The organism is Streptomyces hilarionis, assembly GCF_024539675.1.
In the GTDB taxonomy this organism is placed as follows: Bacteria; Actinomycetota; Actinomycetes; order Streptomycetales; family Streptomycetaceae; genus Streptomyces; species Streptomyces hilarionis.
The window spans coordinates 1-57,671 of the sequence record NZ_JAHHIT010000050.1; the positions used below are offsets into that span (position 1 = coordinate 1).

Sequence of the window (57,671 nt, forward strand, 5' to 3'; positions counted from 1 at the left end):
GCGGAGGCGGGAGCGGCGGTGAGTGCGGCGAGGGCGGGCGCGGCGGCGGCCGTGGCGGCGGCGAGGACCGATCGGCGGCGCACGGCGGGCGTGTCCGACGGCGGGGTGTGGGGCATGGGCGGCTCTCCTCGGTCAGGCCGTTCGACGGAACGGCTGCATTCGGGAAGTGAAGGAGGACGTGCCTGAGAGCGCTCTCTCAACGCTGCATGCTTCAACTGCCCGAACGTGTGCGTCAAGGGGTGGGGCCGGAGTTCCGCGGAGTGTGCCGGGACTCTTGACGCGCACGGCTCACACGGTTTAACTCACGTCCTAAATTAAGTCCTGATGACACCGGGAGCCCACCCATGCGCACCATCCGAGCCGCGGCCACAGGAGCCGTCGTCATGTCCCTCGCCCTCGCGGCCACGGCCTGCGGCGGAGGGAGCTCGACCGACGGCGAGGGCTCCAACGACTCGCCCAGAACCCTGACCTACTGGGCCTCCAACCAGGGCGCGAGCATCGAGGTGGACAAGAAGGTCCTCCGGCCCGAGCTCGACAAGTTCGAGAAGAAGACCGGGATCAAGGTCGAACTGGAGGTCGTCCCCTGGTCGGACCTCCTCAACCGGATCCTCACCGCGACCACCTCCGGCCAGGGCCCCGACGTCCTCAACATCGGCAACACCTGGTCCGCCTCGCTGCAGGCCACCGGCGCGCTGCTGCCCTGGAACGACGCGAACCTCGCGAAGATCGGCGGCAAGGACCGCTTCGTCCCGTCCGCGCTCGGCTCGACGGGCGCCCAGGGCAAGGACCCGGCCGCGGTGCCCCTGTACTCCATGGCGTACGCCCTCTACTACAACAAGCAGATCTTCGCCGACGCCGGAATCGCCCAACCTCCCGCCACATGGGCCGAGTTGACCGCCGACGGCAAGAAGATCCAGGCAACGGGCAAGCAGGTGCTCGGCGCCGAGGGCGCCAACGTCTCGGAGAACATCCACCACGTGTTCGTCTTCGCCAAGCAGCACGGCGCCGACTTCTTCACCGCCGACGGCAAACCCGACTTCACCTCCGACGGCGTGGTCGCCGCCGTCAAGCAGTACGTCGACCTGATGGCGAAGGACAAGGTCATCCCGCAGGGCAACGCCGAGTACGCCCAGAACCAGTCCGTCAGCGACTTCGCCAAGGGCAGGACGGCCATGCTCCTGTGGCAGTCGGCCTCCGCCAACCTCGCCTCCCAGGGCATGAGCGCGGACCGCTTCGGCATCGCCCCCGTGCCCGTGCAGTCCGGCGCTCCGGGCGCCGGCGCCCAGGTCAACTCGATGGTCGCGGGCATCAACCTGGCCGTCTTCAAGAACACCGACAACCTCGACGGCGCCACCGAGTTCGTGAAGTTCATGACCGGGGACGAGGAACAGAAGATCCTCAACAAGGCGTACAGCACCATCCCGCCGGTCGCCTCGGCGCAGGCCGACCCGGCCTTCGGCACCCCGGCGAACACGGTCCTCAAGGACACCCTCGCCAAGAGCGCCGCCGCACTGCCGCAGGTCGCCGACGAGTCGCAGTTCGAGACGACGGTCGGCACGGCCGTCAAGAAGCTGTTCGCCGACGCGGCCGCCGGCCACCCGGTGACGACCGGGTCGGTCAAGGCCGAGCTCGCCAAGGCCCAGCAGCAGATGCCCGCGAAGTGAGCCGGATGACCGCCACCGTCGAGGCCCCGAAGCCTCGAACCACCCCGAAGGGCGACGACGCGATCCCGCGCCCGCGGCCCGGCCGGATCCGCCGCGCCGGCCTGCCCTACCTGCTGCTCCTGCCCGCCCTGATCCTCGAACTCCTCGTGCATCTCGTGCCGATGGTGATCGGCGTCGTGATGAGCTTCAAGGAGCTCACCCAGTTCTTCATCCGCGACTGGGGCGCCGCCCCGTGGTCCGGCCTCGACAACTACCGCGTCTCGGTGGACTTCGACGCCCCCGTCGGTCAGGCCCTGCTCCGTTCCTTCTTCGTCACGGTCGGCTTCACCCTGCTGTCGGTCGGCCTGTGCTGGCTCGTCGGCACCGCCGCGGCGCTCTTCATGCAGGACGCCTTCCGCGGCCGCGGACTGCTGCGGGCGCTGTTCCTCGTGCCGTACGCGCTGCCCGTCTACGCGGCAGTGATCACCTGGGTCTTCATGTTCCAGCACGACAACGGCCTGGTGAACCACGTGCTGCACGACCAGCTGCACCTCACCGACAAGCCGTCCTTCTGGCTCATCGGCGACAACAGCTTCTACGCCCTGCTCACCGTGTCCGTGTGGAAGGGCTGGCCGTTCGCCTTCCTCATCGTCATGGCCGGACTCCAGAACATCCCGCGCGAACTGTACGAGGCCGCCGCCCTGGACGGAGCCGGGGTGTGGCAGCAGATCCGCCGCATCACCCTGCCCTCCCTGGCGCCGGTCAACCAGGTCCTCGTCCTGGTGCTGTTCCTGTGGACCTTCAACGACTTCAACACGCCGTTCGTCCTGTTCGGCCGGGCCGCACCGGAGGCGGCGGACCTGATCTCGGTCCACATCTACCAAGCGTCCTTCGTCACCTGGAACTTCGGCACCGGATCGGCCATGTCTGTGCTCCTGCTGCTCTTCCTGCTCGCCGTCACCGGCGTCTACCTGGCCCTCACCACCCGGGGAAGGAGGCCATCCCGTGCGCGCTGACTCGCCCATGGCGCCGCCGCGTTCGTTCCTGTGGTCCCGGCGGATCTTCCTCACCCTGCTCACGGGCTTCGTCCTGGTGCCCGTCTACGTGATGGTCTCCAGCTCCCTGAAGCCCCTCGCGGACGTCACCGGGAAGTTCCGCTGGCTGCCCAGCGGACTGACGATCCGCCCCTACATCGACATCTGGTCGACGGTCCCGCTCGCCCGCTACTTCGTGAACTCGCTGATCGTGGCGGGCGCGGCGACCGTCTGCTCCGTGGTGATCGCCGTGTTCAGCGCCTACGCCGTGAGCCGCTACGACTTCCGCGGCAAACGCACCTTCACCGTCACCGTGCTGTCGACCCAGATGTTCCCCGGCATCCTCTTCCTCCTCCCGCTGTTCCTCCTCTACGTCAACATCGGCAACGCCACCGGCATCGCCCTGTTCGGCTCCCGCGGCGGTCTGATCCTGACGTACCTGACGTTCTCGCTCCCGTTCTCCATCTGGATGCTCATCGGGTACTTCGACTCGGTCCCGCGCGACCTGGACGAGGCCGCGCTGGTCGACGGCTGCGGACCGCTCGGCGCGCTCCTGCGGATCGTGGTGCCCGCCGCGATCCCCGGCATCGTCGCCGTCGCCGTCTACGCCTTCATGACCGCCTGGGGCGAGGTCCTCTTCGCCTCCGTCATGACCAACGACACCACCCGCACGCTCGCCGTCGGCCTCCAGGGCTACTCCACCCTCAACGACGTCTACTGGAACCAGATCATGGCCGCCTCGCTCGTCGTCAGCGTGCCCGTGGTGGCCGGCTTCCTGCTGCTCCAGCGCTACCTCGTCGCGGGCCTGACCGCCGGAGCCGTGAAGTGACCCATGACCTGACCCGGAGCCCCGCGGCGACCCGGACCCGTGCAGCGAGCGGGGAGCCGTCAGCCACCCGGACCAGCGCACCGCCCCGGAACCCCCCGGTGACCCGACACCCCGATCCCGAAGGGACCTCAGTGACCATCGACCTCGCCGCCCTGCCCCGCGACTTCCTGTGGGGGACCGCCACCTCGGCGTACCAGATCGAGGGAGCCGTGGCGGAGGACGGCCGATCGCCGTCGATCTGGGACACGTTCTCGCACACCCCCGGAAAGATCGCGGGCGACGACCACGGCGACGTGGCCTGCGACCACTACCACCGCTGGCGCGACGACATCGCCCTGATGCGACGGCTCGGAGTGAACGCCTACCGGATGTCGGTCGCCTGGCCCCGCGTCGTCCCCGGCGGTGACGGCCCCGTCAACCCCAAGGGCCTCGACTTCTACGACCATTTGGTCGACGGACTGCTCGCCGCGGGCATCACCCCGTCCGTCACCCTCTACCACTGGGACCTGCCCCAGGTGCTCCAGGACCGCGGCGGCTGGCCCGAGCGGGAGACCGCCGAGCACTTCGCCGCCTACGCGTCGGCCGTCGCCGAACGGCTCGGCGACCGCGTCACCCACTGGGCCACCCTCAACGAGCCGCTGTGCTCCGCCTGGATCGGCCACCTCGAAGGCGCCATGGCCCCCGGCCTCACCGACCTGACCGCCGCCGTCCGCGCCTCCTACCACCTGCTCCTCGGCCACGGCCTCGCCGTCCAGGCCGTCCGGGCGGCCGCGCCGCACGCGAGGATCGGCATCGTCAACAACCTCTCCACCGTCCACGCCGCGACCGACCGGCCCGAGGACGTCGCCGCCGCCCGCCGCATGGACGGCCACACCAACCGCTGGTGGCTCGACCCCGTGCACGGCCGCGGCTTCCCCGCGGACATGCGCGAGGTCTACGGCGTCGAACTCCCCGAGAGGGAAGGCGACCTGACGACGATCGCGGCGCCGCTGGACTGGCTCGGCCTCAACTACTACTTCCCGGCGACGGTGACCGACGACCCGGACGGACCGGCCCCGCACGCCCGTGCCGTCCGCCGGCCTGGCGTCCCGCGCACCGGAATGGACTGGGAGGTCGACCCGAGCGGCATCGAGACGCTGTTGCTGCGCCTGACCGACGAGTACGGAGCCCGCAGGCTGTACGTCACGGAGAACGGGTCCGCCTACCCGGACGTGGTCCGCCCCGACGGAGCCGTCGACGACCCCGAACGCCAGGCCTACCTCACCGGCCACCTCGCCGCCTGCGCCTCGGCCGCCCGCCAGGGCGCCCCCCTGGCGGGCTACTTCGCCTGGTCGCTGCTCGACAACTTCGAATGGGCCTACGGCTACGACAAGCGCTTCGGCCTCGTCCACGTCGACTATCGCACCCAGGCCCGCACCATCAAGGGCACCGGGCACCACTACGCGGAGATCGTCCGCAGGCACCGGGAGGGAACCGCCCGGGCCGCCTGAGGCGACCGGCCACGAGCCCCCGCGGGGCGGCGAAGACCGGTGGGCGCGGGTGCGGGAGCCCGCGCCCACCACCCCTGCGCAAGGGGGAGCCCCCGCCCCTGCGCGGCCGGGAAGCCGGCCCGCCGCCCGCGAACTCCGTTGCGCCCCGCGCGACGTCCTTGTGAGGATCACCCCATGCCGATCTTCACCGCCCCCGACGGAACCCGTCTCGCCCACCACGCGGCGGGGGACGGGCCACCGCTGGTCTGCCTGCCCGGCGGCCCCATGCAGTCCGCCGCCTACCTGGGCGACCTCGGCGGGCTCACCGCCCACCGGCGGCTCGTCGGGCTGGACCCCCGGGGCACCGGAGCGTCGGCGCTCCCCGCGGACACCGCCTCGTACCGCTGCGACCGCCAGGTCGACGACGTCGAGGCGCTCCGCGCGCACCTCGGTCTCGACCGGATCGACCTGCTCGCACACTCCGCGGGAGCCAACCTGGCCCTCCTCTACGCGGCCCGTCACCCCGAGCGCGTCGGACGGCTGCTGCTGATCACGCCGAGCGTCTACGCGGCCGGCCTGGAGATCACCGCCGAGGACCGGCTGGCGACCGCGCGCCTGCGCAGCGCGCAGCCGTGGTTCGCCTCCGGCTACGCCGCACTGGAGGCGATCACCGCCGGCCGGGCGGCCGCCGACTCCTGGCAGCTCGTCGCCCCCTTCTTCCACGCCCGGTGGGACGAGGAGGCCCGGGAGTTCGACGCGGCGGGCGAGAAGGAGAAGAACCAGGAGGCGGCCGCGGCGTACGCCGCCGACGGCGCCTTCCACCCCGCCGCCACCCGCCGGGCCCTCGCCTCCCTCCCGTCCCCGGTCCTCCTCCTCGCCGGCGAGGCCGACCTGGGGGCGCCGCCGCAGGTGATGCGGCGGTTCGCGGAGCTCTTCCCGAACGCCGAGTTCGTGGTGCAGCCCGGCGCGGGGCACTTTCCGTGGCGGGACGACCCCGAGCGCTTCGTGACGGCCGTGAAGGCGTTCCTGCACGGAGAGGGGTGAACGCGCCGGTCGCTCACACGATCGAGTGATGCGCGGCGGATCGGGCACGGGCCGCGGCACCGGGCCGTTGTGCGGGTGACGGGATCTTCCCGTTCACGCGACCACGGGGGTGGACATGAGCCTGCACATCCGGCGCAACGCCGACGGCACGATCACCGGGCACAACACCGCGACCGGCTTCTCGGTCACCTCGGCCGACGAGGAGGAGGTACGCCGGCTGGTGCACGAGGACGCGGGCTGGGAGTACACACCCCCGCCCCCGCGGCCGCCCGCGGGATTCCACCGGTTCGTGCTGGTCCACGACGAGTTCGGCGACGGCGGCTTCGCCGACGAACGCTACGAGCGCCTGCGCACCCATCCGCCCAGCGGCTGCGAACCGTCCGACCGGGGCTGCTTCGCCCTCACCTGCGAGCGCCCCGGCGCCACCCTGCTGGGAGCCGTGTCCGACACGGTCGCCGAGATCCGCCGCGAACACGGCCTGGTGATGAACAGCCTGGGCATCGACAAGCCGGACGAATGGCTCGGGGGCGACCGCGACGGCTACGGGGCGCACATCGTCGCGCACCTGATCCTGACGGCCGCCCACCGCGCCACACGCCTCGGCTACGGCCGCAAGGACGTGGTACGCCTCCTTGATGCGAGCGGGCTGCGGTGAGGGAACTGCGGCTGCGGTGAGCGGAACGGCCGACGGCGGAACGGGGGCGCAGTCCAGTCATGCAGTGAGTCAGGGCGGCCCCCCGGGTCTCACACGCCGACTTCTGTCAGGAACGGGCTGGGCGCGCCCGACCAGGAGACGTACAGGCTGTCGCGGGCTCTCGTGCAGGCGACGAAGAGGAGGCAGCGTTCGGACATCATGTCCTCCTCGTGCTGCTTGAGATCCACGTCAACGGGAGTGATCGCCTTCGCGAACGGCAGTGCGTCTTCATTGACGCCGACGACGGCGACGCAGCGGAACTCGAGCCCCTTGAACGAGTGCATGGTCCCGACCCGGACGGCTTCCGCGTCGGCCGAGGCGCCGACGGCCCGCAGCGGCGCGGCGTGGATGCCGGCGTCCTTCAGCCGGGCCACCGCCTTCGCGCATGTCTTGTTGAAGCGGGTGCTGACCCCGATCTCTCCAGCGCCCACGCCCGCGTCCGTCCAGGCCCGCACCCGGGCGACGAGCGCGTCCAGTTCGGCGTCCTCGGTCGCCGCCGCGTGCACGACGGGCCCGTCGCCGTGCAGGGCAGAGCGGTAGCCGAGCAGCGTGTCGGTACGGTTGGCGTCCTCCAACTCGGCGACCGGGCGGCCGACGAGCAGGGCGGTGGACCAGCGCAGGATCTCCTGGGTGCTGCGGTAGTTCTTGCGCAGTTTCACCGACCGCCCGGTCACCTTGATGCCGAGCGACTTCAGCGACACCTTCGCGTCGTAGATGCGCTGATGCGGGTCACCCGCGATGAACAGGTCGTCCGGGCGGGCGGGAGCAGCAGCGCGCAGCAGACGCCACTGCACCGGGTGCAGGTCCTGCGCCTCGTCCACCACCACGTGCCGGTACTGCGGGCCCCTCTCCTCCAGCAGCCGGGCCGCCTGCGCACACGTCTGGAGCCAGGTGCGGGCCCCGTCCGCCGCCAGGTCGGCCGTGAACCGCTCGACCGTCTCCCAGACCAGGGGCCGCTCGGATGCCGCCAGCCGGCTTCCGCGGCCGCGCCGGTCGGCCGTCTCGTACGCGGCGAGGGTCCTGATGTCCTGGGCCAGGACGACATGCCGGTACTCCTGAGCGAGGAACTGCGCGCTGCCGGTGAAGCCCGTCGCCTGCGCGGCCTTGCCCCAGCGGCTCTCCTCCTCGCTGCTCGTCAGCGGCCGCAGCGCCGGCGCGCCGGGCGCCTGCGCGACGACGCGGCTCGCGAAGCCGTCCACCGTCGAGATGTCCACCCGCCCGCGCAGCTCCGGGTCCTCCACCAGGGACTCCAGGCCGGCGCGCAGGGAGTCGACGAGCGCGTTCGTGTACGTCGTGAGCAGGATGCGGTCCCCGTCGCGCAGGTGCCCGAGCAGATGCCTGACCCGGTGCAGGGCCACCACGGTCTTGCCGGTACCGGGCCCGCCGCTGACCTGGGCGGGCCCCGAGTACGACGCACGGTAGGCGACCTTGCGCTGCGAGGGGTGCAGGAACACCCGCCAGGCCGCGAAGGGCTTCTCCAGGATGTCCCGCAGCTCCTCGGAGGCCGTGACCAGCGCGATACGGGCCCGGCTGTGCCGGATCGCCGTCTCGTAGTCCTGCGTGTCCACCGGCTGCGACGACGCCTGGAGCGCGGGCGCGACGATGTCCTGCCAGACCTCCTCGACCGTGCAGCCCTCCGCGAGGTACTGGAGCACCTCCCTCTGGTCCTGCGGCAGCAGCGGCGCGAAGATCTCCAGCTGCTCCTTGTCGACGAGTGAGCGGGCCTGCCGCAGCGTCTCGGCGTCGATGCCGAGGGCGGCCAGGTCGCCGTCGGAGAACTTCGCGAACAGCCGCGCCTTCGGCGAGGTCCGCGCCACCCGCTCGTACGCCGGCGTGAGCTCGTCCAGGGTCGCCGCGTCCCGGATCTCGACGGCCCGCGTCACCTCGTTGATGCTGGACTTCTGCTTCTTCGCCCAGGCGATCGCCTTGTCGTGCTGCATGATCCGCAGCAGCACGAAGGTGTCCCCGGTCGTGGGGGCGAGGACGACGCCGCGCCAGAACTGGTCGATGCGGATCGTCCGGATCTGCTTGTCCTTCGCGTTCGTCAGGCTCTCCAGCTTCAGCCCCGGATCCTTGAAGAGCTGATCGAGGGTGAGCCGGCTGAACTTCTCCCAGGCGTCCAGCACGCCCTTCCTGACCGGGGGCTGGAGCTTGGGGAGTTCGGCGAAGAACGCGATGTCGAAGGCGAGCTGCGGCATGGGGCGATCCTAAGGGCCCGGCGGGCTACGGCGGGCTGCGGTGAGGGAGGAAGAGCAGGTCAGGTGGGTGAGCCGGCCTGGCCGCCGTCGAGATCCAGACGGATCACCGCCAGGGTCTCGGCCACCTCGGCGGTGAGTTCGTCGTCGGGGCCGAGCACCATGCACAGGTCGGAGTGCAGCGGGTCCAGGACGTCGAACGCGTCCGCTGTCCGGCCCTGCGCGAGCAGCAGCATGCCGATGTCCCGGCGCAGCTCCACGGCGTCCTCGCTCATGTCGCCGCCGATGGCCCGCACCAACTCCAGGACATCCTCCAGACCTGCCAACGCCTCTGTTACCTGCCCGAGTTCGCCCCGGCAGCGGGCCGCCTGCGCCCGGCTGTCGAGAGCGGACTCACTGGACGGCCCGCTGATCCTGGCGTAGGCCTCGGCGAGCGCCTCGAACTCGGGCAGCGCAGCCCGGTAGTCGCCCGCCAGCTGCCGGCTGAACGCCCGCCGCCTGCGCAGCCCGAGCACCACCTTGTTCTCGGAGCCCAGGGAGCGCGCCGCCGACTCGATCAGCTCGCCGACGACCTCCGCGGCCTGCGAGTACCGCTCCTCCTCCATGAGGGCGGCGTAGTGGGCGTGCACCTCCCGCACCTGGGCGCGCAGCGCATCGGGAAGTGGCGCGGGCGCGACGGCGCCCGGCGTCTGCGCCGAGCCGGTGCGCGCGGCCGCTCCCGCGCCGGCCCGCGCGCGCGGCGCGTACGGGCGGCGGAAGATCCCGGTCGGGTCCGGTGCACCGGCGGGCCCGGCCTCCAGCGTCGATGAGGGTTCACCGGGCACGGGCAGGAACGGCCGCAGCCGCTCGTACACCTCCTGGACGTCCCGGGGACGCGCCTCGGGCGCCTTGCGCAGCAGGTGCAGGACCAGTTCCTCCAGTGCGGACGGCACGTCTGCGCGCAGCTGCCGCAGGGGCGTGGGGGCCGCCTGTACGTGCTGCGTCATCAGCTGCCACTCACTGTCCCCGCTGAACAGCGTCCGCCCGCACAGCAGTTCGTGCAGGACGCAGCCGAGGGCGTACAGGTCGGTGTGGGGCGTGACCCGCGCACCGCGCACCTGCTCCGGCGCCATGTACTGGTACGTGCCGATGGGACTGCCGGTCGCGGTCAGCTTGGTGACGTCCGAGCGCAGGATGGCGGCGATGCCGAAGTCCAGCACCTTCACCGTCCCGTCCCGTGCGACGAGGATGTTCCCCGGCTTCAGGTCCCGGTGCACCACCGGCACGTCGTGCGCGTACGACAGCACGGTCGCCACCTGCGCCGCCACGGACACCGCCCAGCTGACGGGCAGCAGGCGCTGTGGGTCGACGTAGGCGGGCAGCGGCACCCCGTCCACCAGCTCCATGACGAGGTAGAGCTGCTCGTACGTCGCGTCGAGCACCGCGTCGTACACCTGCGGAACGCCCGGGTGCTGGATCCGCGCGGTGATCCGCGCCTCCCGCCGGAACCGCTTCTCGAACTCCTCCGCCAGGTGCGGTGAGGTCACCGACTGGGGCCGGACGCGTTTCACGGCGACGGGCCGGTCCAGTACGGCGTCATAACCGCGCCACACGTCCCCCATGCCGCCGTGGCCGAACTGTTCGAGCAGCTCGTAGCGTCCCGCGATTGGTTCTTCCGGCACCCGTCCCCCGCCCCCGTGAGCGTCCGCTGTGGTCAGGGGGTCAGTTTCGCGCCTGCGGGATTCCCGAGTCCAGCCGGACTACCGGTTCCCGCCAGGTACGACGCACTCCGCCCACACCGTCTTGCCGGGCCCGTCCACGCGTGGCGCGCAGCCCCAGCGGTCGGCGAGCGCCTCGACGAGGAGCAGGCCGCGCCCGCCGTCGTCCGGTGCGGGGGTGCGGATGTGGGGGAGGCGTTCGCCGCGGGTGTCGCTGACCTCGATCCGTACGGTGCCGGTGGCCGGGTCCGCGCCGAGCAGGACGTGGAAGTCCCGTCCGGCGACGTGCCCGTGCCGCACGGCGTTTGCGCACAGCTCCGCCGCGACGAGGACGAGGGCGTCGTGCGCGGCGCTGCCGTACGGGATCCCCCACGCGTCGAGCCGCTCGCCGCACATGCGCCGGGCGAGGCGCGCGCCGCGCGGGGTGGAGCTGAAGCGCAGGGCGAACCGGTGCGTCGTGGGGGGTGGTTGTGTTGCGGTCATGTACTCACGGTGGCCTCTCGTGGCGTAGCGTGACCAGTGGTGACGCGCTGACTCCGGCCCTTCGTACGGGGCCGGACCGGGCGCTGTACGTGGCGGTACGCGGGGGAGAGGCGGCAGGACGGTGACCATGCGGGACGAGGACGACGGGCAGCGGCGGCAGCGGCCTGAGGATGATCCGGGAAGCGGTGTCGTGACCGCGTTCGGGCGGCAGCTGAAGCTTCTGCGGACGCGGGCCGGGCTGGAGCGCGCCGAGTTCGGCAGCCGGGTCGGGTACGCGGCGGACACGGTGGCGTCGATCGAGCAGGGGCGGCGGATCCCGCAGGCCCGGTTCATCGACCGCGCGGACGAAGTGCTGGACGCCGGGGGCGTGTTGAGGGCCCTGAAGGAAGAAGTGGGGCGGGCTCAGTATCCGGCGTTCTTTCGGGACATGGCCCGGCTGGAGGCGGAGGCCGGTGAACTGTGCGCCTACGACACGCTCGTGGTCAATGGCCTGCTCCAGACCGAGGACTACATGCGCGCCATTCTCTCCATGCGCCGTCCGCTGCTGGACGAGGAGACCATCGAACTGCGCGTCACGGCGCGTCTGGCACGCCAAGAGATCTTCAACCGTTGGCCTGCCCCGCTGCTGAGCTTTGTGATGGAGGAGCCCATGCTGCGAAAGCCGTTGGGAGGGAAGCCCGTACTTCGAGGACAGCTTGAGCACCTGCTCCTGATGGGCGACAAGCGCAACGTTGAACTTCAGATGATGCCGCTGGACCGAGAGGACAATGCCGGTGTGGACGGGCCGTTCACGGTGATCACCAGCAAGGCCGGCGAGCAGTTCGTGTACTCGGAGGTGCAGGGACGCAGCAACCTGATGACCAAGCGCGATGAGACGAGTCTCGCAGCGGCCCGTTATGGGATTATCCGAAGCCAGGCGCTCAGTCCGCGGGAGAGCCTGGACCACATCGCGAAGTTGCTGGGAGAGCTATGAACGCCGCAGGAAGCGAATCGGTGGCCACCGGACCAGCTTGGTTCAAGAGCAGTTACAGCGGCGCTGAGGGCGGCCAGTGCCTGGAGGTCGCTTCGACCCGCGCAGCCGTCCTCGTCCGGGATTCGAAGCAGGTCGACGGAGCGGTGCTCGCCGTCGGCGTCGACGCCTGGGCCGGGTTGGTGCGGCTGGCCGTCGGCCGCTGAGGGACGCACGACGTTCGGGGCCCGGCGTGACGCCGGGCCCCGAACGCGTCAGATGTCGTCCAGACCCTCTTCCCGGCGGATCAGGCGCCAGGCGGCCCGCCGCGCGCTGCGGTCCAGGTTGGACTTGAAGCTGCGGTCGGCGCCGAAGTAGCGCTTGCCGAGGGTGTCGATCGTGGAGACATGATCCATCATGTTCTCCTCGAACTTCTTGTCGTAGACCAGCCCGAAGTTGTCCTCGTCGTTGACGAGGGCTGCGGCGCGGACCTGCGGGTCCTCGTTGGTCATGTTGAAGACCGGCAGGAGGTCCTGCTCGGTGAAGTCCGTGCCGAACTTGGCGTTGAACTTGTCGATCAGTTCGGACAGGAGCGACTTCTCGGCGTCCTTCGCGCCGCCGGTGCCGTCGCCGAAGCCCTTCAGCTCGGCCGCGCCCTCGGGGTTGAGGGACACGTCGTGCTCGCCGGTCTTCGCCACGCGCAGGTGACTCAGGTCGACCTCGCCTATGTCGACGCCGCCGTCGGCGTTGCGGGGGAGGCGGTTGAGGAGGTAGCGCCCGTAGAGGTGCAGGCGTTCCAGGTCGGGGTCCTGGTAGGGCACGATCTGCGCCAGGAAGCCGTACTTGCGGACGTAGTCGTTGAGGTTGGCGCGGAACTCCTCCGCCGTCTCGACCTCATCCTCCTCTTCGCTCTGCACCAGCTTGGTGAAGCGGGTGACGGCCGGGGACAAGAGCCGGTACAGCTCGGCGTGCAGCTTCTCCCACTTGGCCTGTGAGCCGGCCGCCTTCTCCTTGGCCTCGAAGTACGCGGCAGCGAACTCGTCCATGTCCTGTTCGGAGATGACCGGCGGGGACATCACGCGGCTCTGAGCCGCGTAGAGGAGATTTGGGTCGGACGGGAGGGTCGTCGCCTCCTCGAAGTACGGGCGGAAGGCCTCCTGGATGTCCTCGGCCTCGTTGACGAAGTCCAGGACGGCCAGGTCGGCCTGGGACTTGCGTTCGGCGGTGCGGTTGAGGCGCGACAGGGTCTGCACGGCGGAGATGCCGGTGAGCGTCTTGTTGACGTACATCGTCGTGAGGAGCGGCTGGTCGAAGCCGGTCTGGTACTTCTCCGCGACGACCAGGATCTTGTACTCCTGCTGTCCCTTGCCGCCGGCCTTCACGGCCTTGTCGTCGGCGCGGGTGTAGGCGAACGCCTTCGGCAGCGCGCCCTCCGACAGACCGCCGTTCTCCTTGGTCTCGGTGGTCTCCTCGTCGTCGATCGTGAGGGAACCGGAGAAGGCGACGAGCACGCCCAGGTCGGGGTACTTGGTGTCGTAGTCACGGTCCTTGATGTAGCTCTTGATCGCTCGCGCCATCTGCACGGCCGACTGCCGGGACGCGGTGACCACCATGGACTTGGCCCGGCCCCCGAGCCGACCGCGGGTGTGCGTCACGAAGTGCTCGACGATCACCATCGCGTGCTGGGACACGGTGTGTTCGTGCGTGAGCGCGAACCGGGCGAGCAGGCTGTTGGCCTTGGAGGGGTCGACCTCCTTCTCGTCCGGGTTCTGGTTCACCAGCTTCCAGTACGTGGCGTACGTGACGTAGTTGCGCAGCGGATCGAGGATGAAGCCTTCCTCGATGGCCTGGCGCATGGAGTACGTGTGGAAGGGGCGGTAGACCGCCTTGCCGTTCTCCGTGCTCTCGGTGCCGAAGAGTTCGAGGGTCTTCGCCTTGGGTGTGGCGGTGAAGGCGAAGTAGGAGAGGTTCGTGGCCCGGGACCGCTCCACCGCCTTCCCCTTGAGCTTGTCGCCGAGCGTGACGGTCGTCGCGCCGGCGTCCTCCGAGTCGGAGTCCAGACCGAGTTCCCGCAGCGCGGACTTGACGGCCGTGGCCGCGTCCCCGGACTGCGAGGAGTGCGCCTCGTCGATGACGATCGCGAAGCGCGTGCCCTTGATCTCGGTCGGGTTCCGCTTGATGTAGTCGAGCAGCGCCGGGAACGAGTGCAGGGTGACGGTCACGATCTTGCCGGTGTCCCGCGAGAGGGCGCGCGCGAGCTGCTCGCTCTTCGCGCCGTGCTTCTCGTCGACCTTCACGACCAGGCCGTCCGTCTGCGAGAAGCTGCCGACCGTCTCCCGGAGTTGGGCGTCCAGGTTGCGGCGGTCCGTGATGACGATGACCTTGTCGAAGACGGGCTCACCCGGCTTGATGCGGCCACTGGCGAGGGCTTCCGGTTCGAGGGAGTGCGGGTCCGTGCGGGCGTGCAGGTCGCTCAGGCGGTGGGCCAGCCAGCCGATGGTGTTCGACTTGCCGGAGCCGGCGGACGCCATGACGAGGTAGTTGTGGCCGGTGCCCCGGGTCGACGCATGGGCGGTGAGCTTCTGGACGACGTCCCACTGGTGGTAGCGCGGGAAGATCGTCGACTTGGTGGTGCCGCCGCCGGGCGTCTTGTGCTTCTGCTGGTGCGCGAAGCGGTGCAGGAGGTCGAGCCAGTTCTCGGGGTGCCAGACCTGCTCCCACAGGTAGGAGGTCGCGTACGTCCCGAAGGCGGTGGGCTCGGGGTTGCCCGCGCCGCCGGGCTGGCCGGGGCCGTTGGAGCCGGTGTTGAACGGCAGGAACCTCGTGCTCTTGCCCCGGAGCTGGGTCGTGACGAACACCAGGTCCGGGTCGACGGCGAAGTTCGCGATGACCCGCCGCGTGAAGATCAGCTCGGTCGGGTCGCGGTCCGTCCGGTACTGCTCCTTGGCGTGCTCGACGCCCTGCCCGGTCAGCGGGTTCTTCAACTCGGCCGTGGCGACCGGGATGCCGTTCAGGAACAGGGCCAGGTCGAGCAGGTGGCCCCAGTCGGCCTGCTTGGTGGCGTAGGGGAGTTCCCGGACGGCGGTGAGGCGGTTGGCCCGGTAGTCGTCGAGGACGTTCTCGGCGGCGACCAGATTCGGCCGGAAGTAGGCGACGCGGAGGAGGATCCCGCGATCCTTCACTCCGTTCCGCAGCACGTGCAGCAGCCCGTCGTCGGCGATGGCCCGGTCAAGGCGCTGGGCGAATCCGCGCTCGGCCTCGCTCTTGTTGCCGCCGTAGATGCTGAGGAGGTCGTTCCACTCGTCGAGCTGGGTCTCCCGTATGAAGGTGAACAGCTCTTTGGTGTCCAGGCCGAGATCGGCCCGGTACTCCTTGCGGTCGGCCTCACGCCACCCCCGCTCGCAGAGCGCGGCAACGATGGCATCCCCGAAGGCGGACTCGTCATGCACGGGGCTCATACAGAGACTCCTTCGGTCACGTTACGCCCGCTGGCAGTGGACACGTCGAACTGGCCGGTTACGGCGGCGGTGATGAGGGCTTGTCGGCGTTCGGCTACCAGCTCCCTATGCCGCGTCACGCGAGTCCTCAACGCCTCATGCGCTGCGACGGTCTTGCTAGCATCCTCGGCCAAGCTCCTCTGGTGGGATGAACGGGGGGTGGGTACCAATACGCGTTTGAGGTCCCAGATGTTGATCCCCTTAATCGTGGCACCCGTAATTCGCTCCTGGATCTGGTGAACGACTATCGGAGAGTCGAGCACAAGACGCAGCCAATTGGCATCTGTGGAGGGGCCGATGGAGATTCTGGCTGCATCCTGTGTAAGGTTCGCACCCGTCAGCTCGTCCGGTACGACTGCAACCTCGCCGACACTACCGCGGATAGCGATCACTAGGTCTCCGCCTGTAAGGCGGGACCGTACGTATCCAGACTCAATCTCATGGGTCGTCCGATTCAGTGTTGCGGCGGTGAGCCGGTTTGCTGCGACGTCCCCGCCTTTCACGATGGGAACGCCGTCTGGCACGTTTGGTCCCGGCAGTACAATCCCGTACATGATTTGCCGAAGTTGGTCAGTGAGATGCATGAGCGGAGTCCAGTGCCACCCTGAAGGCAGGTTGCTTCGTACCTCAGTCACGCCCGCATTGAGCATGCTCGCCAGGACAGCGCGCTCGCGTTCCCGCACATCTACGTCGAAGCGCTGAAGCGTCGCGGTAAGCCTGGACATGCGGGCGGTCTCGGCGTCTAGGAAGTCGGCGATGCGACGCTGCACATCAAGGGGGAGCACGGGAATTGGGGTGCCCAAAACGATAGATGTGTTGAGGTTCTCCATTGTGCTTCCCACTGCCAAGCGCGAGAAGTAGCCGCGTGTCTCTTCAGATTGCAGAGCGTACCCAGCGTAGCGCGGATCCAACTTCTTGAAGTCGATGCGTACTCTGATGGATCCGGTGCCGCAGAGCCAGCCAGTAGCATCGTTGGGCACAATCGCGGACCGGCCCAATTCTCCGCGACGGGCAAAAACTAGATCCCCTTGTCGGAGACGGTGCGCAGCGAGTCGTTCTGAGGTTGATTTGCTTACCGTGACATGCCGGTTAGGGATCAACCTTCCATCTTTAATATTGGAGGGATTGATGACCGGTACGCCATCTTCAATGTACTCATCTGCGTGGAGCTGAGATCCAAACGGCCCGGTCTGTGCTTCTACCGCAAAGACCCTCAAGGGTGCCTTCATGACTTGTTGGTCACCTCACCGAGCAGTGACTGAATCTCCGCTTCCAGCGCCTTCAGTTCCGCGTCGATCTCCGCCAGCGGCCTCGGCGGCTCGTAGACGTAGAAGTGCCGGGTGAACGGGATCTCGTAGCCCACCTTCGTTTTCGTGTGGTCGATCCACGCGTCCGGCACATGGGGGTGGACCTCGCGCTTGAGGTACTCCTCGACGTCCTCGCCCAGCGGAACGTTCTCGTAGTCCCGCAGTTCCGAGTCCGGCTCGGCCTCGCCCTTGATGCGCTGGACCTCGCCCTCCGGGTGCCGGACGCCGATCGATTCCCGTACCGCCTTTGCGAACGGCGCGCCCGCCGGCCACAGGAGCCCGGCCGCGACCACCGCGTCCTTCAACGCCACCAGCGCCTCGGACTTCGTCCCCCAGGACAAGCCCAGCAGCGTCCGCACCGCGCCGACGAAGTCCTCGGACTGCTCCAGCTTCTGCACCGGCTTGGACGCAGCGAGCGCGGCAAGCGTCTCCTCCGTCACCTCGAAGCGGAGTTGCAGCGGGCGTTCGACGGTGATCCGCTGGTAGCCGAAGTCGGTGTTGGCGAAGACCTTCACCTTGGCGTGCAGCGGGTGTTCCGGGTCGGCGGCGGCGGTGAGGGCGTCGCCGTAGAGCCGGGTCACCGTGGCGATGTGGTCCTTGCCGAGCTCCTTGCGCTTGTCGCCGAGGGACTTGCGCATCTTCTGCCACTGGTCGCGGGCGTCCAGCAGGACGACCTTGCCCTTGTGGTCGGGGCTCTTGCGGTTCGTCAGGATCCAGAAGTACGTGGAGATGCCGGTGTTGTAGAAGAGCTGGTCGGGGAGCGCGACGATGGCCTCCAGCCAGTCGTTCTCCAGGATCCAGCGGCGGATCTCCGACTCACCCGAGCCCGCCGCGCCCGTGAACAGGGGTGAGCCGTTGAAGACGATCGCGATGCGGGAGCCGCCCCCGCCGTTCACGTCGACCGGCTTCATCTTCGAGATCATGTGCTGGAGGAATAGCAGTGAGCCGTCGTTGATCCGGGGGAGCCCCGCGCCGAACCGGCCGGAGTCGCCGAGCGACTTGTGCTCGAACTCGACGTCTTCCTTGACCTTCTTCCACTCCACGCCGAACGGCGGGTTGGCCAGCAGGTAGTCGAAGGACTTGCGGGCGTGGCCGTCGTCGGAGAAGGAGTTGCCGAAGGCGATGTTCTCCGGGTCCTGGCCCTTGATCATGAGGTCGGACCGGCAGATCGCCCAGGACTCGGGGTTCAGCTCCTGCCCGTACACCTCGACCGTGGCGTCGGGGTTGTGGTCCTTGATGTGGTCCTCGACCGCCGAGAGCATGCCGCCCGTGCCGCAGGCCGGGTCCATGACGGTGCGGATCACACCGGGGACGTGGAGCGCGTCGCCGTCCGGGGCGATGAGGAGGTTCACCATCAGCTTGATGACCTCGCGCGGGGTGAAGTGCTCACCGGCCGTCTCGTTCGACTGCTCCGCGAAGCGGCGGATCAGCTCCTCGAAGATGTAGCCCATGTTGTGGTTGGGCACGATCTCGGGGCGCAGGTCCAGGTCGGTGAACTTGCCGATGACCTGGTAGAGCAGGCCCGCGCTGTCGAGCCGCTTGATCTGCTGCGCGAACTCGAACCGCTCCAGGACGCCGCGCGCGTTGTCCGAGAACGCGCCCACGTACACGTGGAGGTTCTTCGCCGCGTTCTGCGGGTCCGCCGCGATCTTCTTCAGCGTGAGGGCCGACTTGTTGTAGAAGGAGTGGCCCGAGGCCCGGCGCAGGAAGCCGTCCGGGTCGATGTCACTGTCCTTGTACTGCGCCGCCAGCTCCGCGACCTTCTCGCGCTTCGGCTTCAGCACACACTCCAGACGCCGCAGCACCGTGAACGGCAGGATGACCTTGCCGTAGTCGGACTGCTTGTAGTCCCCCCGCAGGAGGTCGGCGACGGACCACGCGTGGTTCGCCAACTCCGTGTGCTTACTGCTGTTCAACTGAATCCCCGATTCCCTTTCCGAGATGTCTCGCATGTCCTGCGTGTCCCGCCCCCACCGCGCTGCCGCTCGGGCCGCTCGGGTGCCGACAAGTGTGGTCCATGTGGATGAAGGTCCGTATGCCCAATGGGGTGATTCGTCACCTTGCGGGTGAGCCGCCGCCGTCCCGGCCCGGGAGCAGCTGCCCCCCGGTCAGGCCGCCCGCCAGCAGCCGTGCCGTCTCCTCCGCCAGGCGCGTCGCCCGCCGGGCCTCGGCCCGCAGGGCGTGCACGTGCCGGAACGCCTCTCCGTACCGGCGCTGCTCCTCCAGCGGCAGCAGCGGCACGCGCAGCCGGCCGGGGCTGACGGTCAGGACCGTGCTGCCCGTCGACGCGCCCGCGATGTTCTCCTCCGCGCCCAGGAACCCGGCGAGGAACCAGGCGTCCAGACGTGCCGGGTCCGGCCGGAAGAGGTGGACGTGGGGGCCGAGCAGCGCGCCGGCGTCCTCCTCGCCCGCGACCCGTGCCATCGGCCCGTCCCCGTTCGCGACCGCCCGTACGAGGACGTCCCCGACGGCGACCAGGGGCGCCACGGCGCCGCGCAGTTCCGACGGGTCGCCCGTGGGGCCCGACCCGCGCGCGATGTCCGCGCCGGTGAGGACGGCGCGCGCGGCGGAAGCCTCCTGGGTCGCTTCCCCGGCTTCCGCCCGGTCCGTCCGCTCCGCCTCTTCCGCGCGGCCCCGCGCACCCTCCGGTTCTTCCGCGCGGCCCCGCGCACCCTCCGGTGCCGTCCGCAGGAAGGTGAGCGCTCCGCCGCGCGCGAGGTCGGACGCCGTGGCCGTCCGCCATTCGCGTGCCGCGGGGCCCGCGCTGCCCCACTCCTCGTGACCGGCCGTCCGCGCGAGCGCCTTCGCGGCCTTGACGAGGTTGCCGCGCGTGGCGTCGACCTGCGCCGACAGCACCGCCGGATCGACCTCGGTCCGTGACGCCCGTACGAGACGTGCCGGAGTCAGGTCCACCACGTCGTCCAGCAGGTCGACCACGCCCGCCGCGTACGCGACGCCGGGTTCGCCCTCGAACGCGTCCGGGTTCCCCGTGAACGCCCGCCACACCCCCAGGACCCGCGCGGTCAGCTCGGCCCAGTCCGGGGCGACGGACCGGCTTCCCGCGCCTCGGGTGCGGGTGGTCCCGGCCGCGCCGCCGCCCCCCGCACCCGCCGGCGACGACGATTCCGCCGCGTCCACGAACAGCACCGTCTTGCGCTCCGGGCCGCCCGGTTCGGGCCGTTGCAGCACCCAGATCTGGAGACCGACGTGCAGCGGGATCGACGCGCCCACCGGCAGGGCGATCACCGCGCGCAGGGCTCCGCCGCGTACCAGCTCCGCCCGTACGCGGCGGCCCGACGCACGGCCTGCCATGGCGGGCGGCAGGAGCAGGACCGCGTGGCCGCCCGGGGTCAGATGGGCGAGCGCGTGCTGCACCCACGCCAGTTCCGATTCGGCGCGGGGCGGCACCCCGTACGCCCAGCGGGGGTCGTACGCCAGCTCGTCGTGACCCCAGTCGCGGACGCCGAACGGCGGGTTGCACAGCACCGCGTCGACGACCAGGCCGGGGAAGGCGTCCGCGCGCAGACTGTCGGCGGCGCGCACGGTGACCTCGGCCCGCGGAGCGGTCAGCATCAGGCTCACGGCGCTGCGCCGGGCCTGCACGGGAAGCGTGTCCTGGCCGTACAGCTCGCTCGCGCCCCGCCGGGCGGCGGCCGCCAGCAGGGTGCCGCTGCCGCAGGCCGGGTCGAGGACGCCGACCGGTGATCCGGGGATCAGGCCTGCCAGCAGGTCTGCGAGCGGTTCGGGCGTCCGATACGCGCCGGACGCGGCGCTGTCCTCCAGTTCCCGCTCGGCGAGCACGCCCAGCGCGGCCTGGCCGCCCTCGTCGCGTACACACCCGTACAGCGCCCGCAGAACCGCCGCGTCGACCGCCTCGAAGCGGACGGCGTCCGCGCCCGGCACGGTGTCGGCCACGGCGGCCACCTCCCGCTCGGCGCGGCCGACGAGCTCCGCGTCCGGGAGCAGCGCGGCTGCCGTCAGCTCCTTTGGTGAGCGGCGCGCCGCCGCGAGGACCAGGAGGAGCAGGTCGGTCGTGCCCGCGCCGCTCTGCGCGTGCAGACGCAGGATCGTGCGCAACTCCTCCGAAGGGCTCGCCGCGGCGACCTGGCCACGCGAGGCGAGCCAGGAACGCACCGACTCCAAGTCGTACAGGGGGCTGCTGTCCGTACCGCCGGACGGGGCCGGGAAGTCGTCGTGCCGACGTCGCCAGTTGCTGACCGTGGCGCGCGTGACCCCCGCGATGCGGGAGATCTCGGCGGCGGTCACCTGGGCGGATGGCTGAGACATGAGGGGGGTCCTGGCTCTCTGGCTTCTGTCTCGCTCGGCAGCGGACGTCAACAACCTACAGCACCCGTCGAATCTGTCAACGTGATTGACAGTGCTTTCAGTGAGATGCTTATCTTTCGATGCTTCCGATCGGAAGCGGTCGCCGGACATCTTCCTGCCGGGTGCGAGCACTCACGTAGCGACGTTCCGGCGCGCAGGCCGCGCCACGCGGCGCCCACCTCTCGAACAGCCTCGGCCCCCTTGCTTGCCGGAACGGGTCGGGCATCACCGAACGGAGCACGCCATGACGAACCCGACCCCCGACCCGCAGCACGACCACGGCCCGCAGTACGGCCAGGGCCCGCAGAGCGGTTGGGGGCCGACGCCGCCGGTCCCGCCCGTACCTCTCAAGCCCGTGTCCCGTCGCGGACAGCGGATCAAGTACGGCGTCACGGCTGCTGTCGCCCTGTTCGTCGGCGTAGGAATCGGCGCCAACGGTGGCGAGGCGGCCTCCGGTGGCACCGCCGAGGCCAAGGCTGCCCCCCGCCTTACGGTGACCGTGACCAAGACGGCGCAGAGCAAGGCGGCCCCCGCCCCCACGGTCACCGAAACGGTCACCGCCAAGCCCGAGAAGGCGGAGCCCGCCGGTCCCGCGACCGCCTTCTCGGGCGAGGGCGAGTACCTCGTCGGCGAGGACATCAAGCCCGGGACGTACCGGACTGCCGGCCCCGAGGACGAGTTGGGCTGCTACTGGGAACGGGCCAAGGACGCCAGCGGCGAGTTCGGTTCGATCATCTCCAACAACAACCTTCAGGGGCCGGGCCGGGTGACCCTCGGCAAGGGGGAGTACTTCAAGACCAACCGGTGCCAGGAGTGGAAGCGAGTCGGGTGACGGTGCCCGCAGTGCTGCCCGGAACCGCCCGCACTCGGCATCGTCGCTGGTGGGGTACGACGTCGACTACGAGAGCGGTGCCGTCCTGCCTTAACATCAGGTCGATCGCCGTGTCCTGGCCGATCGGGGAGGAAATCGGGCGTTCACGGGGAGGGGGAGGACTACGTCGATGACGATCGAGCCGGCTGCCGCGGCCGACCTGGAACAGCTGAGGCGCGCGGAACTGGAAAGACGCGAGCAAGTGCGCCGGGACCGGGAGGGTGGCGCCCGCGCTCCCCTGCGGGCGCGGCGTCGCCCGGCCGTGAACGGCTTCCCGGCCGAGTCACCGGATGAGCCTGGGGCGGACTCTCCCCGTCTGCTGCCGACACCGCTGCCCACACGTGTGATACATGCCCTGCGACGGGCCATGGCCGAAATGGGAGAAGACATCGCGGTCACCGACCGCATGGAGGAACTGGCGGCCCGGGCGGCCGACCCGTTGCGGGCAGTGGCGGCCGAGGCGGTCGACCTGCTGATCCGGGCGGATCCACTGCCCGCGCTGGGACAGCTTGTGGACCTGACGGTCAGTGGCCTCCCCCTCCTGGAGGAGGCAGAGCTCTCCCGCGCCGAAAAACTCCGATCGGGGCGGCTGCCTGCCCCGGATGCCGAGCAGGGCACGGTCGACGCATGGCAGCTGCACCTGGAGTCCGCCGAGGCACACGGGCGCGCGGTTCAGTCGACCGCGACGTGGCAGCGACTCGTCGCACGCCTGCCGCTGTCCGTCGTCGACGACCTGATCGACGAAGGAGCCCTCACCCCGGCCGTGGTCGGCGACACCTGGCCGGAGCCGAGCGACCGCACCCGCTATGTGACGGCACGTCTGGCCCCGCACCTGCTGACCGACGCCGAGGTCACGGCTCTGGACTGGCGGGATGAGGCACGCCGCCGGATGCTCGAGGCGGGCGAGACGGTGGACCAGGTCGACGGGCGCCACGACGGCTGGAGTCTTCGCTCGGCCCTCCTGGCCGGAGACGTCTCCGCACTGGACGACGTCCGGGCTTACGGCAACCAGGACCTGCCCGCGGAACTCGTCCACTTCGTGATCGCCCTGCGGGGCATCAGGCAAGGCGCGCCGGTGGACGGTCGCATGGGCAGGGACCGGGCCCTCTTCGGGCTGCTGGAGGACTGCGCCCCGGAAAGCCGTCTCCTGTCGGGCCGCACCCCGTTCCACTTCTGGGCAGGGACGCGGCGCATGTACCGCCTGCTGGACGACATGCACTGGGCCATGGCCTGTGAACCGGAGCGGACCGAGGACGCGGTGCGCGCCGTCCTGCAACAGGCCGCGGCGTTGCGCGACGTGGAGACGCAGGGGGCCGCCGGTTCGGCCGACCGCGAGGCACGGGTCGTCCAGGCCTACCTGATCTTCCTGCACGCCCGTCCGGGGGACCGTGACCGGCTCGACCAGGGCGTGGGACTGCTGGAGGAGGTGCTGAAGCGGGGAGGCCGGCAGCGCGGCGGCGTCGACGGAGTGCAGCGGCGACGCATGAGCGACCTGAGCGAACTGCTGCAGTCCCTGCGGTTCAAGTCCAGGCCGCGCGACGTCCTCAACCCCTACCTGGCGTTGTGCGTCGAGCACGACTCCACCGAATGGGGACAGGGGTGGCGCGATCTGCGTCGGCAGGTCGGCGCCGAGCAGCTCGAGTACATCAACGGCGCGAAGGACCGCATCCGGCGGATCGAGACCGCACGACGTCTGGGGGAGGAATCCGAGCCCCTGTACGAACTCCCGTTGCACGAGCGGTTCCTCTGGGTTCCCGACGATCGGAGCGAGCTGCTCCAGCCGCGGCCGCGCCCCCTTGCGCGCCGCACCGGGCCCAGTACCGAGCAGGAGAAGTCGTGGACCGCCGCAGAGGCGGCCCGGGAGATCATCGGCCGTTGTGCCGGGAGACTGAGGAACGATCACTGATGCCCGCGAAGAAAGAACCCCGCAAGTCCGCAGCGGAGCCCCGTCGCATCAAGGCGTTCGAAGGGGTGCGCAGCAAGCCGGTGCGGAAGGCGGCGCGGAGCGTTCCGCCGCGTGATCCCGCGAACCACGAGCCCCGCGGCGCAGGGGCGCGGTCGTCCGGCGACGGGTCCGTTCCGGGATCGGCCGAAGAAGCCCGGCGAAAGGTCGTCGACGACTCCGGCGCCCCCGCGGAAGGCGTGGCGCTGCTCGACCCCCGGGCGGACCCCGAGGTGATGTTCCGCATCCTCAGCGACAAGATCGCGGCGAAGGTGGACAGGGCGGCCATGAAGGCCGGAGCGAGCGCCGCCCAGGAAGTCGGCCGGAGGCTCACGGCGGAACTGGACGCGGCCATCGCCGGAGCACAGTCGACGGCGGGCAAAATGGGCTCCCTCGTGCAACAGGCGGTGCAGTCGGCCGTGGACGAGGCTCTGCGCACCGCGGTGCTCAACGCGACCCGCGTGCGTGAAGAGCACCTGGCGCAGCTGGCGCTGATCGACCGCACCGCACAGACGGCGCAGGACATCACCGCTGTGCGACTGCGCGTCGAGGAGGAGATGCGGCGGTCCGGGATCACGCGAGTCACCGAAGCGGACCCCGAGTCGTTCAACCTGGTGAATCCCGGCGAGCATGCGGACAGTCGGGCCTACGAAGTCCTCGCTCCGGCTTACACGGACAGTCGCACGGGCCGCGTGGTCCAGCGTGGCGAGATGCGACGCGTCCCGTCGCACGCCGACCCCGTCACCGAGGGAGGCGAGGACCGATGACCTTCGGCATCGACTTCGGGACGAGCAACTCGGTCGTCGCCCGCTGGACCGGGAACGGCACCGAGGTGATCCGGGTGGACAGCGCCGCTCTGCCGGCGGAGTGGAACAGGCCGGGCTTCGACGAACTCTTTCCCTCCGTCGTGTCGCTGCGCGACATCCAGCGAACCCTGTGCTTCGGCTGGTCGGCCAAGTGCGAGACGGCAGAACCCCGTGACGCGGTCAAACGCATGCTCGCTTCGCGACCGAGGGCCATGGACGAGGAGAAGACCCCTCGCACCGGAGCGGTACCCGAGGAACACGAGGTCTGGCTGGGCGACGAGCCCTACCGGAGCACAGCCGTGGCGGCAGCGCTCTTCGATCAGATGAAGGCCGGCGTGCGCCGTAACCTCCGCGAGATGGACGAGGCGGTGGTGACGGTGCCGGCCAACGCCACCGGTGCCGCCCGCTATCGCACCAGAGCAGCGGCCCGCTTGGCGAAGATCAAGGTCAAGGCTCTGATCAACGAACCGACGGCCGCCGCGATCAGCTACGCCCACGACTTCCCCGGGGAAGGCCGGTTCCTCGTGTTCGACTGGGGTGGCGGCACCATCGACGTCACCGTCCTCGAGCACTATGACGGGATCTTCGACGAGATGGCGTCACGCGGTATCACCGCGCTCGGAGGCCTGGAGTTCGACGAAGCGCTCGTCAAACTGGTTCTCACCAAGCTCGGCAGCCACCCGGAGAGACTGACCCGACTGGAGGCACGCCGCTGGAGGCGGCACGTCGAGCTGACGAAGATCGTGCTGTCGCAACCCGGCACGGATCAGGTGCTCTTCGAGCCGCTCGGCGGGCTGCCTCCCGTCGTCATCCACCGGGGTGAGTTCGAGGAAGCGGTTCAACCGCTTGTGCGTCGTGCGCTCGTGCCACTGGCCGAGTGTCTTCAGGACGTGGGTCTCACCGCGCAGGACCTCGACGCCGTACTGATGATCGGCGGTACCTCGCAGATTCCGCTGGTTCGCCGTGAGGTGGAGCGCGTCCTGGGCAAGTCCGTGGTCGACGCCCGTCTGTGCAAGCCGATGACGGCGGTCGCCCGGGGAGCGGCCATTACCGCGGCCGAGATCGACGGACTCGTCCCCGAGACCACCATCTCGGTTGCCACCAGCCACGACCTGGGACTGTCCTTCGACGCGGGAGGGCGGCAGCGTGGTTTCGCCACCGTGGTTCCCCGTTACTCGACGCTTCCGGCACGGGGGACGCGCAGTGCCATGCCGGCGGTCCGCGGGGCTTCCAAGGTCGTCCTCGAGATCGTCGAGGGTGACGGCAAGCGCGCCGCGGACGACGAGCGCACGTTCCCCCTCGCGCGGCTCGAACTTCCGGTGCCGCAACCCTCCGCGGAGCCCTCGGACAACCTCTTCGACGTCGACTACCACTACGACCGAAGCGGCATCCTCAAGGTCCATGCGCGGGCCCGCCACACCGGGGCGGTGATCCTCGACGAGGAACTGGACTGCTTCGGTCCGGACGGTACCCCCATCGCGCACGGACTCGACCGTGAACTCGAACGCCTGCTCACGCGGATCGTCGAACCGGCCGTCGCCCCGGCTGCGCAGGGCCCGCGCCAGGCGCCCGAAGCCACCGGCAAAGCCGCGCTGGAAGAGGTGCTTCAACCCGACGAGGCGGAACATGACGCAACGCCGAGTGTCGTGGTCGACGGCCGTGACATCATGAGTGCCGGTCGCACGGCAGCGTCGCCCCGCGCTCCCAGTGTCCGTCTGCTCGGATCGGCGCTGACGGCCATCAAACGCCGCTATCCCGAACACCGTGTCGTGACCGTGCTGGGCACGGACATTGTCGACGCGGTCGAGTACGACGACAAGGACATCGTCGACAGAGCGATCGAGGAGGGCCGCATCGTGACCGTTCCGTCCACGTCGCCCCAGTCGGTGCTCAGCGTGGCGCAGCAGCTGGACGCGGTTGTGGTGTCGATGGGCGACCTGACGCGTTTCCGGACCCCCCACCCCTGGGTGACGCAGCAGGGGCGGTTCGTCAAGCTGGCTCGGGTGGATCGCAACTGGGTGTTCATTTAGCCAGCTCTTCAGGATCGGGGGCGGACGAGAGGGAGGGGTCCGGTCGAGGGTGAGGCCGGGCGCGTGGCCGTCTCGCCGATCACTCCGGTGCGGTCGGCCCCGGGACGAAAGCGGGGTCCACCTGGGCGGCCAGGTCCTGTCCGGTCGCCTCGTTCGCCCAGGCACGGGCGTGGCCTCGAGGAAGAGGAGACCGTCCTCGTCGGTCACCTTGTTGCCGGCCACGGCGAGGGGGATGCCGAACTCACGGGCGTGGTCCGGGTACTGGCAGTAGACGGAGACGCCCCGTCGGGTGGGCTCGGCCACCAAGAGCGTCATGGCGCGGACTGTCGCCGCGCAGCAGATCCTTGATGTCGTCCGGATGGGCGGCCAGGGGCGGGGCGGTGAAGCCGGGGGTGGCGTCGGCCGGGTCCAGGGCCTGCGCAAGATGCTGGTCGACGTCGCCCTCCACGGCGAGCACCGAGGCGTCCGAGCGGGCCAAGTGCCGTGCGAACAGAGCCGACAGCGTCGCCTTGCCGCTGCCGCTGCCGCTGCCGCTGCCGCTGCCGCTGCCGCCCTGGCCCACGCATGCGACGCGTATCACCGTACCGCCTTATTGAAAATGAATGTCATGTGACTAGATTGAGGGGTCGTTCGCGATCTCTGTCAAATCCGGGAGTGGTGGTCCAGTGATCAACTTTTCGCGCTTGCTGCATATGATGTGCAAGTGCGTCACTACTGCATCAGGCCTGCGGGCCCCGAAGACCTGGACGGCGCCCGCGCCGTCATGCTCGACACCGTCTACCGGGATTTCGGCAGCGGCTACGTGCCCCGCTGGCACGGGGACATCATCGATCCCCACGCCGCCTACCTCGCCCCACGACGCCACACCCTGCTGGTCGCGCTCGACGGCGGGAACGGCGGGAACGGCGAGGTCGTCGCCACCGCCGCCCTCGACTCCCGCGGCCCGGCGCACCCGCCGAACCCGCGTCACGTCGCAGAGCGCTACCCGGGCGGAACGACCGCCCAGTTGCGCCGCGTCTACGTGCGGCGGGAACACCGGCGACGCGGCCTCGCCCGTCGCCTGGTCGCCGAACTGCTCGCCTTCGCGGCCGCGGACGGCGGCTACCGCTCCGTCTACCTGCACACCGACCCGGCCGTCGAGGGCGCCGAAGCCTTCTGGCGATCCCTCGGCACCGTCGTCCACGACGAACGGCGGGAGACGGACGGCGGCCAGGGCATCGTCCACTTCGACGTCGCTCTGGACCCTCGTGCCGCCACCCCCGCCACCCCCGCAGACGCCCCGGTCGGCGCATCCTCCGGCCTGCCCCCCCAGGGCCTGCGCACCGCAGTCCCCTTCCTCCACCCTTTCCTCCACCCGCCTCGCACAGACCGGTGACTCCATGCGCGATCCCCGCAGCCTCCGCGACCCCGCCCACCCCCCTGCGCGCCGCGGTGTCCGCCGTCCCGGTCGCCCGCGTCGTCCCCGGATTCCCGCCGTCCTCTGCCTCGCGCCGCTCCTCGCCGGCTGCTTCGCCTCCCCCGGGGGCGGCGACGGCAAGGCCTCCGCGGCGGGCGACGGCCCCCGGCTGCGGGTCGCGCTCGCCTTCCCGCCCGCCGAGAACCTCTCCCCGCACGGCGCGGACGCCACGATCCTCAGCCGCCTCGGCGTCACCGAGTCGCTGACCGCGCTCGACGCCAACGGCTCGGCCGTTCCCGCGCTGGCCGCCTCCTGGCGACGCGAGAACGACCGCACCTGGCTGTTCACCCTGCGCGAGGCCGTCTTCCAGGACGGAACGGACGTCACGCCCGCCGCCGTCGCCACCGCGCTCGCCCGGGCCGGCGAGGCCAGGCCCGCCCCGGCCGCCCTGGCCGGCGTCACCCTCACCGCGAGGGCGGCCGGCGCCGCCGGCGTACGCGTCACCACCAAGGACCCCGACCCGGTGCTGCCCTTGCGTCTGTCCAGCCCCAGCCTCGCCGTGCTGTCGCCGAGGGCGTACGGGGCGGGGGGCGCCGTCGACCCGGCCGGCACCGCCACCGGCCCCTTCGAGATCACCCGGGTGACCGGGGCGACCGCCGCCGACCTCGACCGCTTCGACGACTACTGGGGCGGCCGGGCCCAGGCCCCGGGCATCGACGTGCGCTTCGTGGCCGACGGCGCCGCCCGCGCCAACGCCCTGCGCACCGGCCAGGTGGACCTCGCCGAGGCGATACCCGTCGCCCAGGCCGCCGCCCTCGACGCCGGCACCCGTCGCGAGACCGCCACGACCCGCACCACCAGCCTCCAACTCAACGCGAGGTCCCGCCTCTTCGAGGACCCCGCCCTGCGCGCAGCCGCCCGCGCGGCCGTCGACACCGCCGCCCTCGCCGACGGTGTGTACGAGGGACATGCCGACGCCGGGGCCGGGATCTACGGCCCGGCCGTCACCTGGGCGCAGGCCAAGCGCGTGCCGCCCACCGGGCGGGCGAAGCCCACCGCCCCGGGCGGCGCCTCCCTCACCCTGGCGACCTACGACAACCGGCCCGAACTCCCGGAAGCCGCACAGGTGGTGAAACAGCAGCTGGAGCACGCCGGGTTCAAGGTGAAGCTGGTGGTGCGCGAGTACTCGCGACTGGAAGGGGACGCCCTCGCCGGGAAGTTCGACGCCTTCATCGGCGCCCGCAACAGTCTGCTGGACACCGGGGATCCCGTCTCCCTCCTCGCCGGCGACTTCACCTGCGACGGCGGCTACAACCTCGCCCGGCTCTGCGACGCGGCCGTCGACCGGGCCGTCGGACGGGCGCAGGCGGCGACGGACGCCGACAAGCGGCAGGAGGCCGCCATGGCAGCCGAGGCCGTGATCCTCGGCACCGACGCCGTCATCCCGCTGGTCCATCAGCGCGTCGTCACCGGAGTCGCGGCGAAGGTCCGCGGTGTGGCGGCGGACCCCTACGAGCGCACCCTCGTCCGCGCCGGGACCCGGCGCTGACGGCATGAGGAGCAGGATGGGCGCGCTGCTGTGGCGCGTCGTGCTCGCCGTGACGACGGTGTGCGGGATCGGGCTGCTGCCCTGGCTCTCGCACACCGACCCGGCGCGCACCGTGCTGAAGGCGCGGTCGGCCGACCGCGACCCCTCCCCGCAGGCGCTCGCCGACGTGCGCGCGCAACTCGGCCTGGACGAGGGCCCGGTGCGCCTGCTCGGCCGGTGGCTCGCCGGGCTGCCGCACGGCGACGCCGGACGGTCCTGGATCTCGGGCGCGGACGTCCTGCCCGGCGTGCTGGAGGCGCTGGGCGTGTCGTTGCTGCTGATGGCGGTGGCGCTGACCGTCGCCGTGATGGTCGCGGCCGGGGTGTGCGCCCGCACCCTCTACCTCGGCGCACGGCGGCGGACGGCGGTTCGGCCTGCCGGCGGTTCCGGCTCCGCCGTGCTCGCCGCGCTGCCGGAGTTCCTCACCGCGTCCGTGCTGGCGACGGTGGTCGGCGTGCAGTGGGGCTGGCTGCCCGCCCTCGGCTGGTACGGCCCGCAGTGGACGGTGCTGCCCGCGCTCGCCCTCGGTCTGCCCGCCGGGGCGGTCCTCGGCCGGCTCCTCGACGATCAGCTGCCCGGCGCGTTCGCCGAGCCCTGGGCGGCGGCGGCCACCGCGCGCGGACTGCCCGGACGCAGCGTCGCCCGCAAGGCGCTGCGCCGGTGCGTGCCCGCGCTGCTGCCCAACCTGGGGTTGTTCGTGGTGGGCCTGACCGGCGGGTCGGTCGCCGTGGAGCAGATCTTCGACATCCCCGGCCTCGGCCGGACCACGTTGCAGGCGGCGATCGCCCAGGACCTGCCCGTCCTCCAGGCCGGCGTCCTCCTGCTCGTCGCCCTTGCCGCGGCCGTCACCGCAGGGGCCCGCGTCGCCGCCCGGCTGTTCGTCGGTCCCGCCCTGCGCGACGGCGCCCTGCTGACACTGCACCGGCGCGCGCCGGCCGGCCGCAGAGGGCCGCCGCTGGTCCACGGCCTGCTGTTGGCGTGCGTCGTCGGCCTCGGGCTGCCCCGCGATCCGCTCGCGCTCGACACCGGCGACCGCCTCCGGCCCCCCTCCGCGACCCACCCCTTCGGCACGGACGCGCTCGGCCGCGACGTCCTCGCCCGGGTCGGGCACGGCGCCGTCGACACCCTGCTCCTGGCTCTCGCCATCAGCGCGATCGCCCTGGCCGTGGGTATCGGGCTCGGGCTGCTGCCGCGGGTGTCCGGGCCGCTCGTCGACACCGTCAACGCCGTTCCGCCCGTGCTGGCCGCGCTCCTCGTGGTCGCGGTGCAGGGCAGCGGCCCCATGACGCCCGTACTGGCCGTGGCCGTCGTGGCCTGGGCGCCGCTCGCCGCGCACACCTCGGCGCTGCTGCGGCAGGAACGGGCCACCGTCCACCTGGCCGCCACCCGGGCGCTCGGCGCCGGCCCCTGGTACCTGCTGAGGAGAGGCCTTCTGCCCGCCGTCCTGCCGCCGGTCGCCCGCCACGCCCTGCTGCGGCTGCCCGGGGTCGCCCTCGCGCTGGCCTCGCTCGGCTTCCTCGGCCTCGGGGCCCAGCCGCCGTCCCCCGAATGGGGTCTGCTCCTCGCGGAGAACCAGCCCTACGCCGAGCGCGCCCCCTGGGCCGTCCTCGCCCCGGCCGCCGTCCTCGCCGTCCTCGCCGCCCTGGCCGTGACGGCGCCCGGCCTGCTGCGCGGGTCCCCGCGACCCGGGCGGGCGCAACGGTCCGGATCGCCCGGGCCGCGCGGCCGGCCTCCGCGGCCTCGCGGTCAGGAGCCGACGATCGGTGAACCGCGGTCAGAACCAACGCGGTTGACGGGGGCGCGATGAGCACGACCGGCCTCGTGTCCCGCCGGAAGGCGTCGGGCGCGCCGCCCCTGCCGCCGCTGCTGCGCCTGTTGATGGTGACTCAGCTGGCGTTCAACATAGGGTTCTTCGCCGTTCTGCCGTTCCTCGCCGAGCATCTGGGCGCATCCGTCGGCCTGGCGGGCTGGCTGGTCGGCTTCGTGCTGGGGCTGCGGACCTTCAGCCAGCAGGGACTGTTCGTGGTGGGCGGGGCGCTCGCCGACCGGTACGGCGTGCGGCCCGTCGTCCTCGCCGGATGCGTCCTGCGGATCGCCGGGTTCGCCTGGCTCGGCTACGCGGAGCGGGTTTGGACGGTCGTCGCGGCGGTGCTGCTGATCGGGTTCGCGGCCGCGCTGTTCTCGCCCGCCGTCGAATCGGAGGTGGCCCGTCAGGCCGTCCTGCACGAGAGGGCGGACGGCGGCTCACGCACCCGGGTGCTGGCCCTGTTCACGGTCGCCGGACAGACCGGCGCGTTCGTGGGGCCGCTGCTCGGCGCGCTGCTCCTGGAGGTCGACTTCCGCGCGGTGTGTCTGACCGGCGCCTCGATCTTCGTCCTCGTGCTCGTCGGCCATGCCCGGCTGCTGCCCCAGCACATCCCCGGCCGCGTCGGCCTCCGGCTCCGGGGCGCCGCGGGTCCGCTGCTCCGCAACCGCCGCTTCCTCGCCCTGTGCTGCGCCTACGGCGCCTACCTGCTCGCCTACAACCAGCTGTACCTCGCCCTGCCCGCCGAAGTGGAGCGTGCGACCGGCTCACAGACGCCGCTGGCCTGGCTGTTCGCGCTGTCGTCGCTGCTGGTGGTGGCCGCCCAGCTGCCGGTCACCCGGTGGGCGGGGGAGCGGCTCGGCCCGCGGGGCGCGATGGCGGGCGGGCTCGCGTCGATCGCCGCGGGATTCGTCGTCGTGGCCGTGGGTCGGTACGCCGCACCGACCGGGACGGCGGCGTTGCTGCCCGCGACCGGGTTCACGGTGCTGCTCACCTTCGGCCAGATGCTCGTCGCGCCCGTCGCCCGGGCGTGGACCCCCGACTTCGCCGAGGACGGCCGGCTCGGTCTGTACACCGGGGCGCTGTCCTCGGTCTCCGGCCTGATCGTGCTGTCGGGCAGCGCGGCCACCGGCGCGCTCCTCGGCGCCGGGCTGCCGCCCGCCGTGCCCTGGCTCCTGCTGGCCGCGGTGCCGGCCGCGGCCGTCCTGCTGCTTCCCCGTCGGCCGTGACGACCACCGACGGGCCGGAGACGCCGCGCGAGCGCGGCGGCTACACGAGCTCCAGGACCGCTTCCGCCGGGCGCTCGGTCACCGCGCGCGACGTCCGCCACAGCCACAGCACGTCCCGGCCGAACGACCACACCAGGGAGCCGAGCGCCAGCAGCACCACGGCGAACGTGGCGGCGTAGGGCAGCAGGGCGGACCCCGCCAGCAGCAGCAGGACGCCCTGCAACGCGGCGACCGTCTTGCGGGCGGTGCTCGGCGGGAGCGGGGCGTTGAGCCAGGGGGCGACGCGGGCCGCGGCGACGAAGGCGTAGCGCATGCCGCCGATCAGCAGGACCCACGGGCCCAGCGTCATCGCGACGTACACGCTGAGCACCAGGATCAGGAACGCGTCGACCTCCATGTCGAAACGCGCGCCCAGCGCCGTCGAGGTGTTCGTGCGGCGGGCGACCTTGCCGTCGACGCCGTCCAGGATCAGGGCCACGGCCGTCAGGCCGACCAGCAGCGTCACCGGGGGCGTGCTCTCGAAGGAGTCCGCGACCAGCGCGGTCACCCCGCCCACCAGCGTGGCGCGGCCGAGGGTGACCCGGTTGGCCGGGCCGAACGTGCGCAGGCTGGAGCGGTGCAGCGCCCGGGAGAGCACCGCCCAGGTGGCGATGGCGAAGACGAGACCGGTCACCCAGCCCGCCGGCCCCATGCCTATCGCCGTGCCGAGCAGGGCCAGCAACAGGATCTGAACGCCCGCTCCCACAGCGGTCTCCTGCTGGACCAGCCTCGCGTCGTAAGTGTTGTTCAGGGCCACCGCACGTTCCTCCGGCCAGATGACAGAGATGATCAGTGCCGCGTACTGTGCGCGGACTGTGCACACCTCGGTACGTGAACAGGTTCCCGATCGTTCAGGAGGATGTGGATGTCGATCGCCGCTCGTGCGTTCTGGGTCGCCTCGCCCGGTGAGGGGGAGATCCGTGACGTCGTCGTTCCGGATCCCGCCGACGGCGAGGTCCTGGTGCGCTCGCTGTGGTCCGGCGTCAGCCGCGGCACGGAGACCCTCGTCTTCCGCGGCGGGGTGCCCGAGAGCCAGCACGCGGTCATGCGGGCGCCGTACCAGGAGGGCGACTTCCCCTCGCCCGTGAAGTACGGCTACCTCAACGTCGGCGTGGTGGAGCGCGGGCCGGCGGAGCTGCTCGGGCGCACGGTCTTCTGCCTCTACCCGCACCAGACGCGGTACGTGGTTCCGGCGGCGGCGGTGACGGTCGTGCCGGACTCCGTGCCCGCCCGCCGGGCCGTCCTCGCGGGCACCGTGGAGACGGCCGTCAACGCGCTGTGGGACGCCGCGCCGTTGGTCGGGGACCGGATCGCGGTCGTCGGCGGCGGCATGGTCGGCTGTTCGGTGGCCGCGCTGCTGGCCCGTTTCCCCGGCGTCCGCGTGCAGTTGGTGGACGCCGACCCGGCGCGCGAGAAGGTCGCCGAGGCGCTCGGCGTCGGATTCGCCGCGCCCGCCCGGGCACTGGGCGGCTGCGACCTCGTCGTGCACGCCAGCGCCACCGAGCAGGGGCTCACCCGCTCACTGGAACTGCTCGCCGACGAGGGGACCGTCCTCGAACTGAGCTGGTACGGCGACCGGAAGGTCTCCCTCCCGCTCGGCGAGGACTTCCACTCCCGGCGCCTCGTCGTCCGCAGCAGCCAGGTCGGCGCCGTCTCCCCGGCACGCCGTTCCAGTCGCTCCTACGCCGACCGGCTCGACCTGGCGCTGGAGCTGCTGGCCGAGCCGGCGCTCGACGCCCTCGTCACCGGAGACAGCGCTTTCGACGAGCTGCCGCAGGTGATGCCGAAGCTCGCGTCCGGCGAGATCCCGGCGCTGTGCCACGGCATCAGGTACGACCAGGAGCGCCTGACCTGAGAAAAGAGTGAGATCACGGTGAACAGGGGGAACCGTTGAGCCGTACTACACGGCATCCCCCGGCGGTCAACGGCCGGGGGAGCAGAGGCGCCGCACCTGGAGGGTCGTCCGTTGTTCAGTGTCACCGTCCGCGATCACATCATGATCGCCCACAGCTTCAGCGGCGAGGTCTTCGGACCCGCGCAGCGCCTGCACGGAGCGACGTTCCTCGTGGACGCCACCTTCCGCCGCGAGCAGCTGGACGACGACAACATCGTCGTCGACATCGGACTGGCCACGCAGGAGCTGGGAGCGGTGGTCAGCGAGCTGAACTACCGCAACCTCGACAACGAGCCCGACTTCGCGGGGATCAACACCTCGACGGAGTTCCTGGCGAAGGTCGTGGCGGACCGGCTCGCGGAGCGCATCCACAAGGGCGCGCTCGGCGAGGGCGCCCGAGGCATCGCCGCCATCGCCGTGACCCTGCACGAGTCGCACGTCGCCTGGGCGAGTTACGAGCGTGCGCTGTGACCGACACGACCCTGGAGAAGGCCGCCGTGCAGAGCGCTCCGGCCGGGCAGCAGGCTCCGCTGGCGTACGTGCCCGTGCAGGCGCCGCTTCCCAAGATCGGTGGGATCATCCCCATGTCCCTGCGCTCCGTGCACTTCGTGATGCCGGGCGGCGTCGACGACACGGCGAACCCCAGCGGCGGCAACGCCTATGACCGGCGCCTGTGCCTGGACCTGCCCGGCTTCGGCTGGCAGGTCCACAAGCACCTGGCGCCCGGGTCGTGGCCCCGCCCGGAGGCGGACGCCCGCGCGGACCTGGCGCGCACGCTGCGCGAGTTCCCCGACGGCACGATCGTCCTGCTCGACGGACTGGTCGCCTGCGGGGTCCCGGAGATCATCGCCCCGGAGGCGCAGCGGCTGCGGCTCGTCGTGCTCGTCCATCTGCCGCTGGGCGACGAGCGCGGCATCGCCGCCGAGGTGGCGGCCGAGCTCGACGCCAAGGAGCGGGAGGTGCTGCGGGCCGTGCCGGCGGTCGTGGCCACCAGCGACTGGGCGGTGCGCCGCCTCGTCTCGCACCACGGTCTCGCCCCCGAGCGGGTGCACGTCGCCGCCCCCGGCGCCGACATCGCCCCCCTGGCCTCCGGCACCGACGGCGTGTCCCGGCTGCTGTGCGTGGCCTCCGTGACCCCGCGCAAGGGCCAGCACCGGCTGGTCGAGGCGCTGGCCGCGGCCAAGGACCTGCCGTGGAGCTGCGTGTGCGTGGGCGGGCTCGGGCAGGACCCGCAGTACGTCGCCCATCTGCGCGAGCTCATCGCCCGGCACGGTCTTCAGGACCGGCTGGAGCTCGCCGGACCGAAGGCCGGCGCCGAGCTGGACGCCGCGTACGCCTCCGCCGACCTGATGGTCCTCACCTCGTACGCGGAGACCTACGGCATGGCCGTCACCGAGGCGCTGGCCCGTGGCATCCCGGTCCTGGCGACGGACGTCGGCGGACTGCCCGAGGCGGTCGGCCGCGCCCCCGACGGCGGTGTCCCCGGCATCCTCGTCCCGCCGGAGGACCCGGCCGCCCTCGCCGCCGAACTGCGCGGCTGGTTCGGCGAGCCCGACGTGCGACGGCGGCTGAAGGCGGCCGCGCGCGGCCGCCGGGCCGCCCTGAACGGCTGGGCGTCGACCGCCCAGAGCCTGGCCGGTGTTCTGGGCAGGCTTCCCCGCGAGCCCCGGAGGGCGGCATGAGGAAGACGACGGCGACCCCGGCCGACATGGCCCGGCACGTGGGCGGCATCCCGGCCCAGCCCGGCCGCGGCGAGTCCGTCTCCCTGGTGGAGGCCGCGCTGCCCCCCTCGCACCCCGGTTCCGGCGCCGAAGCCGATCCGGAGCAGGTCATCGCGGGCGCCGGGCCGGTCGGCCGGTCCGGCGAGCGGCCGACCGTGCGGCTGCGCGACGCCGGACCGGACGAGCAGCCCCGCTACGCCCCGGAATGGCTGGAGCTGCGCGAGCCCGCCGACGCCGCCGCCCGGTCGATGGAGCTGCTGGACCCGCTGCGGATCCGGCTCGCCAACCTGCCCGGCCGCAGCGGCCTGGCCATCCACGACCTGGGCTGCGGCACCGGCTCCATGGGCCGGTGGCTGGCCCCCCGGCTGGACGGCGCGCAGCACTGGATCCTGCACGACCGCGACCCCTACCTGCTGCACTTCGCCGCCGTCGCCTCCCCGCGGGCGGCCGCCGACGGCAGCCGGGTCACCGTCGAGACGCGGCGCGGCGACGTCGCCCGGCTCACCCCGGACGCCCTGCTCGGGGCCTCGCTGGTCACCGCCTCCGCCCTGCTCGACGTCCTCACCCGCGAGGAGGTCGAGACGCTCGCCGCGGCCTGCGCCGGGGCGGGCTGCCCGGCACTGCTGACCCTGTCGGTCGCCGGCCGCGTCGAACTCAGCGACCCCGACCCGCTGGACGACGAGATCGCCGCCGCCTTCAACGACCACCAGCGGCGCGGCGGCCTCCTCGGCCCCGACGCCGTCGCGGTCGCCGGTGAGGCGTTCGCCGACCAGGGCGCGACCGTGAAGGTGCACCCGAGCGTCTGGCAGCTCGGTCCCGAGAACGTGGGCCTGACCGCCCAGTGGCTGCGCGGCTGGGTCGGCGCGGCCGTGGAGGAGCGTCCCGAGCTGGCCGAGCGGGCCGAGGCCTATCTGGCCGCACGGCTCGCGGCCTGCGCCGCCGGCGAACTGCGCGCCACCGTGCACCACAGCGACCTGCTGGCGCTGGCCCGGCCCACGGGCGGAGCCGGATGAGCGCGGAGGCGGTCGGCCCCCGGGTGAGCGCGCCGCCCGTGCTGTGGGCGGAGACGGCCGCGCCCGTCGTGCGGCGGCCCGCGCGGGCGTTGCCGGCGCAGCGCGGCGGCAGCGCCGTCTCGGCGGCCCGCATCGGCGTCATCGTGAACGCGCCGCACGCGAAGCGGCCGTCCCGGCTGCGCGCCGTGCTCGGCAGCCGTGCCCTGCGCACCCACTTCGGGACCGTCGCCGGAGTCACCATCCTCGCGGTGCTGCTGTGGCGGCTGGGCACCGGCGTCTTCCTGGACGGGCTGCGGCGCGTGGACGCGCCGACCCTGCTCGCCGGGCTCGCGATCGGCGCGCTCACCACCGTGTTCAGCGCCTGGCGGTGGGCGCTGGTGGCCCGCGGACTGCGGATCCGGCTGCCGCTCGGCGCGGCCGTCGCCGACTACTACCGCGCCCTGTTCCTCAACGCGGCGCTGCCCGGCGGCATCCTGGGCGACGTGCACCGCGCGGTGCGGCACGGACAGAGCGAGGGCGACGTCGGGCGCGGTGTGCGGGCCGTGGTCCTGGAGCGCACCGCGGGACAGCTCGCGCTGACCGTGGCGGGCGTGACGATCCTGCTGACCCTGCCCTCGCCGGTCATGCAGGACGTCCGGCACGTCACCCCGCTGGTCCTGCTGGCCGGCGTCGGCGCCTGCGCCGTCGTCCTCGCCGTGCGGATGAGCTCCTCGGCCCCGCGCCGCGCCGGACGGCTGCGCGCGACGCTGGCGGAGGCCCGCGAGAGCCTGCTGTCGCGGCGCAACGGGCCGGGCGTCGCCCTGTCCTCGGCGATCGTGCTGGCGGGACATCTCGCCATGTTCGTCGTGGCCGCGCGGGTCGCCGGTTCCGGCGCCTCCGTGCTCACGCTGCTGCCGATCGCCGTCCTCGCGCTGCTCGCCATGGGACTTCCCCTGAACGTCGGGGGCTGGGGCCCGCGCGAGGGCGTCACCGCCTGGGCGTTCGGCGCCGCCGGGCTGGGCGCGAGCACCGGCCTCTCCGTCGCCGTCGTCTACGGCGTGCTCAGCTTCGTGGCGGCGCTTCCCGGAGCCGTCGTGCTGGTGGTGCGCTGGTCCGCGGGCCTGCGCGCCCGGGCCGCCGCTCCGGCCGGCCCGGGCCCCGAGAAGCGGCTCGGCGAGGACGAGCCGCGCTACGCGGAGGCCGCGTCACCGGCGGCCGCCGGGCCGTCGCCGGTCCCGGTCGCCGAATCCGGCGAAGCCGCCGCGGTCAGCAGCGAGAAATACGCGCCGAAGGAATCCGCGAGGCTCGCCAGGAGTTCCTTTCCCTTTTCCGCCGAACCCAGGGAAGGACGGCCGATGACGCCCGAATCGGTATAGGCGGACATTCCCAGTGTGAGCAGATGACGGCGGTCGTCCGCGACGAAATCGGCCGACTCGTAACCGGGCCGGACGACGTCGGGGTGGGCGTGCAGCAGGATCGACGTCTCGATCTCCCCGGCGTGCATGTCGGTGAGGAGCGAGGTCGACACCCCGGACCGCTCCAGCGCCGCCTCCCAGTCCTCCGGGGCCGGGAAGAGCGCCATCCGCTCGCCCGCGGCGGACGACTCCTGGACGACGTTGCCCAGGACGTAGTTCCCGCCGTGTCCGTTGACCAGCACCAGGGCTTCGACGCCCGAGCGGCGCAACGACGCCGCGATGTCCCGTACCACCGCGTGAAGGGTCACGGAGGAGATGCTGACGGTTCCCGGCCAGGCCGCGTGCTCGTGCGAGCAGGCGATGGTCACCGGCGGGAGGAGGTGCACCGGGTACGCCTCGGCGATCTCCCGCGCGATGGCGCAGGCGACCAGCGTGTCGGTGGCCAGCGGCAGGTACGCGCCGTGCTGTTCGAAGCTGCCGACGGGCAGGACCGCCACCCGCGTCGCGACTCCGGCTCCCCGGGCCCGCACGTCTTCGGTAGTGTCCGTCGGCATCACTCCGTACGCCGCCGACCGTATGTCCGAACCACTCATTTCTTCCCGGCCCTTCGTCTCTGCTTAGGAACCAGATCATGACAGAAAACATTGGCGTACTCGGCACGAAGACCCCGCAGCGCACCGGTGTGGAACGCGTGGTGAATGCCCCCCTGCCCACCGTGTACGGGAAATTCCAGGCGATCGGTTATATGGACCACGACCGCGGTGACGAACAAGTCGCCCTGGTCTACGGCGAGATCGGCGCGGAGGACGTGCTGACCCGGCTGCACTCGGAATGCCTGACCGGCGACGCGTTCGGCTCCCAGCACTGCGAGTGCGGCGACCAGCTGGAGTCCGCGCTGCGGGCGGTGGTCGCGGAGGGCCGTGGCGTGGTCGTCTACCTGCGCGGGCACGAGGGCCGCGGCATAGGCCTGCTCGGCAAGCTGCGCGCCATGGCGCTTCAGGCGGAGGGCCTGGACACCGTCGAGGCCAACGTGGCCCTCGGCTTCCCGGTGGACGCCCGCGACTACAAGGCGGCCGCCGACATCCTGCGCGACCTCGGCGTGCGGTCGGTCCGCCTGATGTCGAACAACCCGCGCAAGCGCGAGGCGCTGACGGACAACGGCATCAGGGTCGCCGAAGAGGTGCCGCTGCTGATCGAACCGTGCGAGAACAACATCACCTACCTGCGCACGAAGCGGGAGCGCATGGACCACCGGCTGCCCCACCTGGACGCGGTGGCGCACTGGTCCTGAGCGCGCGGCGCGCCGCCGCCCCGACGGGCGGGGACCACGGCGGCCCGGCGCAGCACCGCCCGGCCCACGACAGCCCCGGCGCATGACAGAGCCCCGGCCCCGGCGACGGGCCGGGGCTTCCGCCGAAAGGAGCCGCCCGCGTGAACCCGCATGCCTCGGTCGTCGTCATCGGCGGCGGGGTGATGGGCACGGCCATCGCCTACCACCTCGCCGCCGCCGGCGTCCGCGACGTCCTGCTGCTGGAACGGGACGAGCTCGCGGCCGGATCCACCTCGAAGGCCGCCGGAGGAGTCCGCGCCCAGTTCTCCGACGAGCTGAACGTCCGGCTCGGGGCGCGCAGCCTGGAGGCGTTCGCGCGGTTCGGGGAGGAGATCGGCCACGACATCGGGCTGCGCCGCGTCGGCTACCTCTTCCTGCTGTCGACCCCGCAGGAGGTCGCCTCCTTCGAGGCGGGCGTGCGGCTCCAGAACGCGCTCGGCGTGCCCAGCCGGATGATCGACCCGGCCGAGGCGCGCCGTCTGTCCCCGCTGGTGCGCACCGAGGGGTTACTCGCGGCCGCGTTCTCGCCGGACGACGGTCACTGCACCCCCGAAGCCGTCGTCCACGGGTACGCGGCCGCGGCCCGCCGGTGCGGGGCGCGCATCCTGCGCCACACCGCCGTCACCGGCATCGACCGGCAGGGCGACATGATCACCGCGGTGCGCACCACGCTCGGCCCGATCGCCACGAACACGGTGATCTGCGCGGCCGGCGCCTGGTCCCGGTCCGTCGGCGCGATGGCCGGCGTGGACCTGCCCGTGCGGCCGCTGCGCCGCCAGATCGCCGTCACCGAACCGGTCCCGGGCCTCCCGCCGGACCTCCCCATGACGATCGACTTCTCCAGCAGCCTCTACTTCCACGCCGAGGGCCCCGGCCTCCTCGTCGGCATGTCCGACCCGGACGAGCGGCCCGGCTTCGCCACCGACACCCACGACCGGTGGATCCCCCGCCTCACCGCGGCCATGGAGCGCCGCGCCCCCGCCCTCCTCGACCTGCGCCGCACGGGCGGCTGGGCGGGCCTGTACGAGGTGACCCCCGACCACAACGCCCTGATCGGCGAGGCCACGACGGTCTCGCGCTTCCTGTACGCGACCGGCTTCTCCGGTCACGGCTTCCTCCAGGGCCCGGCCGTCGGCGAGGTCGTCCGCGACCTGTATCTGGGCCGCGTACCCTTCGTGGACGTCGCCCCCCTGAGCGCCGACCGCTTCGCGTCCGGCGCCCCGCGTCCGGAGGTCAACCGCGTATGACGGCACTCCACCTGTGGCTGCGCCACGAGGTCCGCGCCACCGAACGGCGCACCCCCGTCGTCCCCGACGACGCCCGCCGCCTCATCGAGGCGGGCGTGCGCCTGAGCGTCGAGGACTGCCCGCAGCGCGTCTTCCCGACCCGGGACTACGAGGCCGTCGGCGCGCGGATCGTCCCGGCCGGCTCGTGGACCTCCGCGCCGGACGACGCCGTCGTCCTCGGTCTCAAGGAACTCCCCGACGAGCCGGGCGAGCTGAGGCACCGTCATGTTTTTTTCGGGCACGCCTACAAGCGCCAGCCGGGAGCGGCGGCGTTGCTCCGCCGGTTCGACGCCGGCGGCGGGGCGCTCCTCGATCTGGAGTACCTGGTCGACGACGACGGCCGGCGGCTCGCCGCCTTCGGGTTCTGGGCGGGCTACCTCGGCGCCGCCCTCGCGGTCCTCCAGCACCGCGGCGGGCTGACCGCTCCGCTCGTTCCCACCGACAAGGACGAGTTGGACGCGGCCCTGCGTCAAACGGAGCACGCGCGCGGGGAGTTCACGGCCCTCGTCGTCGGCGCCCTGGGCCGCAGCGGCCGGGGCGCGCGGGCCGCCTTCGCCACGGCCGGCGTCGACCCCACCTGCTGGGACCTGGCGCAGACCCGCGACCTGGACCGGCCCGCACTGCTCGCGCACGACGTGATGGTCAACTGCGTCCTCGCCACCACCCCCGTCCCGCCGTTCGTCCGCGAGCAGGACCTGGACGACCCCGTCCGCCGGCTGCGCACCCTGTCCGACGTCACCTGCGACGTGGGCTCGCCGCTCAACGTCCTGCCGGTGTACGACCGCACGACCGAGTGGGCCGACCCGGTGCGGCGGCTGCGCAAGGACCCCCCGCTGGACCTGATCGCCATCGACAACCTGCCGTCCCTGCTGCCGCGCGAGTCCAGCGTCGACTTCTCGGCGGCGCTCACCCCGCTGCTCGCCGACTTCGGGACCGGCGGGGCCTGGGGTCGCTGTCTGGACCGCTTCCACGAGGCGAGCCGCGAACCCGGCCCGGACGCGGGGCGGTTCGGCGCGCCGGGGGAGGACGGCCGTGGCTGACGCCGTGCCCGCCACCGGCACGGTCCACTGGATCGGCGCCGGCCTCTCCACGGGCAGCGGCCTGGCCGCCCTGTGCGAGCACGCCGACCGCGTCCGCCTGTGGCACCGCACCGTGCGACGCGCGGCCGCGGCCCTGGACGGGCTGGGCCTGACCGGACGCGCCGAGCCGCGCGCCTACACCCTGGACGCGCTCGCCGCCGAGCTGTCCCCGGGGGACGTCGTGGTGTCGATGCTGCCCGCGCCCGACCACGGCCCGCTGCTCGAGGTGTGCGTGGCCGCCCGGGCCCACTTCGCGTGCTCCAGCTACGCGGCGGACGCCGTGTGCGCGCAGGCGCCGGCGGCGGCCGCGGCCGGGGTCGTCGTCCTCACCGAGGCCGGACTGGACCCGGGCGTGGACCATCTCTTCGCGCACAGCCTCGTCGCCCGGGCCCGGCGGGCGATCGGGGAGCGCACGCCCGCCGCGTACCGTCTCACCTCCTACTGCGGAGGCGTCCCCGCGGTCCCCGACGACTTCAGGTACCGGTTCAGCTGGGCCCCGCTCGGCGTCCTCAACGCCCTGCGCACGCGCGCGCGTTACCTCGACGACGGTGTCGAGACCGTCGTCGACCGGCCGTGGGAGGCCACCCGCGGCCACCTCGTCGGCGGCGAGCGGTTCGAGGCCTACCCCAACCGCGACAGCCTCCCGTTCATCGGGCAGTACGCGCTGCCCCCGGCCTGGCGGCCGCTCGTCTTCGTGCGCGGGACGCTGCGCCTGGACGGCTGGCTGCGGGCCTGGGACGCGGTGTTCGAGGAGCTGAGGACGGGGGACGACGCGCGGATCGCCGCGCTCGCCCGGGAACTGGCGGCCGCCCACCCGACCACGGCCGCCGACCGCGACCGTGTCGTCCTGTCCGTGGCGCTGGAGGTGACCGCGGACCCGGACTCCCGCGCCGGGGACGCCGGCTCCTGGTCCGGCGAGTACCTCCTGGACCTGGAGGGCGACGCCGACGAGAGCGCGATGGCCCGCTGCGTCTCCCGCCCGCTGGCGCTCGGCGTGCGGCACGTCCTCGACGGGTCGCTGCCGCCGGGGCTGGGCAGGGCGGCCGGGACGGCCGAGCGCTCCGAGCAGTGGCTGGACGAACTGCGTGCCGACGGACTCGACTTCACGCTGCGCGTCACGAACTGACGGCGGAGTCCGCCGGATCCGGCGGACCCATCGGGCGCGACGCACGGGCTCCGGTGTACGCACCCGCGTAACCGGACCCCGTGGAGGCCGATGGCGTGCGTGCGGCCACCGCCGGGTGCGGGGGAGCGCGGGGGCGCGGGGCCGCGCGGGTGTGCGAGCGCCCGTGCGGGCGGCGGTCCGGCCGCGGTCAGCCGGTGATCGCCTCGTGGACCAGCCGTTTGAGGTCGGGATAGAGCTTCAGCGACTTCCGCGGGCGCAGCTGGGTCAGGAACTGCACGGAGACGTCGTGGGCGGGGTCGACCCAGAAGGTGGTGGTGGCGACGCCGCTCCAGCCGTACGTGCCCAGCCCGCAGGGGGCCTGGGTGCGGCTCGGGTCGACGACCACGGACACCCCGAGTCCAAAGCCGACCCCGTCGTTTCCCGGCTCGTCGTGGGCGGGACGGCTGCCGAAGGCGCGCAGGTCGGCGCCGCCGGGGAGGTGGTTGCGGGTCATCAGGTCGACCGTCCCGGGCGCGAGCAGACGCACCCCGTCGAGCTCGCCGCGCCGCCGCAGCAGCTCGCTGAACCGGTGGACGTCGTAGGCGGTCGCGACCATGCCGCCGCTGCCCGACAGGAAGCGGGGGCGGCCGAACAGGGGCAGGCCCGCGATGGGCTCGATGCCGCCGCCGTCGGCGTCCCCGTACAACTCCGCCAGCCGGCCGGCCTGTTCGTCGTTCACCTGGAACCCGGCGTCGGGCATGCCGAGCGGACGGAAGATCCGCTCGGCGAGGAACTCGTCCAGCGGGCGTCCCGAGACCACTTCGACGACCCGGCCCAGCACGTTCGTGGCCACCGAGTAGTTCCACTGGGTGCCGGGCTCGAACTGAAGCGGCAGCCGCGCGTACGCCTCCACGGTGCCCGCGAGGTCGGAGCCCGGCAGCACCGCCGAGTCCAGTCCCGCCTCGCGGTACAGGGCGTCCACCGGGTGACAGTGGTAGAACGCGAAGGTCAGGCCCGCGGTGTGGGTCATCAGATGCCGCACCAGCAGCGGCTGCTCGACCGGCCGGGTGGACAGGTCCGCGCCCGAACCGCCGGTGTACACGCGCTGGTCGGCGAAGGCCGGCAGATGGTCGGCGACCGGGTCGTCGAGCCCCAGCCGGCCTTCCTCCATCAGTATCAGCGCGGCGACCGAGGTCACCGGCTTGGTCATGGAGTAGATCCGGTAGAGGGTGTCGGCCTCGACGGGCAGCCCGGCGGCGACGTCGCGGCGCCCGTGGGCGGTGAGGTGCGCGACGCGGCCGCCGCGTGAGACGGCCAAGAGGTACCCGGGCAGACGCCCTTCGCCGACCAGGTGGGCGAGATGCTGGTCGAGGCGGTCCAGCGCCTTCCCGTCCAGCCCGGCCTCGCTCGGATCGACCTCTTGTCGCAGCAGTGCCATCTTGTCCTCCGGTGCGTTCGTTCAAGGCGCGGTCCCGGCCTACCCGCCGGGACGGCCTCCGACCTCATCGTCGCGCAGGGAACGCGCGTACGGACCCCTTTCGGCCCGGTGATCCCTGTGCGTTGCGTCGCTTCCGTCCGCCGGGTGACCAGCGGGGAAGCCGGCCGGGAGGGCGGTGGCGGCGGGGCGCGCACGGCCCGGCAGCGTCCGGCACAGCGCCGGGGCGGCCGCGGCCGCGCACGCCAGCGCCCACAGGGGCGAGCGCGGCGCGCCCAGGTCCATGAGCACGGTCGCCGTCGCGACGCCGAGCGCCGGTCCGACGTTCATCGCCGTCTGCTGCAACCCGCCCGCCACCCCGGCCGACTCGGCGGGCGCCAGCCGGACGACGACATGGGTCGCCGCCACCATCGTCGCGCCGAACCCCGCGCCCACCAGCGCGAATCCGGCGCAGAAGACGGCGGGAGCCGCGGCGGCGGCGAGGACGAGGAGGCCGAGGGCGAGCACGGCCGTCGCTCCCGTGAGCGTGGCGCGCGCACCGGCCCGGCGCAGCAGGACCGCGGCGACGGGGGCGGCGGCCACCAGCGACACGGCCAGCGGAAGGCTGAGCAGGGCGCTGTGCAGCGGGGTGAGACCCAGGCCGTCCTGGAGGAGGTAGACGCAGGCGAACACCGCGCCGTTCAGCGCCGCCGACGCGACGACGAGCAGACCGAGCGCGGCGCAGACCGGGCGCGGGCCGCGGCCGTCCCCGCCGGTTCGCCCGAAAGCCGACGACGGCAGCAGGGGGTCCGGGGCGCGTCGCTCGTGCCGCACGAAGGCGACGGCGGCGAGCAGGGCGACCGGCGCCGACCAGGTCACGCCGGGGAGGGCGACCAGGGTGTGCACCAGACAGGCCAGCGCGAGCGCGAGGAGCAGGGCGCCGGGCAGGTCGAGCGATGTGCCGGCCGACGGCTGTCGCTCCTCCCGGGAGGCGAGAGCGAGCGCGCCGAAGAGCAGCGCGGGCACGACGTTGACGAGGAACACCGACCGCCAGCCGAACTCGCTGGTCAGCGCCCCGCCGACCACGGGCCCGGCGGCCGCCGCCACCCCGATGGCGGCCGTGCGCACCGCGATCGGCGTGCGCAGCCGCTCCGGTGGGAACGACGCCCGCAGCATGCCCAGCGTGGCCGGTTGCAGCAGCGCCCCGAACACGCCCTGCACGATCCGCAGCCCGATCACCCAGCCCACCCCCGGCGCCACGGCCAGGGCCGCCGAGACGGCCCCGAAGCCCAGCATGCCCACGGCGAAGACGCGGCGGTGTCCGTGGCGGTCGCCGAGCCGCCCGGCGAACACGAGCAGACTCGCCACCGCGACCAGATAGCCGGTGCCGGTCCACTGGGCCCCGGCCAGGGAGGCGTGCAGGTCGTGTTGCAGAGCGGGCCGCGCCACGGTGAGCACGGTGCCGTCCAGGGCGACGATCACCGCGCCCGCCACGCTGCTCGCCAGCGTGAGGGAGCGGTTCACCGCGCGCCCTCGGGCCCCAGGTGCGCGTCCAGCGCCGTGCGCAGCAGCGGCCCGAAGTCGTCGGCGCCGGTGGCGAGTTGCAGACTGCCCCAGCGCCACAGCTGGGCGATGCCGTGCAGGTTCGCCCACAGCGCGGCCGCGACGGCACGGGCGTCGGCGTCCGGTCGCACCCGGCCGACGAGCTCCACCAGCACCCCGAACAACGGCAGGCTGGTGTCGCGCAGTCGCAGGTGGCCGCTCTCCAGCAGATCATGACGGAACATCAGCTCGTACATCCCGGAGTTCTCCAGGGCGAACCGCAGATAGACGCCGCCGAGCGCGGTGAGCTGCCCGCGGGGCTCCGCGCCGTCGTCGCCGCGGGCCGCGCTCACGCGCGTGGCGAGGTCGGTGAATCCGCGGTGCGCGATGGCCGACAGCAGTTCCAGGTGCGTGGGGAAGTGGCGGCGGGGCGCCCCGTGCGAGACACCGGCCCGCCGCGCGATCTCGCGCAGGGTCAGCGCGCCGACGCCCTTCTGACGGACGAGGTCCACGCCGACGTCGACGAGACGGGTGCGCAGGCCGGCGTCGGAGCCGGTGCCGCTCGAGGGCGTCGCGGTCCGTTCCGGATCGGATGCTGGTTCGGTCATGGACAGTGTCTACCAGCGAGGAGTAGACACTGTCTACTCTTTCCCGGCCCCCTGCCGGCGGGGACGACGGCCGAGAGGCCTCGGGGGGACCGCGCGGCATCGGTCCGCGGACGTAGGGCCGACGGCCGATGCCGCGACGCGGCCCGCTGCCTAGGCTGCGGGAGCGGACCGCCGCCCCTGCGCGGACGCCACCCCTGTGAGGAGAAGTCGTCATGCCCGTCAACGGCCGTAGCCACATCCGCTTCGCCCGGCCCTCGCGCGACCTGGCCGCCGCGGAACGGTTCTGGGGGGAGGGGCTCGGGCTGAGCGTGCTGTGGCGGGCCGAGGGCGGCGGGGAGCCCGGCGAGCACGACCTGCTCATGCTCGGCTGGCCGGACGCCGGCTGGCATCTGGAGCTCGTCCACGAGCCGGGCCGCCCGGTCGAGCCGCGCCCGACCGAGGAGGACCTGCTCGTGGTCTACGTCGACGGTCCCGTGCCGGACGACCTGGTGGCCCGGCTGGAGCGGAACGGGGGCCGGCGGACGCAGTCGCCCAACCCGTACTGGAACGAGTGGGGCGTGACCGTCGAGGACCCGGACGGATACCGGCTGGTGCTGTGCCGGCGCGGCTGGTCGAACGCCTGACGCCCCGCGGCCCGAGCGGTCCGGCGCGGGCCGCGGCCGCCCGCACGGCCGACCGGGCGGGCCTGGACGACGCTCGGGACCTCCGAGCCGCGCCGCGCCGCGCTGGGAGCCCCCGGCGCGGCGGCTTCCCGGAGGCCCGCCCGACCCGGGGTCACGCTCGGGCCGGCCGGCCGCCGGGGCTCGGTGCGGGGAGCCCCGGCGGCGGGGTCAGACCGTCACCTTCTCCGGCCGGGCGGCCTCCCGGCGGTCGCGCTCGCCGAGTCGCTCCGTCGGGATCCCCGCCGTCTCCCGGGCCGACAGGGCCGCGATCACGGGAGGCACGCACAGCGCCGCCGTGAAGAAGGCCACCGTGGACCAGTCGTCGCCGTCCGGGCCCGCGAGCCGTGCGGCGAAGGTGACCGCGAAGCCCGCCACCGCGAAGCCGATCTGCGTGCCGACGGCCATGCCGGACAGCCGGACGCGGGTGGAGAACATCTCCCCGTAGAAGGAGGGCCAGACCCCGTTCGCGGCGCTGTAGACGACTCCGAAGGCCAGGACGCCCAGGAGCATGATCAGCGGGTAGGAGCCGGTGGAGATCGCCCACAGGTAGGCGAACATCGCCACCGCGCTGCCGGCGGCGCCGATCAGGTACACCGGGCGGCGGCCGACGCGGTCGGAGAGAGCGGCCCACGCCGGGATGGCCGCCAGCGCGACCAGGTTGGCCGACGCCCCCACCCACAGCATGGAGGAGCGGCTCATCCCGACCGAGTCGCTGGTGGCGTAGGCCAGCGCCCACACCGTGAAGATGGTGCTGACCGACGCGACGAGCGCGCCCGCGATCACCCGCAGGACGTCCGCCCAGTGCTCCCGCAGCAGCACCGCCAGGGGCAGCCCGACGGCCTCGCCGGTCGCCTTCTGGGCCGTGAAGGCGGGGGTCTCCTCCAGGTTGCGGCGGATGACGTAGCCGGCGACGGCGACCGCGATGCTCAGCCAGAAGGGCACCCGCCAGCCCCAGGACAGCAGCTGTTCCTCGGGGAGGGCCGCGATCGGGATGAAGACGAGCGTGGCGAGGAGCTGGCCGCCCTGGGTGCCGCTGAGCGTGAAACTGCTGAAGAACGCGCGCCGGTCGGACGGCGCGTGTTCGAGGGTCATGGAGTTGGCGCTGGCCTGCTCGCCGGCCGCCGAGACGCCTTGCAGGACACGGCACAGGACGAGCAGCACGGGCGCGAGCGAGCCGACCTGGGCGCGGGTGGGCAGGCAGCCGATGAGGAACGTCGACAGGCCCATCAGGACCAGCGTGAAGACCATGACCTTCTTGCGGCCCGCGCGGTCGCCGAAGTGGCCCAGGAAGAGCGCGCCGACCGGACGGGCGGCGTAGGCGACGCCGAACGTGGCCAGGGAGAGCAGCGTGGCGGTGGCGGGGTCGGACTCGTCGAAGAAGACCTTCGGGAAGATCAGTGCAGCCGCGCTGCCGTAGATGAAGAAGTCGTAGTACTCGAGGGCGCTGCCGATCCAGGCCGCCGTGGCGGCTTTCTTCGGCTGACCGGGGGGTGCGGCGGGGACGGACACGGCGTGCTCCTTCGAGGGGGCTCCACGGTAGGCGGAGCGGGGCAAGGGGAGAAGGGCCGGTTCCCTGGGGTGCGGGGCGGCTGCGCCGGGTGCGTGCCCGGCTAATTAACCCACTGGGTAGTTAGTAGCGGATGGCTAGGGATGCTGCGCCGATGTTTCCGGGCTGTCAATAGGTCGCGCGGATCCCGGCGGCGGGAGCCGCGCCCGGCCGCGCCGGCCGCCCACAAGCCGGAGGGCGCCCCGGCCCCGGCCCCCCGCGGCTTCCGCCACGAGCCCGCGGGCGGCCGTGCCGCGGCCGTGCCCGACGGGTTCCGGGCCCCTGATCAGTCCGCCGTGCGTTCCGCCGTGAGGTAGGCGATCACCATGTCGCCGAGCATGGCGCGGTAGTGCTCGCGCTGCGCGGGGTCGACCAGGTCGCGGCCGAACAGGGCGCCGAACGTGTGCCGGTTGGCCACCCGGAAGAAGCAGAACGAGCTGATCATCGCGTGCAGGTCCACGGCGTCCACCTCCGCCGTGAACAGGCCGGACTCCCGACCGGCGGCCAGGATGCGGCGGATCACGTCGAGCGCGGGGGACCCGATCCGCCCGAGTTTCTCGGAGGCGGCGATGTGCTCGGCCTCGTGGATGTTCTCGATGCTCACCAGGCGGATGAAGTCGGGGTGTCGCTCGTGGTGGTCGAAGGTCAGCTCCGCCAGCCGGCGGATGGCCGCGACCGGGTCGAGGTGTTCGACGTCGAGCCGCTGCTCGGCCTCGCGGATCACGCCGTAGGCCCGTTCCAGCACGGCGGTGAACAGCTGGTCCTTGCCGCCGAAGTAGTAGTAGATCATCCGCTTCGTGGTGCTCGTGCGGGCGGCGATGTCGTCCACCCGGGCCCCGGCGTAGCCGACCCGGGCGAACTCCGCGGTCGCCACGTCGAGGATCTCGGCCCGGGTCCGGGCGGCATCGCGGGTGCGCCCGTTGCCGTGGGGGCGTGCCGGTTCGTCGACGCTGGTCATCGGGTTCCTTCGGGCGGCGTGGGTGCAGTGCCGAGATTCTAGAAGCCCGCCGGCCGTCCGCGGGGTGAGAGGGGCGGGGGCTTCCCCCGAACCCGGACTCGGTGTATTACTAACTCACCAGTTCGTACATTAGCCAGCCCAGAGGAGGTCCACCGTGGCCGTCGTCCCCCAGGACTCGTATCTCGTCGGGCTCATCGGTTCGGCCATCGGCCCCTCGCTCAGCCCGGCACTGCACGAGCGGGAGGCGGACCGCCAGGGGCTGCGCTGTCTGTACCGCCTCATCGACATCGACGCGCTCGGCGTCGGCCCGGAGGCGGTGGGCGACCTGGTGCGCGCCGCCCGCGACCTCGGCTTCGCCGGGCTCAACATCACGCACCCGTGCAAACAGCTGGTCGTCGAGCACCTCGACGCGCTCTCCGCGCAGGCCGAGGCGCTCGGCGCGGTCAACACCGTGGTCTTCGAGGACGGCCGGGCCGTCGGCCACAACACGGACGTCACCGGGTTCGCCGCGTCCTTCGCCCGCGGCCTGCCCGACGTCCCGCTGGAGCGGGTCGTGCAGGTGGGCGCGGGCGGCGCGGGCGCGGCCGTCGCCCACGCCATGCTCACGCTGGGCGCGGGACGGGTCACCGTCGTGGACGCGCTGCCCGGGCGGGCCGCGGAGCTCGCCGCCTCCCTCGACCGCGGTTTCGGGCCGGGCAGGGCCGCGGCCGCCGCCCCGGACCGGCTGGCCGCCCTGCTCGCGTCGGCGGACGGCGTGGTCCACGCCACCCCCACCGGGATGGCCGCCCACCCCGGCCTGCCCTTCCCCGGCGAGCTGCTGCGCCCCTCCCTGTGGGTCGCCGAGGTCGTGTACCGCCCCCTGGAGACCGAACTGGTGCGCACCGCCCGCGCGAGGGGCTGCGCCACCGTGGACGGCGGGGGCATGGCCGTCTTCCAGGCCGCGGACGCCTTCCGGCTGTTCACCGGACGCGAGCCGGACAGCGCCCGCATGCTGGCCGACTTCGCGCGGATGGCCCGTGGCACGGAGCATCCGGCGGGCCACGCCGGATGAGCGGCGCGGGCCGGCCGCGGCCGGCCGCGGACCGCTCGCGCCGCCGCAGGACGCCACGCCCCGCGCCCCGCACGGGACGCGGCACCGCCCCCGAAGGAGCTCGACCGTGCGAACGTCCATCGCCACCGTCTCACTGAGCGGAACCCTCACCGAGAAGCTCACCGCCGCCGCCCGGGCCGGGTTCGACGGCGTCGAGATCTTCGAGAACGACCTCCTGGCCGGCCCCCTCGCGCCGGACGAGATCCGCGCCCGCTGCGCCGACCTCGGTCTCACCGTCGACCTCTACCAGCCCGTGCGCGACGTCGAGGCCGTCCCGGCCGACGAGTTCGCCCGCAACCTGCGCCGCGCCCGGCACAAGTTCCAGCTGATGGAGAGACTCGGCGCGGACACCGTCCTGGTCTGCTCCAGCGTCTCCCCGCTCGCCCGCGACGACGACGCGCTCGCCGCCGCACAGCTGAGCGAACTGGCCGACCTGGCACAGGACTTCGGCATCCGCGTCGCCTACGAGGCGCTCGCCTGGGGACGGCACGTCAGCACCTGGGACCACGCCTGGCGCATCGTCGAGACCGCCGCGCACCCCGCGCTCGGCACCTGCCTGGACAGCTTCCACATCCTGTCCCGCAGCTCCGGTCCGAAAGACCTCGACGCCATCGAGGACATCCCCGGCGAGAAGATCTTCTTCCTCCAGCTGGCCGACGCCCCGCTGCTCGGCATGGACGTGTTGCAGTGGAGCCGTCACCACCGCTGCTTCCCCGGCCAGGGCGGGTTCGACGTGGCCGGACTGGTCGCACGCGTCCTGCGCGCCGGGTACGACGGCCCGCTCTCCCTGGAGGTCTTCAACGACGTCTTCCGGCAGGCCGAGGCCGGCCCGACCGCCGTGGACGCCCGCCGCTCCCTGCTGCTCCTCCAGGAGGAGCTCGGCGTCGAGGTCCTGCCCGCGCCGGCGCCCCCGTCCGCGGTGGCCTTCGCGGAACTGGTCACCCAGGACGCCGACCCGGTCGCCGCCCTGCTCGGCGGCCTCGGCTTCACCCGCACCGCCCGCCACCGGGGCAAGCCGGTCGACCTGTGGGAGCAGGGCGAGGCCCGGATCCTGGTCAACACCGGCGGGGCCGCCCTCGCGCGCTCCCGGCACCGCTCGCGTGGCAAAAGCCCCGCGGACGGCACCGCCGTCGCCGCGATCGGCCTGGAGAGCGCGGACCCGGCCGCCGCCGCCCGCCGCGCGGAGGCCCTGCTCGCCCCGGTCCTGCCGCGCCGCCGCGCCGAAGGGGACGCCCCGCTCGACGCCGTCGCCGCCCCCGACGGCACCGAACTCTTCCTGTGCGCGACGCGGCGGCCCGGACTGCCCGACTGGCGCGCCGACTTCGAGGACGTGCCGCACGCGCCCGCCGCGGCCGACGACGTCCGCATCGATCACGTCGCCCTGACCCAGCCCTGGCACCGCTTCGACGAGGCCGTCCTGTTCCACCGAGGCGTCCTCGGCCTCGACGCCGAGGAGAGCGTCGACGTGGCCGATCCCTACGGGCTGCTGCGCAGCCGCGCCGTCACCGACGCCGGCGGCGGCGTCCGGTTCCCGCTCACCGTCGCCGCGGCCCCCGGCGACGACACCGCGCACGCCCGGCACATAGCCCTGGGCACCGGCGACGTGGTCGCCGCCGCCCGTCGTCTCGTCGAGGCCGGCTGCCGGCCGCTGCCGATCCCCGTGAACTACTACGACGACCTGGCCGCCCGCTTCGAGTTCGCCGACGGCGAGCTGGAGACCTACCGCGACCTCGGCATCCTCTACGACCGGGACGCGCACGGCGTCTTCCGGCACTGCTACACGCGCACCGTGGGCCGCGTGTTCTTCGAACTGGTCCAGCGCGACGGCGGATACCGCGGCTACGGCGCCGCCAACGCGCCGGTGCGGCTGGCGGCCCAGCACGCCGTGCACCGGCTCACTGGCGGGTGACGGTCCGGGTCACGCCGGCGACGACCGTCGAGGCCAGGACCCAGCCGGTGACGATCAGGACGTACGAGAGGGCCTGGTACCAGCCGGCCGGCGCGAACGCGCTCTCCTGGCCGAATGAGATCACCGGCAGCAGGAGGTCGAGGGTGTAGAAGACCGGGCTGAACGGAGGCGCCTCGCCCGCCTTCAGCGGCGGCGGGTGGTGCCCGGCGTACACGACCGAGCCCACGGCCAGCAGGGACAGCAGCCAGCCGGCCGCGCGCAGCGGGCGGAACCCGTAGCCCACGGCCGCGTCCTGGAGGTGGCCCCACACCCGCCCGTACCAGGGGAGCGTGTCCCGGTGGCGGCGCTGCTTGGCGAGCTGGACCCGTCGGGCGGCCCGGTCGTCGCCGGTGGTGCGGTACGCGGCGGTGAGCTGTTCGTAGGCGTGCGCGTCGAAGGCGCCGTCGTCGCGCTCCAGCATCGGCAGCCGCCGCTCGGGGGGCTCGTGCGGGGTGAGGAAGGTGTACCGGAGATCCAGCAGCCGCACCTGGCCGGGCAGCTTCTCCGGCGCCAGGAGGAGCTGGCCGACCTCGGCGCGCCGCAGATTGAGCCGGCCCACGATCGGCGGCCCCTCGCGCAGCCAGAGCTCGCCCATGACGCAGCTGCTCACCCGCAGCGCGGTGCCGCCCGGGTTGGACAGGGAGGTGTGCAGCAGGTCCACCCGGCCGGGGACCCGCGAGCCGCGCAGGTCGATGCGGCCGTCGGCGCGCATCCGCCGGGCCAGCACGTTGGCGCCGACCTCGAGGGCCTCCGCCCGCAGGACGAAACCGCCGGGATTGCTCAGCTCGGCGTCCTCCAGATCGATCGAGCCGGCCACGGTGGCGCCGTCGAGCCGTATCGGCCCGCGCGTGCGCAGTCCTCGCGCGCACAGGTCGTCGTCGACGGAGAGCTGGTGGAGCGCGAGCACCGGCTGTGCGGGGTCCTCGGCGGTGATCTCGGCCCCGTCCACGAAGAGCGCACCGGAGATCTGCGCCCCGCCGAGCTGCACGGGGCCGTCGATGCGGCAGCGCGTCAGCCGCAGACTGCCGTCGATCCGGCTGCGTGCCGCCGCCAGACCGGGCAGCACGCAGTCGCGCAGGTTCACGTAGTTCAGCTGGGCGCCGGCCAGGCGCGGCGTGGCGTCGAAGCGGCAGTGGTTGAGGCGTACGACGCTGTCCACGACCGCGTACCGCAGGTCCAACTGCCCGGTGATCCGCACGCCCAAGACCTTGAGCGCCGCCACCTCGCCGGGTTCGCGCGGGCCGTTGAGGAGCAGTGCGCGCAACACGACCGCGCGCACGGCCGGTTCGGGCCCGCGGTCGGGTCCCGGCGCGCCCGGGGCGCCTTCGCGGAAGTCCGCGGTCGCTCCCGTGGCGAAGGCCCGCCAGACTCGCTGTTCGGCCGGTGTCAGATCGTCGATCTCCATCAGCCGCGACTCTGGCGGGCCTGTCCGAACGGTGTCAACACCCTTCAGGCCCGGATGTTCCACCCGGCGATCACGGGCCGCTCGTGCTCCGTCGACAGCCGGCTCACCGTGCCCGTGGCCAGCTGGAACAACCGGCCCTCGGCGGGCGGCAGTCCGAGGCGACGGGCCGTCAGCACCCGCAGGAAGTGCGAGTGGGCGACGAGGACGACGTCACCGTCGTCGAGCGCCGGGGCCACGCGGGCCAGCACCCGGTCGGCGCGCCGGCCGATCTGCTCGGGCGACTCGCCGGGACGGCCCTGCGGGCCCGGCGGCACGCCGTGGGTCCACAGGTCCCAGTCGGGGCGGTCGCGGTGGATGTCGACGGTGGTGACGCCCTCGTAGGCGCCGTAGTCCCACTCGTGCAGGTCGGGTTCGACGCGCACGCCGGCGACGCCGGCGAGGTCGGCGGTGCGTATCGCCCGTTGCAGCGGGCTGGTCAGGGCGAGTGCGAAGGTCCGGCCCGAGAGGAGCGCGGCGAGGGACTTGGCCTGTTCCTCGCCGTGTGCGGTCAGGGGCAGGTCGGTGAAGCTCGTGTGCTGTCCCGACCTGCTCCATTCCGTCTCCCCGTGGCGGACCAGCAGAAGATCCCCCACGGCCCGCGCCTACTTCTTCGCCGACTCGACGGCGTGGCCGCCGAACTGGTTGCGCAGCGCCGCGATCATCTTCATCTGCGGCGAGTCGTCCTGCCGGGAGGCGAACCGCGCGAACAGCGAGGCCGTGATCGCGGGCAGCGGCACGGCGTTGTCGATGGCGGCCTCGACCGTCCAGCGGCCCTCGCCGGAGTCCTCGGCGTAGCCGCGCAGCTTGTCCAGGTGGGTGTCCTCGTCGAGGGCGTTGACGGCCAGGTCCAGCAGCCAGGAACGGATGACCGTGCCCTCCTGCCAGGAGCGGAAGACCTCGCGGACGTTCTCCACGGAGTCGACCTTCTCCAGCAGCTCCCAGCCCTCGGCGTAGGCCTGCATCATGGCGTACTCGATGCCGTTGTGGACCATCTTCGAGAAGTGCCCGGCGCCGACCTTGCCGGCGTGGACGTAGCCGTAGGGGCCCTCGGGCTTGAGCGCGTCGAAGATCGGCTGCAACCGGTCGACGTGCTCCTTCTCGCCGCCGACCATCAGCGCGTAGCCGTTCTTGAGTCCCCACACGCCGCCGGAGACGCCCGCGTCGACGAAGCCGATGCCCTTGGCGCCGAGTTCCTCGGCGTGCTTCTCGTCGTCCGTCCAGCGCGAGTTGCCGCCGTCGACCACCGTGTCCCCGGCCTCCAGCAGCTCGCCGAGCTCGTCGACGACGGACTGCGTCGGGGCGCCCGCCGGCACCATCACCCAGACCGTGCGGGGCGCCTGGAGCTGCCCGACCAGTTCGGCGAGGTCCTTGACGTCGGAGAGTTCGGGGTTGCGGTCGTAGCCGACGACGGTGTGGCCGGCGCGGCGGATCCGCTCGCGCATGTTGCCGCCCATCTTGCCCAGCCCGATCAGACCCAGCTGCATCGATGTCATGTCAGTTCACTACTTCCTGAGTTCGCGGTAGGCGGCGACGAGAGCGGAGGTGGAGGGATCGAGGCCGGGCACCTCGGCGCCCTCGGTGAGCGCGGGCTCGACGCGCTTGGCGAGGACCTTGCCGAGCTCCACGCCCCACTGGTCGAAGGAGTCGATGTTCCACACCGCGCCCTGGACGAACACCTTGTGCTCGTAGAGGGCGATGAGCTGGCCGAGGACCGACGGGGTCAGTTCGCGGGCCAGGATCGTGGTGGTGGGGTGGTTGCCCAGGAAGGTGCGGTGCGGCACCTGTTCCTCGGCCACGCCCTCCGCGCGCACCTCGTCGGCGGTCTTGCCGAAGGCGAGCGCCTGGCCCTGCGCGAACAGGTTGGCCATCAGCAGGTCGTGCTGGGCGGCCAGTTCCCCGCCGAGTTCGGCCGCCGGGCGCGCGAACCCGATCAGGTCGGCCGGGATCAGCCGGGTGCCCTGGTGGATCAACTGGTAGTAGGCGTGCTGACCGTTGGTGCCGGGCGTGCCCCACACCACCGGACCGGTCGACCACTGGACCCGGTCGCCGTCGCGGTCCACCGACTTGCCGTTGGACTCCATGTCCAACTGCTGAAGGTAGGCGGTGAACTTGGACAGGTAGTGGCTGTACGGCAGCACCGCGTGCGTCTCGGCGCCGAGGAAGTTGCTGTACCAGATGCCCAGCAGGCCCAGGATCAGCGGGGCGTTGTCCTCGGCCGGAGCGGTGCGGAAGTGCTCGTCGACGACGCGGAACCCGTCGAGCAGTTCCCGGAAGCGGTCCGGGCCGATGGCGATCATCAGGGAGAGGCCGATGGCCGAGTCGAAGGAGTAGCGGCCGCCGACCCAGTCCCAGAACCCGAACATGTTGTCCGGGTCGATGCCGAACTCCTCCACCTTGCCGGCGTTCGTGGACAGCGCCACGAAGTGCCGGGCGACCGCCTTCGTCTCGCCGCCGAGGCCGGCCAGCAGCCAGGAGCGCGCGGAGGTCGCGTTGGTGATGGTCTCGATCGTGGTGAAGGTCTTGGACGCGACGATGAACAGCGTCTCCGCGGGGTCCAGGTCGCGCAGGGCCTCGTGCAGGTCGGCGCCGTCCACGTTCGACACGAAGCGCAGTGTCAGCTCGCGCGTCGCGAAGGTGCGCAGGGCCTCGTACGCCATGGCCGGGCCGAGGTCGGAGCCGCCGATGCCGATGTTGACGACATTGCGGATGCGCCTGCCGGTGTGGCCGGTCCACTCGCCGGAGCGGACCCGCTCCGCGAAGTCGCT

Annotated in this window: 45 protein-coding genes and 2 pseudogenes (1 of these 47 running past the window's edge); 28 read left to right on the top strand and 19 right to left on the bottom strand. The window is 72.4% G+C overall.

Features of this window, described 5'->3' with window-relative positions:
• Positions 1-344: 344 nt before the first annotated feature.
• The 6 genes from KMS84_RS12330 to KMS84_RS12355 all read left to right on the top strand — a co-directional run bounded on the left by KMS84_RS12330 (position 345) and on the right by KMS84_RS12355 (position 6,674).
• Positions 345-1,664: an ABC transporter substrate-binding protein gene (locus KMS84_RS12330; RefSeq protein WP_256916210.1), complete on the top strand. Its 1,320-nt coding sequence runs from the start codon at positions 345-347 to the stop codon at positions 1,662-1,664.
• A gap of 5 nt (positions 1,665-1,669) precedes the next feature.
• Positions 1,670-2,659, top strand: coding sequence for a carbohydrate ABC transporter permease (locus KMS84_RS12335; protein ID WP_256916211.1), 990 nt, complete (start codon positions 1,670-1,672; stop codon positions 2,657-2,659).
• A 7-nt stretch (positions 2,660-2,666) separates the two neighbouring features.
• The gene (locus tag KMS84_RS12340; protein WP_256916267.1) at positions 2,667-3,506 is read left to right on the top strand and encodes a carbohydrate ABC transporter permease; all 840 of its coding nucleotides are present in this window, start codon (positions 2,667-2,669) and stop codon (positions 3,504-3,506) included.
• Positions 3,507-3,637: 131 nt separating this feature from the next.
• Positions 3,638-4,996 carry a GH1 family beta-glucosidase gene (locus KMS84_RS12345; protein WP_256916212.1) on the top strand — a complete coding sequence of 453 codons (1,359 nt, stop codon included), beginning with the start codon at positions 3,638-3,640 and terminating at the stop codon, positions 4,994-4,996.
• A gap of 174 nt (positions 4,997-5,170) precedes the next feature.
• On the top strand, positions 5,171-6,019 hold the full coding sequence (locus tag KMS84_RS12350) for an alpha/beta fold hydrolase (RefSeq protein WP_256916213.1): 849 nt from the start codon (positions 5,171-5,173) through the stop codon (positions 6,017-6,019).
• A 115-nt stretch (positions 6,020-6,134) separates the two neighbouring features.
• Positions 6,135-6,674: a hypothetical protein gene (locus KMS84_RS12355; RefSeq protein WP_256916214.1), complete on the top strand. Its 540-nt coding sequence runs from the start codon at positions 6,135-6,137 to the stop codon at positions 6,672-6,674.
• A gap of 89 nt (positions 6,675-6,763) precedes the next feature.
• Here the strand turns inward: KMS84_RS12355 and KMS84_RS12360 are convergent, their stop codons facing one another.
• The 3 genes from KMS84_RS12360 to KMS84_RS12370 form a co-directional block, all read right to left on the bottom strand.
• Positions 6,764-8,911 carry a UvrD-helicase domain-containing protein gene (locus KMS84_RS12360; RefSeq protein WP_256916215.1) on the bottom strand — a complete coding sequence of 716 codons (2,148 nt, stop codon included), beginning with the start codon at positions 8,909-8,911 and terminating at the stop codon, positions 6,764-6,766.
• 59 nt (positions 8,912-8,970) lie between these two features.
• Positions 8,971-10,569 carry a serine/threonine-protein kinase gene (locus KMS84_RS12365; protein ID WP_256916216.1) on the bottom strand — a complete coding sequence of 533 codons (1,599 nt, stop codon included), beginning with the start codon at positions 10,567-10,569 and terminating at the stop codon, positions 8,971-8,973.
• 78 nt (positions 10,570-10,647) lie between these two features.
• Positions 10,648-11,088 carry an ATP-binding protein gene (locus KMS84_RS12370; RefSeq protein WP_256916217.1) on the bottom strand — a complete coding sequence of 147 codons (441 nt, stop codon included), beginning with the start codon at positions 11,086-11,088 and terminating at the stop codon, positions 10,648-10,650.
• A 127-nt stretch (positions 11,089-11,215) separates the two neighbouring features.
• Here KMS84_RS12370 and KMS84_RS12375 point away from each other — a divergent pair, with 127 nt between their 5' ends.
• Together KMS84_RS12375 and KMS84_RS12380 are read left to right on the top strand one after the other, a co-directional pair.
• On the top strand, positions 11,216-12,061 hold the full coding sequence (locus KMS84_RS12375) for a helix-turn-helix domain-containing protein (protein WP_256916218.1): 846 nt from the start codon (positions 11,216-11,218) through the stop codon (positions 12,059-12,061).
• On the top strand, positions 12,058-12,264 hold the full coding sequence (locus tag KMS84_RS12380) for a DUF397 domain-containing protein (protein WP_256916219.1): 207 nt from the start codon (positions 12,058-12,060) through the stop codon (positions 12,262-12,264). Before KMS84_RS12375 ends, KMS84_RS12380 begins: the two co-directional genes overlap by 4 nt.
• A 48-nt stretch (positions 12,265-12,312) precedes the next feature.
• Here the strand turns inward: KMS84_RS12380 and KMS84_RS12385 are convergent, their stop codons facing one another.
• The 4 genes from KMS84_RS12385 to KMS84_RS12400 all read right to left on the bottom strand — a co-directional run bounded on the left by KMS84_RS12385 (position 12,313) and on the right by KMS84_RS12400 (position 21,128).
• Positions 12,313-15,495 (bottom strand): type I restriction endonuclease subunit R, encoded by a 3,183-nt coding sequence (locus KMS84_RS12385; RefSeq protein WP_256916220.1) that lies wholly within the window; start codon positions 15,493-15,495, stop codon positions 12,313-12,315.
• Positions 15,492-16,763, bottom strand: a complete 1,272-nt coding sequence (locus KMS84_RS12390) for a restriction endonuclease subunit S (RefSeq protein WP_256916221.1) — start codon at positions 16,761-16,763, stop codon at positions 15,492-15,494. Before KMS84_RS12390 ends, KMS84_RS12385 begins: the two co-directional genes overlap by 4 nt.
• Positions 16,760-18,757, bottom strand: coding sequence for a type I restriction-modification system subunit M (locus tag KMS84_RS12395; RefSeq protein WP_256916222.1), 1,998 nt, complete (start codon positions 18,755-18,757; stop codon positions 16,760-16,762). The genes KMS84_RS12390 and KMS84_RS12395 overlap by 4 nt, the downstream gene beginning before the upstream one ends.
• Before the next feature lie 139 nt (positions 18,758-18,896).
• The gene (locus KMS84_RS12400) at positions 18,897-21,128 is read right to left on the bottom strand and encodes an N-6 DNA methylase (protein ID WP_256916223.1); all 2,232 of its coding nucleotides are present in this window, start codon (positions 21,126-21,128) and stop codon (positions 18,897-18,899) included.
• 283 nt (positions 21,129-21,411) lie between these two features.
• Between KMS84_RS12400 and KMS84_RS12405 the strand changes: the two genes are divergently transcribed.
• The 4 genes from KMS84_RS12405 (at position 21,412) to KMS84_RS12420 (ending at position 26,816) form a co-directional block, all read left to right on the top strand.
• Complete coding sequence (locus KMS84_RS12405; RefSeq protein WP_256916224.1) at positions 21,412-21,999, top strand: Rv1352/Rv1906c domain-containing protein; 588 nt, start codon at positions 21,412-21,414, stop codon at positions 21,997-21,999.
• Positions 22,000-22,414: 415 nt separating this feature from the next.
• Positions 22,415-23,944 (top strand): hypothetical protein, encoded by a 1,530-nt coding sequence (locus tag KMS84_RS12410; protein ID WP_256916225.1) that lies wholly within the window; start codon positions 22,415-22,417, stop codon positions 23,942-23,944.
• Positions 23,944-24,747, top strand: a complete 804-nt coding sequence (locus KMS84_RS12415) for a hypothetical protein (RefSeq protein WP_256916226.1) — start codon at positions 23,944-23,946, stop codon at positions 24,745-24,747. Before KMS84_RS12410 ends, KMS84_RS12415 begins: the two co-directional genes overlap by 1 nt.
• Positions 24,744-26,816 (top strand): Hsp70 family protein, encoded by a 2,073-nt coding sequence (locus KMS84_RS12420; protein ID WP_256916227.1) that lies wholly within the window; start codon positions 24,744-24,746, stop codon positions 26,814-26,816. The genes KMS84_RS12415 and KMS84_RS12420 overlap by 4 nt, the downstream gene beginning before the upstream one ends.
• 79 nt (positions 26,817-26,895) lie before the next feature.
• On the opposite strand, the pseudogene KMS84_RS12425 reads toward KMS84_RS12420, so the two are convergent.
• Positions 26,896-27,393: pseudogene (locus tag KMS84_RS12425) on the bottom strand (ATP-binding protein).
• Positions 27,394-27,519: 126 nt separating this feature from the next.
• Here KMS84_RS12425 and KMS84_RS12430 point away from each other — a divergent pair.
• The 4 genes from KMS84_RS12430 to KMS84_RS12445 are packed head-to-tail and all read left to right on the top strand — an operon-like array spanning position 27,520 to position 32,833.
• Positions 27,520-28,191: a GNAT family N-acetyltransferase gene (locus KMS84_RS12430; protein ID WP_256916228.1), complete on the top strand. Its 672-nt coding sequence runs from the start codon at positions 27,520-27,522 to the stop codon at positions 28,189-28,191.
• 4 nt (positions 28,192-28,195) lie between these two features.
• On the top strand, positions 28,196-29,761 hold the full coding sequence (locus KMS84_RS12435) for an ABC transporter substrate-binding protein (protein ID WP_256916229.1): 1,566 nt from the start codon (positions 28,196-28,198) through the stop codon (positions 29,759-29,761).
• Between the two features lie 4 nt (positions 29,762-29,765).
• The gene (locus tag KMS84_RS12440; protein ID WP_256916230.1) at positions 29,766-31,607 is read left to right on the top strand and encodes an ABC transporter permease subunit; all 1,842 of its coding nucleotides are present in this window, start codon (positions 29,766-29,768) and stop codon (positions 31,605-31,607) included.
• Positions 31,604-32,833: an MDR family MFS transporter gene (locus KMS84_RS12445; RefSeq protein WP_256916231.1), complete on the top strand. Its 1,230-nt coding sequence runs from the start codon at positions 31,604-31,606 to the stop codon at positions 32,831-32,833. The genes KMS84_RS12440 and KMS84_RS12445 overlap by 4 nt, the downstream gene beginning before the upstream one ends.
• Positions 32,834-32,873: 40 nt before the next feature.
• On the opposite strand, the gene KMS84_RS12450 is transcribed toward KMS84_RS12445, so the two are convergent.
• Positions 32,874-33,629 (bottom strand): CDP-alcohol phosphatidyltransferase family protein, encoded by a 756-nt coding sequence (locus tag KMS84_RS12450; protein WP_256916232.1) that lies wholly within the window; start codon positions 33,627-33,629, stop codon positions 32,874-32,876.
• Between the two features lie 108 nt (positions 33,630-33,737).
• Here KMS84_RS12450 and KMS84_RS12455 point away from each other — a divergent pair, with 108 nt between their 5' ends.
• From KMS84_RS12455 to KMS84_RS12475, 5 genes and pseudogenes are all read left to right on the top strand, one after another.
• The gene (locus KMS84_RS12455; protein WP_256916233.1) at positions 33,738-34,727 is read left to right on the top strand and encodes a zinc-dependent alcohol dehydrogenase; all 990 of its coding nucleotides are present in this window, start codon (positions 33,738-33,740) and stop codon (positions 34,725-34,727) included.
• 111 nt (positions 34,728-34,838) lie between these two features.
• Positions 34,839-35,237, top strand: coding sequence for a 6-pyruvoyl trahydropterin synthase family protein (locus tag KMS84_RS12460; protein WP_256906673.1), 399 nt, complete (start codon positions 34,839-34,841; stop codon positions 35,235-35,237).
• Complete coding sequence (locus tag KMS84_RS12465) at positions 35,234-36,448, top strand: glycosyltransferase family 4 protein (protein ID WP_256916234.1); 1,215 nt, start codon at positions 35,234-35,236, stop codon at positions 36,446-36,448. The genes KMS84_RS12460 and KMS84_RS12465 overlap by 4 nt, the downstream gene beginning before the upstream one ends.
• Complete coding sequence (locus KMS84_RS12470; protein ID WP_256916235.1) at positions 36,445-37,500, top strand: trans-aconitate methyltransferase; 1,056 nt, start codon at positions 36,445-36,447, stop codon at positions 37,498-37,500. The genes KMS84_RS12465 and KMS84_RS12470 overlap by 4 nt, the downstream gene beginning before the upstream one ends.
• Positions 37,497-38,504, top strand: a pseudogene (locus KMS84_RS12475) (lysylphosphatidylglycerol synthase transmembrane domain-containing protein); the annotation flags it as partial. The gene KMS84_RS12470 and the pseudogene KMS84_RS12475, both read left to right, overlap by 4 nt.
• A 164-nt stretch (positions 38,505-38,668) precedes the next feature.
• Here KMS84_RS12475 and KMS84_RS12480 read toward each other — a convergent pair.
• Entirely contained in the window at positions 38,669-39,487 is an 819-nt protein-coding gene (locus KMS84_RS12480) for a creatininase family protein (RefSeq protein WP_306425455.1), read from the bottom strand.
• Between the two features lie 38 nt (positions 39,488-39,525).
• Here KMS84_RS12480 and ribA point away from each other — a divergent pair, with 38 nt between their 5' ends.
• From ribA to KMS84_RS12500, 4 genes are all read left to right on the top strand, one after another.
• On the top strand, positions 39,526-40,185 hold the full coding sequence (gene ribA / locus KMS84_RS12485) for a GTP cyclohydrolase II (RefSeq protein ID WP_256916237.1): 660 nt from the start codon (positions 39,526-39,528) through the stop codon (positions 40,183-40,185).
• Positions 40,186-40,325: 140 nt separating this feature from the next.
• Entirely contained in the window at positions 40,326-41,471 is a 1,146-nt protein-coding gene (locus KMS84_RS12490) for an NAD(P)/FAD-dependent oxidoreductase (RefSeq protein WP_256916238.1), read from the top strand.
• A complete protein-coding gene (locus KMS84_RS12495) occupies positions 41,468-42,550 on the top strand; it encodes a saccharopine dehydrogenase (RefSeq protein WP_256916239.1) in 1,083 nt (360 codons plus the stop codon). Before KMS84_RS12490 ends, KMS84_RS12495 begins: the two co-directional genes overlap by 4 nt.
• Complete coding sequence (locus tag KMS84_RS12500) at positions 42,543-43,715, top strand: saccharopine dehydrogenase family protein (RefSeq protein ID WP_256916240.1); 1,173 nt, start codon at positions 42,543-42,545, stop codon at positions 43,713-43,715. Before KMS84_RS12495 ends, KMS84_RS12500 begins: the two co-directional genes overlap by 8 nt.
• Before the next feature lie 187 nt (positions 43,716-43,902).
• On the opposite strand, the gene KMS84_RS12505 is transcribed toward KMS84_RS12500, so the two are convergent.
• Genes KMS84_RS12505 through KMS84_RS12515 form a run of 3 tightly spaced genes read right to left on the bottom strand, consistent with a single transcriptional unit; the run spans position 43,903 to position 47,258 of the window.
• Positions 43,903-45,132, bottom strand: a complete 1,230-nt coding sequence (locus tag KMS84_RS12505) for a serine hydrolase domain-containing protein (RefSeq protein ID WP_256916241.1) — start codon at positions 45,130-45,132, stop codon at positions 43,903-43,905.
• A gap of 39 nt (positions 45,133-45,171) precedes the next feature.
• Positions 45,172-46,632 (bottom strand): MFS transporter, encoded by a 1,461-nt coding sequence (locus tag KMS84_RS12510; RefSeq protein ID WP_256916242.1) that lies wholly within the window; start codon positions 46,630-46,632, stop codon positions 45,172-45,174.
• On the bottom strand, positions 46,629-47,258 hold the full coding sequence (locus KMS84_RS12515) for a TetR/AcrR family transcriptional regulator (RefSeq protein WP_256916243.1): 630 nt from the start codon (positions 47,256-47,258) through the stop codon (positions 46,629-46,631). Before KMS84_RS12515 ends, KMS84_RS12510 begins: the two co-directional genes overlap by 4 nt.
• A gap of 212 nt (positions 47,259-47,470) precedes the next feature.
• Here KMS84_RS12515 and KMS84_RS12520 point away from each other — a divergent pair, with 212 nt between their 5' ends.
• Positions 47,471-47,881, top strand: a complete 411-nt coding sequence (locus KMS84_RS12520) for a VOC family protein (protein WP_256916244.1) — start codon at positions 47,471-47,473, stop codon at positions 47,879-47,881.
• 207 nt (positions 47,882-48,088) lie between these two features.
• Here the strand turns inward: KMS84_RS12520 and KMS84_RS12525 are convergent, their stop codons facing one another.
• Complete coding sequence (locus KMS84_RS12525; RefSeq protein ID WP_256916245.1) at positions 48,089-49,429, bottom strand: MFS transporter; 1,341 nt, start codon at positions 49,427-49,429, stop codon at positions 48,089-48,091.
• A 323-nt stretch (positions 49,430-49,752) separates the two neighbouring features.
• Positions 49,753-50,424 carry a TetR/AcrR family transcriptional regulator gene (locus tag KMS84_RS12530; protein ID WP_256916246.1) on the bottom strand — a complete coding sequence of 224 codons (672 nt, stop codon included), beginning with the start codon at positions 50,422-50,424 and terminating at the stop codon, positions 49,753-49,755.
• Between the two features lie 154 nt (positions 50,425-50,578).
• On the opposite strand from KMS84_RS12530, the gene KMS84_RS12535 reads away from it, so the two are divergent.
• Both KMS84_RS12535 and KMS84_RS12540 read left to right on the top strand, forming a co-directional pair.
• Positions 50,579-51,475, top strand: coding sequence for a shikimate dehydrogenase (locus tag KMS84_RS12535; RefSeq protein WP_256916247.1), 897 nt, complete (start codon positions 50,579-50,581; stop codon positions 51,473-51,475).
• A 106-nt stretch (positions 51,476-51,581) separates the two neighbouring features.
• Positions 51,582-53,423, top strand: a complete 1,842-nt coding sequence (locus KMS84_RS12540) for a bifunctional sugar phosphate isomerase/epimerase/4-hydroxyphenylpyruvate dioxygenase family protein (RefSeq protein ID WP_256916248.1) — start codon at positions 51,582-51,584, stop codon at positions 53,421-53,423.
• Here KMS84_RS12540 and KMS84_RS12545 read toward each other — a convergent pair.
• The 4 genes in view from KMS84_RS12545 to pgi are tightly spaced (at most 44 nt apart) and all read right to left on the bottom strand, a layout consistent with a single transcriptional unit that may run on beyond the window.
• Positions 53,410-54,867, bottom strand: a complete 1,458-nt coding sequence (locus tag KMS84_RS12545) for a membrane-associated oxidoreductase (protein WP_256916249.1) — start codon at positions 54,865-54,867, stop codon at positions 53,410-53,412. The two genes, KMS84_RS12540 and KMS84_RS12545, sit on opposite strands and share 14 nt — an antisense overlap.
• A gap of 44 nt (positions 54,868-54,911) precedes the next feature.
• Positions 54,912-55,499: a histidine phosphatase family protein gene (locus KMS84_RS12550; protein WP_256916250.1), complete on the bottom strand. Its 588-nt coding sequence runs from the start codon at positions 55,497-55,499 to the stop codon at positions 54,912-54,914.
• A 9-nt stretch (positions 55,500-55,508) separates the two neighbouring features.
• Positions 55,509-56,390, bottom strand: coding sequence for a phosphogluconate dehydrogenase (NAD(+)-dependent, decarboxylating) (gnd, locus tag KMS84_RS12555; RefSeq protein ID WP_256916268.1), 882 nt, complete (start codon positions 56,388-56,390; stop codon positions 55,509-55,511).
• A gap of 18 nt (positions 56,391-56,408) precedes the next feature.
• Positions 56,409-57,671 carry the 3' portion of a glucose-6-phosphate isomerase gene (gene pgi / locus KMS84_RS12560; RefSeq protein WP_256916251.1) on the bottom strand. The gene runs 387 nt beyond the window's last position, so the window shows 1,263 of its 1,650 coding nt (coding positions 388-1,650); its start codon lies off the right edge, out of view; its stop codon occupies positions 56,409-56,411.

Excerpts from the sequence above, each read along its gene's own strand:
- KMS84_RS12330 (WP_256916210.1), top strand. The coding sequence starts at position 345 with ATGCGCACCATCCGAGCCGCGGCCACAGGAGCCGTCGTCATGTCCCTC.
- KMS84_RS12335 (WP_256916211.1), top strand. The coding sequence starts at position 1,670 with ATGACCGCCACCGTCGAGGCCCCGAAGCCTCGAACCACCCCGAAGGGC.
- KMS84_RS12340 (WP_256916267.1), top strand. The coding sequence starts at position 2,667 with ATGGCGCCGCCGCGTTCGTTCCTGTGGTCCCGGCGGATCTTCCTCACC.
- KMS84_RS12350 (WP_256916213.1), top strand. The coding sequence starts at position 5,171 with ATGCCGATCTTCACCGCCCCCGACGGAACCCGTCTCGCCCACCACGCG.
- KMS84_RS12355 (WP_256916214.1), top strand. The coding sequence starts at position 6,135 with ATGAGCCTGCACATCCGGCGCAACGCCGACGGCACGATCACCGGGCAC.
- KMS84_RS12360 (WP_256916215.1), bottom strand. The coding sequence starts at position 8,911 with ATGCCGCAGCTCGCCTTCGACATCGCGTTCTTCGCCGAACTCCCCAAG.
- KMS84_RS12370 (WP_256916217.1), bottom strand. The coding sequence starts at position 11,088 with ATGACCGCAACACAACCACCCCCCACGACGCACCGGTTCGCCCTGCGC.
- KMS84_RS12375 (WP_256916218.1), top strand. The coding sequence starts at position 11,216 with ATGCGGGACGAGGACGACGGGCAGCGGCGGCAGCGGCCTGAGGATGAT.
- KMS84_RS12380 (WP_256916219.1), top strand. The coding sequence starts at position 12,058 with ATGAACGCCGCAGGAAGCGAATCGGTGGCCACCGGACCAGCTTGGTTC.
- KMS84_RS12385 (WP_256916220.1), bottom strand. The coding sequence starts at position 15,495 with ATGAGCCCCGTGCATGACGAGTCCGCCTTCGGGGATGCCATCGTTGCC.
- KMS84_RS12390 (WP_256916221.1), bottom strand. The coding sequence starts at position 16,763 with ATGAAGGCACCCTTGAGGGTCTTTGCGGTAGAAGCACAGACCGGGCCG.
- KMS84_RS12400 (WP_256916223.1), bottom strand. The coding sequence starts at position 21,128 with ATGTCTCAGCCATCCGCCCAGGTGACCGCCGCCGAGATCTCCCGCATC.
- KMS84_RS12405 (WP_256916224.1), top strand. The coding sequence starts at position 21,412 with ATGACGAACCCGACCCCCGACCCGCAGCACGACCACGGCCCGCAGTAC.
- KMS84_RS12410 (WP_256916225.1), top strand. The coding sequence starts at position 22,415 with ATGGGAGAAGACATCGCGGTCACCGACCGCATGGAGGAACTGGCGGCC.
- KMS84_RS12415 (WP_256916226.1), top strand. The coding sequence starts at position 23,944 with ATGCCCGCGAAGAAAGAACCCCGCAAGTCCGCAGCGGAGCCCCGTCGC.
- KMS84_RS12420 (WP_256916227.1), top strand. The coding sequence starts at position 24,744 with ATGACCTTCGGCATCGACTTCGGGACGAGCAACTCGGTCGTCGCCCGC.
- KMS84_RS12435 (WP_256916229.1), top strand. The coding sequence starts at position 28,196 with ATGCGCGATCCCCGCAGCCTCCGCGACCCCGCCCACCCCCCTGCGCGC.
- KMS84_RS12440 (WP_256916230.1), top strand. The coding sequence starts at position 29,766 with ATGAGGAGCAGGATGGGCGCGCTGCTGTGGCGCGTCGTGCTCGCCGTG.
- KMS84_RS12445 (WP_256916231.1), top strand. The coding sequence starts at position 31,604 with ATGAGCACGACCGGCCTCGTGTCCCGCCGGAAGGCGTCGGGCGCGCCG.
- KMS84_RS12455 (WP_256916233.1), top strand. The coding sequence starts at position 33,738 with ATGTCGATCGCCGCTCGTGCGTTCTGGGTCGCCTCGCCCGGTGAGGGG.
- KMS84_RS12470 (WP_256916235.1), top strand. The coding sequence starts at position 36,445 with ATGAGGAAGACGACGGCGACCCCGGCCGACATGGCCCGGCACGTGGGC.
- KMS84_RS12480 (WP_306425455.1), bottom strand. The coding sequence starts at position 39,487 with ATGAGTGGTTCGGACATACGGTCGGCGGCGTACGGAGTGATGCCGACG.
- ribA (WP_256916237.1), top strand. The coding sequence starts at position 39,526 with ATGACAGAAAACATTGGCGTACTCGGCACGAAGACCCCGCAGCGCACC.
- KMS84_RS12495 (WP_256916239.1), top strand. The coding sequence starts at position 41,468 with ATGACGGCACTCCACCTGTGGCTGCGCCACGAGGTCCGCGCCACCGAA.
- KMS84_RS12505 (WP_256916241.1), bottom strand. The coding sequence starts at position 45,132 with ATGGCACTGCTGCGACAAGAGGTCGATCCGAGCGAGGCCGGGCTGGAC.
- KMS84_RS12515 (WP_256916243.1), bottom strand. The coding sequence starts at position 47,258 with ATGACCGAACCAGCATCCGATCCGGAACGGACCGCGACGCCCTCGAGC.
- KMS84_RS12520 (WP_256916244.1), top strand. The coding sequence starts at position 47,471 with ATGCCCGTCAACGGCCGTAGCCACATCCGCTTCGCCCGGCCCTCGCGC.
- KMS84_RS12530 (WP_256916246.1), bottom strand. The coding sequence starts at position 50,424 with ATGACCAGCGTCGACGAACCGGCACGCCCCCACGGCAACGGGCGCACC.
- KMS84_RS12545 (WP_256916249.1), bottom strand. The coding sequence starts at position 54,867 with ATGGAGATCGACGATCTGACACCGGCCGAACAGCGAGTCTGGCGGGCC.
- gnd (WP_256916268.1), bottom strand. The coding sequence starts at position 56,390 with ATGCAGCTGGGTCTGATCGGGCTGGGCAAGATGGGCGGCAACATGCGC.